This is a genomic window from Methylobacterium sp. 001424705 (assembly GCF_059816145.1).
The window spans coordinates 222,868-279,145 of the sequence record NZ_JCBANU010000002.1; the positions used below are offsets into that span (position 1 = coordinate 222,868).

Consider the following 56,278-nt stretch of genomic DNA (forward strand, 5'->3'; position numbering starts at 1 on the left):
GCATGAACTGGGTCTGCCCGAAGGCGCCGGCCCAGGAGCCGTTCAACCGGGAGGGATCGATATCGCCGCGCTCGATGATCTTCAGGGTCGCCATCAGCTCGCCCTTGAAGAACTCCTTCCGGCGATGATTGGCGCAGATCAGGGTGGCGAAGGACTGCACCAGCGGCATCTTGCCGAGGTTCTTCCCGAAGTTCGACTCGACGCCCCAGACCGCCGCGATGGTGTGCCGGTCGACGCCGTAGCGTGCCTCCGCATTGGCCAGGGCCTGCGCGTGCTGGCGCATGGCGGCCTTGCCGTCGTCGACGCGCTCCTCGTCCACGAGGGCGGCCATGTAGTCCCAGATCGGCGTCTTGAACTCGGGCTGGGCCTGAGAGAGTTCCAGCACCTTCTCGTCGTAGGTGATCCCGGCCGTCGCCGCCCGGAAGGTCTGGGCCGAGATGCCCTGCGCGGCGGCCTGCGCCTGCAGGCTGCCGAGGCAATCCTGGAAGTCGGCCCGGGCCGGGGCGCAGATCGCCAGGAGGGCCGCGGCCGCTCCGCAGGAGAGGGTCGCCGTCTTACCCGATCGGCCGAATGCCATCGTGTTCTCCGCCAATGCGTTCGTCGAAACTGTGATCGCCGATTCAGGCGATACCAGGGTTAACGAACGGTTGAGGCCGGAGCGGAATGCTCCGGGGCGGTCGCCCTCCGGACCCGGCCACCCCGAGCCCAACCGCGCTGCGATCGAGCGGAGGGCCGGGTTCGCCCGAATTCAGGCGAAGCCGCGCGCGGCGAGCTTCTCTTCGTAGGCGTCGATGGCGGGCGCCCGCTTCAGGGTCAGGCCGATCTCGTCGAGGCCGTTCAGGAGGCTCTCCTTGCGGCCGGGATCGATGTCGAAGTGCAGGGTGCCGCCGTCGGGCCCCTTGATGGTCTGGGCCTCGAGATCTACCGACAGGGTCGCGTTGGAGCCACGCTCCGCATCCTCGAACAGCTTCTCCAGGTCTTCCGGCGAGACTGTGATCGCCAGGATGCCGTTCTTGGCGCAGTTGTTGAAGAAGATGTCGGCGAAGCTCGTGGAGATGACGCAGCGGATGCCGAAATCGGTCAGAGCCCAGGGCGCGTGCTCGCGCGACGAGCCGCAGCCGAAATTGTCGCCGACCACGAGGATCCTGGCGTTGCGGTAGGCCGGCTTGTTCAGGACGAAATCCGGGTTCTCGGAGCCGTCGTCGTGGTAGCGCATTTCCGAGAACAGGCCCTTGCCGAGGCCGGTGCGCTTGATGGTCTTGAGATACTGCTTCGGGATGATCCGGTCGGTGTCGACGTTGATGATCCGCATGGGCGCCGCGACGCCCTCCAGGGTGGTGAATTTTTCCATGATGCCGGTTGCCGTGGTCTCGCGATGCGCGGCGGCCTCTCCCAGGAACGGTCGGGGCGTCGCGCTTGGGCGATATCTAACAGCCAGGGGGCGCCCCTGAAAGACGGGGTCCGCGCGTCTCGCGATCGTCGCGCATCGCGCGTATGCTCCCTGTTCGGCACGACACGAGGGGCGGCGATGACCGAGACCACCAACCAGTTCAAGAAAGCGCCCAAGCGCAAGAAGGAGAAAGCGCGTTCGGTGACAGTGTCGCCCGAGATGCGCCAAGCCTACGCGGACCTGATCAAGCAGAAGGAAGAGCGTGAGGAATACGCAAAACACCTGCCCTCCGAGAAGGGCAGGTGAGGGTCGCTCCGAGCCCGCCCGCCGAAACGGGCAGGCCGTGATGGCTTCAGTCGCCTAGCGCTTTCCGGCCTCGATCACGTCCTCGACCGTGCGCAGGCCGGCGCGGGGGGCGTTGACGAGGCAGGCCATGTTGCCCGGGGCGTGCTGGTTCTTCCACATCTTGGTGTGGGCCTGGGGGATCTTCTCCCAGGGGAAGACCTCGCTCATGCACGGGTCGATGCGCTGGTCGAGGACGAACTGGTTGGCGGCCGAGGCCTGCTTCAGGTGGGCGAAGTGCGAGCCCTGGATGCGCTTCTGGCGCATCCAGACGTAGCGGGCGTCGAAGGTGATGTTGAAGCCCGTGGTGCCGGCACAGAACACGATCATGCCGCCGCGCTTGGCCACCAGGGTCGAGACCGGAAAGGTCGACTCGCCTGGATGCTCGAACACAATGTCGACGTCGTTGCCCTTGCCGGTGATGTCCCAGATCGCCTTGCCGAACTTGCGGGCTTCCTTGAGCCAGGTGTTGTACTCAGGCGAGTTCACCTTCGGCAGCTGGCCCCAGCAGTCGAATTCCTTGCGGTTGATCACGCCCTTGGCGCCCAGGCTCATGACGTAGTCGCGCTTGGAATCGTCGGAGATCACCGCGATGGCGTTGGCGCCAGAGGCGGCGCAGAGCTGCACGGCGAACACGCCGAGACCGCCCGAGGCGCCCCAGACCAGGACGTTCTGGCCCGGGCGCACGGTATGCGGGGCGTGACCGAACAGCATCCGGTAGGCGGTGGCGAGGGTCAGCGTGTAGCAGGCCGCCTCCTCCCAGGTCAGGTGCTTGGGGCGCACCATGAGCTGGCGCGACTGCACCCGGCAGAACTGGGCGAAGGAGCCGTCGCCGGTCTCGTAACCCCAGATGCGCTGGGAGGGGGAGAACATCGGGTCGCCGCCGTTGCACTCCTCGTCGTCGCCGTCGTCGCGGTTGCAGTGGACGATGACCTCGTCGCCGACCTTCCAGCGCTTCACCTTGGCGCCGACCTTCCAGACGATGCCGGAGGCGTCCGAGCCGGCAATGTGGTACTCGCCCTTGTGCACGTCGAAGGGCGAGATCGGCTCGCCGAGGCCCGCCCAGACGCCGTTGTAGTTCACGCCGGCGGCCATGACGTAGACCAGCACCTCGTCGTCGCCGATTTCCCAGACGGGCAGAACCTCGAGCTGGTGCGACTGCTCGGGCGGCCCGTGCCGCTCGCGCCGGATCGCCCAGGCGTACATCTTCGCCGGCACGTGCCCGAGGGGCGGCACTTCGCCCATCTCGTACAGGTCCTTCAGTTCCGTCGTGCTCGACGCAGCGCTCGCGGCCATCTTGGCTCTCCCCGTCACTTCTTGTGCTGCTCGCTATATCGGCGAACCGAGAGCCGTCCAAGAGCCCGAACCGCCAAGAATCTTTTCGGCTGAGGCCAAGAAACCTTCACGCCCACAAGAAGAGGCCACTTCTTGAGCCGACGGCATCCTGTATTCAATATTCTCGTGACGCACCGGGCCTTTAGCGCCCTTCGTACACAGGCTTATCTGCCCGTGGCCCACCTCCCGACGATCTGCCGCCCGCGGCAGCGCCGCGATACGGCCCGACGCCGGCTTGTACCAATGTCCAATTCGCGGATGTGCGACGGGGCTACCCGACCCACCCAGCTTTGCGAAGTTGTCCACAGGTCGCTGGGACCGTCCCCGGAAGGCCGGGCTGCGGCATCAGGGTTGGACCGCACGGTCCCCCCGATGGGCGGCACGTTTCCGTGCGTTCGAGGGCGTCGACGAGACCGCGCGGACCTGGGCTGCCGCGGATGGTCTTTGGTGCTGATGACGTGGCGAACGCGCTTCGCTAGGGTGCGCCGCAAGTGATCGACAGCAGTCAAATGCAATTTGAGATCACATCAAATTCAGTCTTGAGGGAGTGTTCCGGGATGAGCGGACAGGCAGCGGTCGCCGAGACCAAGCGCGACAAGCCGTGGATCATCCGCACCTATGCGGGTCATTCCAATGCCAAGGAGTCGAACGCGCTCTATCGCGGCAACCTGGCCAAGGGACAGACCGGCCTCTCGGTGGCCTTCGATCTGCCGACCCAGACCGGCTACGACCCCGACCACGAGCTCGCCCGGGGGGAAGTCGGCAAGGTCGGCGTGTCGATCGCGCATCTCGGCGACATGCGGACCCTGTTCGACCAGATTCCGCTGCAGCAGATGAACACCTCGATGACGATCAACGCCACGGCGCCGTGGCTGCTGTCGCTCTATCTCGCGGTGGCCGAGGAGCAGGGCGCGCCGTTCGCAGGGCTTCAGGGCACCACCCAGAACGACATCATCAAGGAATACCTCTCGCGGGGCACCTACGTGTTCCCGCCCGCGCCGTCCCTCCGGCTGACCAAGGACGTGATCCTGTTCACGACCAAGGAAGTGCCGAAGTGGAACCCGATGAACGTCTGCTCCTACCATCTGCAGGAGGCCGGGGCGACGCCGGTGCAGGAACTGTCCTACGCGCTCGCCATCGCCATCGCGGTGCTCGACACCGTGCGCGACGACCCCGATTTCGACGAGGCCAGCTTCGCCGACGTGTTCAGCCGGATCTCGTTCTTCGTGAACGCGGGCATGCGGTTCGTCACCGAGATCTGCAAGATGCGGGCGTTCTCCGAGCTTTGGGATGAGATCGCCCAGGAGCGCTACGGCATCACCGATCCGAAGAAGCGGATCTTCCGCTACGGCGTTCAGGTGAACTCGCTCGGACTGACCGAGCAGCAGCCCGAGAACAACGTCCACCGCATCCTCATCGAGATGCTGGCCGTGACCCTGTCGAAGCGGGCGCGCGCCCGCGCGGTGCAGCTGCCGGCCTGGAACGAGGCCCTCGGCCTGCCGCGCCCCTGGGACCAGCAATGGTCGATGCGCATGCAGCAGATCCTCGCCTTCGAGACCGACCTCCTGGAATACGACGACATCTTCGACGGCTCGAAGGTCATCGACGCCAAGGTCGAGGCCCTGAAGGCCGAGACCCGTCAGGCTCTCGAAGAGATCGGCGGCATCGGTGGCGCCGTGGCGGCGGTTGAGACCGGCGCCCTCAAGCGCGCCCTGGTGGAATCCAACGCCCGGCGCATCTCGGCCATCGAGGCCGGCGATCAGGTCGTGGTCGGCGTGAACAAGTTCCAGGCCGGCGAACCCTCGCCCCTCACCGCCGGCGAGGGCGCGATCTTCACCGTCTCCGAGACGGTGGAGATGGAGGCCGAGCAGCGCATCCGCGAGTGGCGGTCCAAGCGCGACGGCAAGGCGGTGGAGACCGCCCTCGACGCGCTCGAGGCTGCGGCGCGCTCGGGCGCCAACATCATGCCGGTCTCGATCGCGGCGGCGAAGGCCGGCGTCACCACCGGCGAGTGGGGCGGGCGCCTGCGCCAGGTCTTCGGCGAGTACCGCGCCCCCACCGGCGTCACCCTGGAGACCATCTCCTCGGGGGCGGCCCAGGACGCCAAGCTCCTGATCGCCGATCTCGGCGAGCGTCTCGGCGAGACCCCGAAGCTGGTGGTCGGCAAGCCCGGCCTCGACGGCCATTCCAACGGCGCCGAGCAGATCGCGCTGCGCGCCCGCGACGTCGGCTTCGACGTGACCTACGACGGCATCCGCCAGACCCCGGCCGAAATCGTCGCCAAGGCCAAGTCGACCGGCGCCCACGTGGTCGGCCTGTCCATCCTCTCGGGCAGCCACGTGCCGCTGGTGCGGGACGTCCGGGCCAAGATGCGCGAGGCCGGCCTCGACCACATCCCGCTGGTGGTCGGCGGCATCATCTCGCCCGACGACGAACTGGTGCTCAAGAACATGGGCGTCACGGCGGTCTACACCCCGAAGGACTACGTCCTCGACACCATCATGGTGGGCATCGCCAAGGTGGTGGAGCGCGCCCTCGACAAGCGCGCCGCCGAGCAGGCCGACGCCAAGGCCGGCATCGCGGGCGCGACCCCGCGCGGCGACACGTCTGAAAGGGTGTTCTGACGAACCACGCTCACGCGTCGCCCTCCTGCATGACGCAGAGGGCGCCGCGCTCCGGGCGCGCCCGGACGGGAGCGTGATCGCTCCCGGCGCCGCGGGGCGACGGCGGTCGGCCCTCCGCCCGTCAGGCCTTGCCCACGTAGCGGTCGCGCCCCGCGCCCAGGCTGCACAGGAAGGCGCCGGCCGCGATGGTGCAGAACAGGACCGTCGAGGCGGCCCAGGTGCCCGTCAAGTCGTGCGCCAGCCCGAAGCTCAAGGGCCCGAGGGACGCCACCGTATATCCGACGCTCTGGGACATCGCCGCGAGGCTGCCGGCGGTGGCCGGATCGCGGGCGCGCAGGACGATGATCGTGAGGCCGAGGCCGAACAGGCCGCCGAGGCCGGCTCCGAGCAGCATCCCGATCGGCAGGGCCCAGGCGAGCGGGCCGTAGACCAGGGCGACGAGGGCCAGCACGCAGAGGGCGAGCAGGCCCGCCGCGAAGCCCCGCTGATCGCGGACCCGGGCCGCGAAGGACGGCACCAGGAGCGCGGCCGGCGCCTGCCCGATGCTCATCAGCGAGGACACGAAGCCCGCTTCCACCGCGCTGAGCCCCCGATCGTGCAGCACCAGGGGCAGCCAGCCGAACATGATGTAGGCCAGCGACGATTGCAGGCCCATGAAGCCGGTGACCTGCCACGCGAGACGATCGCGCCATAGGGAGATCCGCCGCGCCGCGCCGGGGGCGGTCTCAGGTGCCCGGGCGAAGGGGGCCCAGGCGAGGGTGGCCGCTAGGGCAGGCACGGCCCAGAGGGCGAGCGCGGCGGGCCAGCCGCCGAGCCCGTCGGCGAGGGGCACCGACAGGCCTGCGCCCGCCGCGGCGCCGAGGCAGAGCACCATGGTGTAGAGACCGGTGACGACGCCCGTCAGGCCCGGGAAGTCGCGCTTGACCAGGCCCGGCAGCAGCACGCCCGAGAGACCGATCCCAAGGGCGGCGAGGCAGGCGCCAACGAAGAGCGGTCCCAGCCCCCCGAGGCCGCGCAGGCCGGAGCCGAGGGCAATTACCGCCACGGCGAGGAGCACGCCGCGATCGGAGCCGAGGCGCCGCATCACCCAGGGGCCGAGGGTGCAGGCGAGGCCGATGCAGAGCACCGGGAGCGTGGTGAGCAGCGCCGCCCCGGCCGCACTCAGGGCCGTCTCGGCGCGGATGCGCTCGAGGAGCGGGCCGACGGTCGTCAGGGCCGGACGCATGTTGAAGGCGACCAGCATGATGCCGAGACCGAGCAGGATCGGGCGGGCCGTGATCCGTAGGGTGGTCTTCACGCGCTTCGCCGCCGTGCCGCCAGGAGGGTCAGGAAGCATCCGACCCAGACCAGTCCGAAGGGCAGGTCGCCGAGGCGGGCATAGAGGGTCCGGCCCGGCAGGCGCGCCGGAAGATCGGCGTCGAGGACGCCCTCGACGCCCAGCGGCAGGCTGGCTGTGATCCGGCCATGGGCGTCGAACACGGCCGAGATGCCGGTATTGGCGTCGCGGACCAGGGGGAGCCCTTCCTCCACGGCGCGCAGACGCGCCTGGGCGAGGTGCTGGCGCGGCCCCGGCGTGTCGCCGAACCAGGCGTCGTTGGTGAGGTTGAGGATCAGCCCCGGCACCGGCGGCGGACCGTTCGGCGTCGCGCCGGGCACGATCGCCCCCGGAAAGATCGCCTCGTAGCAGATCGTCGCCGCCACCGGCGGCAGGCCCGGCACGGTCATGATCCGCTGGGTCGCCCGGTCGCCCGCCGTGAAGCCCCCCGGAATCGAGACGAACTGCCGGATGTGCAGGGCGCGCAGGGTCGCGTCGAGGGGGCCCGGCAGGTACTCGCCGAAGGGGACCAGGTGGACCTTGTCGTAGATGTCGCCGAATTTCGGTCCGGCGGAGAGCGTCAGGATGCTGTTGAAGAAGCGCGGCCGCTCGTCGCCCACCGGCACCTCGGCCCGGGCCGCGCCGGTGATGAGCTGCTTGCCCGGCGGGAACGCGGCGGCGATCCGGGCCAGGGCCTCGGGGTCGCGCTGGATCAGGAACGGGAAGGCGGATTCCGGCCAGATCACGTGGGTGACGTCGGCGATGCCGGTGCGGTCGGGCGCGGCGGCACGGTCGCTGAGCTCGAGGTAGCGGTCGAGGATGTCCTGACGGTTCTCGGGCCGGAACTTGGCGTCCTGGTTCAGGTTCGGCTGGACGAGGCGCAGGCGCACGCCCTGGACCACCGGATCCGCGGCGGCCGGCACCCGCCGGGCGCCGAAGCCCGCGAGCCCCGCGAGGGCGAGAGCGGCGAGGCCGAGGGGAACGAAGCGGCCGCGCCACGTCTCGGCGACCGCCAGGGTCGCGGGCGCGGCCGCGACGAGGATCGCCAGGACGGTCAGGCCGTAGAGGCCGACCACGGCCGCGCCCTGCATCAGCCAGAGGTTCTGGCCGAGCGCCATGCCCAGGGTGTTCCAGGGGAAGCCGGTGAAGAGATGCCCGCGCAGCCACTCGGAGGCGGAGAGGCCGAGCGCGAGGCTGACGAGGCGCAGCGCCCCCCGCGACCAGAGCAGGCGGGCCAGCGCGAAGCCGAAGGCGTAGAACAGGGCGAGCACCGCCGGCAGGCCGACGACGCCGAGGGGCAGGGCCCAGAGGAATTCCTCGGCCTCCACCAGGAAAGCGGAGCCGAGCCACCACAGGCCGGCGGTGAGGTAGCCGAAGCCCCAGGCCCAGCCGATCACCGCGCTCGCGAGAACCGCGCCGCGGGTGGCCCGGCGCCCCGTGGCAGCTCCGTCGACGAGCCAGACGGCGACGCTCAGGGAGACCACGAGAGCGGGGAACAGCCCGAAGGGCGGCATGGCGAGGGCGCCCAGCGCGCCGGAGGCCATCGCGACGGCGAGGCGGCGCCAGCCGGCGGTCAGCATCACCCACTGGGCCAGGGCGGCGAGCGGTCCCGTCGCCGGACCGCGCCCGGCGCGGTCCGCGAGGATCGAGGTCATGCCGACTCCGTCACGCGGCCGGCGATTCGGGCGCGGGCTTCGGGGCGGGCAGCGCCAGGGGCACCACCGCGGTGATGCGGGCGTCGCCGCGCTGCAGGCGCAGGCGCTTCACCCGGCGCGGATCGGCGTCGAGCACCTCAAATTCGAGATCGCCCGGCCCGCTGATGAGCTCGCCGCGCGACGGCACCCGCCCCGCGAGGGTCACGATCAGGCCGCCGATGGTGTCGATCTCCTCGGCCATCTCGCCCACCGCCGCTACGAGGTCGACACCGCTCGCGGCCGAGACCTCGGCGAGGCCGGCCCGGGCATCGGCCACGAAGACGTCGCCCTCCCCGTCGACGCGCTGGACGAGGTGTCCCTCGGCGACGTCGTGCTCGTCCTCGATGTCGCCCACCACCACCTCGATCAGATCCTCGATCGAGATCAGGCCGTCGGTGCCGCCGTACTCGTCGATGACGAGGGCCATGTGGGTGCGGGTCGCCTGCATCCGCACCAGAAGGTCGATGGCCGGCATCGAGGGCGGCACGAACAGCACGGGGCGCTGGATGCGGGTGGCGGCCAGGGTGGCCGAGAGGTCGACATTGGCGAGGTTGAGGGTGCGCAGGGCCCGCGCGCCCCGCCGCGCCCGGGGCGGCAGCACGGGGGCGGCCTCGCCCTCGGTCGCCGGGGCCGCGGGCGGCGTGCGACGGCTGCCGGCCTCAGCCCGGGCCGCGATGTGGTCGACGAAGTCGCGGATGTGGACCATGCCGCGGGGGTCGTCGAGGGTCTCGCCGTAGACCGGCAGGCGCGAATGCCCGGCCGTGCGGAACAGCTTCAGGAGATCGCCGAGGCTGGTCTCCATCGACACCGCGACGATGTCGGCCCGGGGGATCATCACGTCGTCGACCCGCACCTTGTGCAGGCCGAGGACGTTCTTGAGCATGGCGCGTTCGAGGGGCGAGAACGCGTTCTCGCCGGTGTCGGGCTCGGCCAGCGCGTCCTCGATGTCGTCGCGCAGCGAATCGCGTGGACGAAGGTGGAAGACGTGCAGGAGGCGGTCGTACCAGGGCTCGCGGGCCTGGCTCTCACCGTCGCCGGAACTGGGCGCGGCCTGGGCCGCGCCGCGACTTCGATCGTTTGTCATGTCTCTCTGATCTGGAGTGTCAGGCGGGATCGCCGCTCACGGGGCCGCTCGCTCGGCAGGCGGTTCTGCCGAAGAGGGGTCGGGCGCATAGGGATCGGGCACGCCGAGGGTACGGAGGGCCGCGACCTCGAGGGCTTCCATCGCGTCGGCATCCGCCTCGCCGGTCTCGTGGTCCTGACCAAGGAGGTGAAGGGTGCCATGGACGAGGAGATGGGCCAGATGATCGCTGAGCGGCTTCGACTGCTCCGCACTTTCGCGCAGCATCGTGTCATACGCAAGAACCACGTCGCCCAGGGGCACCGGCATGCCCGCATGGGCGGGTTGCGCCGGCGCCGGGAAGGACAGCACGTTGGTGGGCTTGTCCTTGCCGCGCCAGGTTCGATTCAGGTCCTGAACCACCGCGTCGGTGGCCAGCAGGATGCTGATCTCGACCGGCCCCTCGGGCGGCGCGGGGGCCACGGCGAGGCCGGCCTCGACGGCCCGAATCACGAAGGCTTCGAGGTCGGGCGCGACGCTCTCCCAGCGCGGGTCCTCGATCGCGACGTCGATCTCCGCCTCGCCGGCGCGGCCGGCGCTCACGACAGCGGCCTCCGGCGCGAGACCGTCTGGCGGTCGGCGTCGCCCTCCCCGTGGGCCGCGGCCTCGTAGGCGGTGACGATGCGGCGCACGAGGTCGTGGCGCACCACGTCGACGTCCCGGAAGGTGATGCGGCCGATGCCCTCGACGCCGTCGAGGACGCGCACCGCCTCGACGAGGCCGGATTTCTGGCCCGGCGGCAGGTCGATCTGGCTGGGATCACCGGTGATGATCATGCGGGAATTCTCACCGAGGCGGGTGAGGAACATCTTCATCTGCATGGACGTGGTGTTCTGCGCCTCGTCGAGGAGCACCACGGCGTTGGTCAGGGTGCGGCCGCGCATGAAGGCGAGGGGCGCGATCTCGATGACGCCGGTCTGCAGGCCGCGGTCGACGTGGCGGGCCTCCATGAAGTCGTAGAGGGCGTCGTAGATCGGCCGCAGGTAGGGGTCGACCTTCTCGCGCATGTCGCCGGGGAGAAAGCCGAGACGCTCGCCGGCCTCCACGGCGGGGCGCGACAGGATCAGGCGCTCCACGTGCCCCTGTTCCAGCAGCGACACGGCGTAGCCAACGGCGAGCCAGGTCTTGCCGGTGCCGGCCGGCCCTTCGGCGAAGACGAGCTCGTGGCTGCGCAGGGCCTTGATGTAGGCGTCCTGCGCCGCGTTGCGGGCACGCACCGCGCCGCGCTTGCGGGTGGCGAGCTGGTCGAACACGGCCCGGTCGGGCTCGGCGCTGACCTCCGCCGCCGGGAACAGGTTGCCCTGCTGCGTCGTCTCGTGGATCGCCCCGTCCACGTCGCCGAGGGTCAGGGGCAGGCCGCTCGCCTTCACCCGGGCATAAAGCCGCTCAAACACCTTGCGGGCCTTCTCGGCCGCCTCGACGCCGCCCTTGACCACGAGGTGGTTGCCGAGCGCGGTGGCGGTCACGGCCAGGCGCCGTTCGATATGCGCGACGTTCTGGTCGTACTGGCCGAAGACCAGGCTCGCGAGTCGATTGTCGTCGAAGGTCAGGGAGACCTCCTCGGTCTCGACCAGGCCCTCGATCCGCGCCGCCGGGCCGCGCCCGCGCAACGCGCCACCGCGTCCACTCGACCCTTCAGATCCCGGCACGCCGTCGTCCTTCATTCATTACAGGGGGTCCGCGCCAACCGTCCGAGGCCGCATCGCAGCGCAGATGATTCCGAGATGGTCGCCCGGGGCGCGCCGGACAGGGGCGGATCGGCGCGGCGTATCGACCGACGGGGCCGGAACGCGCCCTCAAGCCGCCGCCGCCGTGCCGCCGAGGGCCTCGCCGAAGAGGCTGTTCGAGCCGGCGCGGATCACCCGCACAGGAACGACGGTGCCGATGGTGGAGGCCGGCGCGTCGAACTGGACCGGCAGGAGATGGGGCGTCTTGCCGGCGACTTGGCCGGGATGGCGTCCGGCCTTCTCCACCAGCACCTCGACCACGTGCCCCACCGCGGCTGCGTTGAAGGCGTGGCGCTGCGCGTCGAGGAGGGTCTGGAGCGCGGCGAGGCGCTCGGACTTCACGGCTTCCGGCACGGCATCGGCGCTGTCGGCCGCCGGGGTACCGGGGCGCGGGCTGTACTTGAAGGAGAAGGCGCTGGCGAAGCCGATCTCGCGCACCAGCCGCATCGTGTCCTCGAACTCGGCGTCCGTCTCACCGGGGAAGCCGACAATGAAGTCGGAGGACAGGGCGATGTCGGGCCGGGCCGCGCGCACGCGCTCGATGATTCGGCGATAGGCGTCGCCGGTATGCTTGCGGTTCATCGCCTTGAGCACCCGGTCGGAGCCCGACTGCACCGGCAGGTGCAGGTAGGGCATCAGGGCCGGCAGGGTGCCGTGGGCGGCGATGAGGTCGTCGTCCATGTCGTTGGGATGGCTGGTGGTGTAGCGCAGGCGCAGGAGGCCCGGGAGGCGCTCCAGGGCGCGCATCAGCGCCGGCAGGGTCGCGCTCCCGCCGTCCTGGCCCAGGCCATGATAGGCGTTCACGTTCTGACCGATGAGGGTGATCTCGCGGACGCCGCCGCGCACCAGCTTCTCGGCCTCGGCCAGGATCGCGTCCACGGAACGCGAGACCTCGGCGCCGCGGGTATAGGGCACGACGCAGAAGGCGCAGAACTTGTCGCAGCCCTCCTGCACGGTGAGGAAGGCCGTGACCCCGTGGGTGCGGCGGGCCGGCAGGTGGTCGAACTTGTCCTCGACCGGAAACTCGGTGTCGACCACGCGCTTCGTGGCCGAGCGCGCCAGCAGGTCCGGCAGGCGGTGATAGTTCTGCGGGCCGACCACCACGTCGACGGTGGGGGCGCGGGCCAGGATCTCGGCCCCTTCCGCCTGGGCAACGCAGCCGGCGACGACGATCCGGGTCTTGTGCCCGGCCTGGGCCCGCTCACCCTTGAGCACCCGCAGCCGGCCGAGCTCGGAATAGACCTTGTCGGCGGCCTTTTCGCGGATGTGGCAGGTGTTCAGGATGACGACGTCCGCCTCCTCCACCGCGTCGGTCGCCGCATAGCCTTCGGCACCCAGCACGTCCGCCATCCGGGCGGCGTCGTAGGCGTTCATCTGGCAGCCGTAGGATTTGACGTAGGCTTTCTTCAACGGTCCGATTCCGGTGACAGCACTTCCGCGCCGCGCATAGCACGGTTCGTCTGCGGCGTCGCGATCCCTCGCCCCTGCGATGCGCCATCCTTGATGCAGGGGCGTATCCGGGGACCCGACCAGACCGGCCCCAGGGGTGGCCGGCCGGTGACGCCGCGCTGGAGTGCGGCGCGCACCGAGGCCTCCGCCAGGGCGGTGGCGCGCTTGCGATCCGTGCCGGCCTCGACGGCGATCGGCGCGCCCCAGACCACGTGGACGTCGATGGGGCCGCCGTCGAAGAAGGCGGCGAGATGGGGCGCCAGCTCCATGTCCCCGTACCAGGCCACCTCCGGGCGCTGATGGCGGACGAGCGGCAGGCCGTTGCGGCGGGGATAGGTGATGGCGAGCGGCTGGAGCCGGATGCGGGCGGGGCCCTCCCCGGCGACCGCCGCGCGGGCGGCGCCGACCAGCGAGGAGCGGAACGGCAGCAGCCGGGTGCCGTCCCCGGTGGTGCCCTCCGCGAAGAGCACGATGAGGTCGCCGCGGCCGAGGCGCAGCGCCACCGTGGCGTTGACGGCGGCGGTGTCGGCCCGGCGCGCCCGGTCGATGAACACCGTGCGCTGCAGCCGCGCCAGGGTCCCGATGACGGGCCAGCCGGCGATCTCGGACTTCGCCACGAAGGACAGCGGCCGCAGGGAGCCCAGGACGATGATGTCGAGCCAGGAGACGTGGTTCGCCAGCACGAGCGCCGGTTCATCCGCCGCCGGCGGCGAGCCGCTCTGGGTCACCCGCAGGCCGAACAGGGCGACGAACACCTGGTGGAACAGCACCGGCATCCAGGCCGCGATCCGGCCGCGTCCGAAGCGCAGGCTGAGGAGGTGAGGCCCCACGATGACGAGGAAGACCACGGCGCAGAGCGCCAGGCGGCAATACGCGCCGAGGCGGGACATCGGCTGGCTAGCGTGCGCCGGGTGGCGTCACGCCAGCACCGCCGTCATGGTCAGGGCGGTCGCGCGGGTTCCGTCGGCCCGGGTGTAGTAGCCCGTCCGCTCGCCCACCTGCCGGAAGCCGTGGCGCGCGTAGAGCTTCAGGGCCGGCGCGTTGCCCTCGTCGACCTCGAGGTGGACCGTCCGGACGCCGGACTGGACGAGGTGCTCGAGATGGGCGGCGACGAGCTTGTGCGAGAGGCCGCCGCCGCGGGCGGCGGGCGCCAGCACGACGGTGAGGATCTCGGCCTCGTCGGCCGCCCGGCGCGACAGGACGAAGCCCTGGATCGCGCCGTTCTTCCACAGGGCATGCGCCTCGGTCGAGCGCTCGCACAGCATGCGCTCGAACTCGTGCGCGTCCCAGGGCCGCGCGAAGGCGGTGGCGTGGATGCGCGCCAGGGCCCGCGCCTGGCCGGAATCCCGCAGCAGCGTGACGTAGGGCGCCGTGCCCCAGGCTTCCCACCAGGCGGACCAGATCTCGAAGGGCCAGAACGGCGTCAGCGAACGGGTCATCGGCGGGCGAGCCTCGCGTGGTCTTGCGGCTGGGCGTCGGGACCGCGGAGGTAGAGGGGACGCGCCAGCGCCTGGGCGGGGTCCGCCAGCATGCCGAGCGAGGCGACCCAGGCGATCTCGGCCGCGCCGGTGCCAGCGACCGCCACGTCGAGGCCCCGGGCCTTCGCCGCCTGGGCGACCAGGGGCGCGCCGGAGCCGACGAGGGTGACGACGCCGTCGAGCATCGCCGCCGCCTCGGTCACCGGGAGGTGGCTCGGCGGCACGACGATCCCGTCCGTCATGCTCATCGCCTGAAGGTAGACCGATCCGTGCCGGGCATCGATCGCGGCCACGATCAGGCCCTCGCCGTTCTGGGCGAGCAGGGGCGCCAGCAGGGCCGACAGGGTGGTGACGCCGACCACGGGGATGCCGGTGGCCAGCCCCACGGCCCGGGCCGCAGAGAGCCCCACCCGCAGGCCCGTGTAGCTGCCCGGCCCGACCGTCACGGCGACACGGTCCAGGTCTTCGAAACCGCCCTCGGCCCGCGCGACGACCCGCTCGATCATCGGCAGCAGCGCCTCCGCATGGCCGCGGCCGAGGACCATCGACTCGTGCGCGAGGAGATCGTCGGTCGAATCCGAGGCGATGCAGACGGAACAGGCGTCGAGCGCCGTGTCGATGGCGAGGATACGCAAACTCACTCCCGATCGTGCCACACCCCCGGACCGCGCGAAGGCGTCCGGGGCCACGACTTTAAGACAAAAACGGCCGCTCCGTCAGGGCGGAGCGGCCATCGTGGAGAAATTCGGGCGAACCTGTTGCGGCTTTGCGTCGGCCCGCCGGAATGTCGGGCCTCAGATCGCCTGGACTTCGCGGATCTCCGGCAGGAAGTGGCGGAACAGGTTCTGCACGCCGTTGCGCAGGGTCGCGGTGGAAGACGGGCAGCCCGAGCAGGCGCCCTTCATCTCCAGGTAGACCACGCCTTCCTTGTAGCCCCGGAAGGTGATGTCGCCGCCATCGCTGGCCACGGCGGGGCGCACGCGGGTCTCGAGCAGGTCCTTGATCGTCTCGACGGTCTCAAGGTCGGCCGGGTCGAAGAACTCCTCGGCGTCGTCGCTGCCGGCGACGTGACCCTCGGCCAGGGGCGGGGCGCCGGACTGGAAGTGCTCCATGATGGCGCCGAGAACGGCCGGCTTCACCTGCGGCCAGAGGTTGTCGTCCTCGGCCTTGGTGACCGAGATGAAGTCGTGACCGAGATAGACGCCCGAGACGCCGGGCACGTCGAAGAGCCGGCTCGCCAGGGGCGAGCGGGCGGCGGCCTCGGAATCGCGCGCCTCGAAGGTGCCCTCGGGCAGGACGACCCGGCCGGGCAGGAACTTCAGGGTGGCGGGGTTCGGGGTGGCTTCGGTCTGGATGAACATGGTGGACAGGATCCTCGTCCGCTGCGCCGGTTCAAGGCCGGCCGGGAATGGCGGCGGACGTCCCCGCCGCACCCTCCATGTGGACCGCGCGCGGGATTTTCTCAACCGCGTCCGCGCCACGCCGCCCGCGCGGGGGGGGGCATCCACCGGCCATTGGACAAGGGGCCGCACCTCGTGTAAGGCCCGCCTCAACTCAAAACAGGATGCCGAAATCCTGACGCACGCGGTCCCATCCGGGGGCCTCGGGCGCGCACCGGCAGGAACTTGACCATGAACATCATCCAGCAGCTGGAGCAGGAGCAGATCGCTTCGCTCGGCAAGACCATCCCCGATTTCCAGCCCGGCGACACGGTGACCGTGAACGTCAAGGTGAAGGAAGGCGAGCGCACCCGCGTGCAGGCCTACGAGGGCGTGTGCATCGGCCGCTCCGGCGGCGGCCTCAACGAGAGCTTCACCGTCCGCAAGATCTCCTACGGCGAGGGCGTCGAGCGCGTGTTTCCGCTCTACTCGCCGCTGATCGATTCGATTGCCGTCGTCCGTCGCGGCAAGGTGCGTCGCGCCAAGCTGTACTACCTGCGCGACCGTCGCGGGAAGTCCGCCCGCATCGTCGAGCGCGCCGACCGCCCCGCCGAGAAGGCCGCCAAGGCCGATGCCTCGAAGGCGAACAAGGACGCCCGCAAGGCCGAGAAGGCCGCCAAGAGCGCCGCGAAGACCGCCGCCGAGTAAGATTTGGGGTGAGACCCGGGCGGCGCATTGCGCCCCCGCCCCCCGCCATCAGGCCCGCTCGAGCGATCGAGCGGGCCTTTTTTCGGTTTCGGCGATCAGGCCTGCGCGACCGCGGGGTGCGCCGCGATCGTCCAACCGCTGGCCGCCCAGCCCTGCCGGGCGATGCGCGCGGTGAGATCGTTCTCGGTGATCCAGGCCAGGGTCTGCGTCGACGGCATGGCCCGGGCGAAGTGGTAGCCCTGTACGGCCGGGCATCCGAGCTGGCGCAGCAGCTGGAACTGCGCGTTCGTCTCCACCCCCTCCGCCAGGACCGTCACCCCGAGGGTGCGGGCGAAGGCCAGGATGGCCTCCAGGAGCACGCGGTCCCGGGGACTGTCGACGATTCCCTGGATGAAGCTCCGGTCGACCTTCAGGCCGTCGAAGCGCAGGTCGCGCAGCGACCCGACCGACGAGTAGGCCACCCCGAAATCGTCCACGATGATGCCCACCCCCATGTCGATCAGGGCGTCGACGTCCTTGCCGCCGCGCTCGTTCGAGTAGACCGCCTCCTCGGTGATCTCGAGGGCGATCCGGGCGGCGGACAGGCCGTGCCCGGTCAGTTCGGCCGCCACCATGTCGGCGATCGGATAGGCCCCGAACTCGTTGGGCGAGACGTTGACCGAGACCACGACGGACTCGTGCCCGTTCGCGTCGAGAACCTGCGCCATGCGGCAGGCCTGCCGCAGGATGGTCCGGGTCAGGGCCTGCGATCGACGGGTGGCGGCGGCGGCGGCGATCGCGTCCGGGGGAGAGATCCAGCCCAGCGCCGGATGCTTCCAGCGCAGGAGCGCCTCGACGCCCATGACGCGCCCGGTTTCGCAGTCGAGCTGCGGCTGGAACCAGGCCTGGACCGCTCCGCTCTCCAGCGCCTCGGGGAGATCCCGCTCGATGACGTGGCGGGCCTTCAGCTGCGCGCCCATGCTCGCGTGAAAGGGGCGCCAGGTGCCGCGTCCCGCCGTCTTGGCGGCATAAAGGGCGAGATCGGCCTGGCACTGCAGGTCGGCAAGGGTGTGGGCGTCACCCGGATACCGGGCGATGCCGACGCTGGCCCCGGCCTGCAGGGTCCGGCCGGATCCCGTGACGAGGACGGCGAGCTGCGCCACGATCTCCCCCGCCAGCCTCGGCCCGTCCTCCTTCCCGGACCGGTTGGGGATCAGGGCTGCGAACTCGTCGCCGCCGAGGCGGGCCACCACGGCATCCTCTCCGAGAATCCGCCTCAGGCGTGCGCCCGCCTCCGCCAGGACCTCGTCGCCCACGGCATGCCCGAAGGTGTCGTTGATGACCTTGAAGCGGTCGAGATCGATCAGCAGAACCGAAAATCCTTTCCCATGCGCCGCCCCGTCCCTCAACCACGCCTCGAAGGCTGTCTGGTAGGCGGCCCGGTTGAGCAGGCCGGTCAGGTGATCGTGGGTCGCCGCGTATTCCACCCGGCGCAGGGCCTGTTCCGCCGCGATGTTGGCGGCCTTCAGCGATGCGGCCAGCTCCGTGGCTTCCAGCTTCAGGCGGCTCGACCGCAGGTAATGCATCTCCTGATCGGTCGCGTTGCGGATCATCAGCACCGCGAGGACGATCAGGTTCGCGGCGATGAACGGCGAGCTCGGCGCGTCCTCGACGAGGAACAGGACCGTCAGGATCGTGAGGCTCGGAAGCATGAAGGCGATGGCGGGTGCGCGGGACACCTTGCTCTGGATGACCCCGACGTTCAGGCTCCAGAAGGCCAGGGCGATCGCGACGGACTGGGTCTGTCCGTTCCAGGCGAGGCCGATCAGGGCCACGGCCCAGCACAGGCCCGAGAACAGGGCTCCGATCCACGCAAAGGCCAGGATCCGGCCCGGGTGCCGGGTGGCGTGGTCCCGCTTCAGCCATCGGGCGGCGATCAGAGCGCGGGCGAGATTGAGCAGACCGTTGAGGCCGACGAAGGCGAGGATGAGCCCACGCGGCACGAGGTCCCACATCATTCCGCCGAGGGACACCGAGACCAGAACGTTCGCGATCAGCGTCGCGGGCATGCCCCGCAGAACCGCGCGCGCCCGATCGCGCTCGATGATCGTTTCGACGGAGTTTTTCTGGTTCGCGATCAATGCCGATCTCTAGTCCCGCGCCGCAATAGCCTGAAACTTCCTCATGCCTGGCATTTAGCGACCCGATCTGTAAACATATCGTGCTCACTTCTGGAAACACCTTCGCTCATCACAATAAGAGCCGCCGAATAGACTGTCCAACAAGCGTCAGTGCTCAGCGTTCCCAGAAGACGAATCCCGAGGTTCGCGACCGTCGCGCGATGTATTCGCCTCGCGTCCCGATGGATGTCGTCGCGTCGACCCCTCCGTTGAGGGCTCCTTCCGATCCGCCCTGGACCTGCCGTGCACCGGGGACCGACCAACGAAAAAGTCCCGCAGGGTCGCTTGACCCTGCGGGACTCGATCGGCCTTCGTTCTGGAACGGTCAGTTTACTCGGCGGCGATGCTGTGGGCCTGGCTGCCGTCGGTATAGGTCTCGGCCTGGAGGCGCTGGCCCGGAGCCGCGCGGCCTGGCAGCGGCGGCAGAGCACGGGCCTTCTCCAGGTCGATGCCGGCCCCCTCGGCGACGCGGCGGCCGTAATCCTCATCCGCATGGAGGAAGTGCCAGACCATCCGCAGCTGGATCGGCTCCGGGCACTGCTTCATGTCGCCGACGAGGTTGGCGATCAGGTCGTCGCGCTCCCAATCCTGGAACGAGCGGTAGCGCACGCCGGCCTGGGTGTAGTCGTCCTCGGTGCGCGAGGTCTGGTAGCGACCGAGGTTGCCCTGGACCGGCTGGTGGTAGTCCTTGGCGGGCTTGGGAGCCTCCCGCAGACCCTCGGCCAGGGTCGAAGGCTCGTAGTTGATGTGGCGGTTCGGACCCGTGCCGTCGACGCCGTAGGTCATCTGGCCGTCGCGCTGGTTCGAATAGACCTTCACGCCCGGCTGCGGGGCGTTGATCGGCAGCTGCAGGTAGTTGGCGCCGACGCGGTAGCGCTGCGTGTCCGAGTAGGACAGCGTGCGCCCCTGGAGCATCTTGTCGTCCGAGAAGTCGATGCCGTCCACGAGGACGCCCGTGCCGAAGGCCGATTGCTCGACTTCCGCGAAGAAGTTGTCCGGCACGCGATCCAGCACCATGCGGCCCACCGGCAACAGGGGGAAGTCCTCCACCGGCCAGAGCTTGGTGTCGTCGAGGGGATCGAACGACAGGTGGTCGTTCGGGCCGTCGGGCATGATCTGCACGCAGAACTCCCACTCGGGGAAGTTGCCGGCCTTGATGTTTTCGTAGAGGTCACGGGTGGCGTGGCCGACATCCTTGGCCTGGATCTCGGAAGCCTGGGCCGAGGTCAGGTTGCGGATGCCCTGCTTGGGCTCCCAGTGGAACTTACACAGCACCGCTTCGCCCTGGTCGTTGACCAGCTTGTAGGTGTTGACGCCCGAGCCCTCCATCTCGCGATAGTTGGCGGGGATGCCCCAGGGCGACTTCAGGTGCGTCACCATGTGGATGGCTTCGGGGTGCTGCGCCACGAAGTCGAAGAAGCGCCACGCCTCCTGGCGGTTGGTCACCGGGTCCGGCTTGAACGCGTGGATCATGTCGGGGAACTTGATCGCGTCGCGGATGAAGAAGACCTTGAGGTTGTTGCCCACCAAGTCCCAGTTGCCGTCGACGGTCTTGAACTTCACCGCGAAGCCGCGTGGGTCGCGCTCGGTCTCGGGCGACTCCTTGGCGCCGGCGACGGTGGAGAAGCGCACGAACATCGGGGTCTTCACGCCGGTCTCGTTCAGGACGCGGGCGCGGGTGTACTTGGAGGCGGGCTCGTTGCCGATCTTGCCATACGCCTCGAAGTAGCCGTGGGCGCCGGCGCCGCGGGCGTGGACCACGCGCTCCGGAATCCGCTCCCGGTCGAAATGGGTGATCTTCTCGATGAACTGGTAGTTCTCGAGGGTCGCCGGGCCGCGCTCGCCCACCGTCCGGGTGCTCTGGTTGTCGCGAACCGGGTGGCCTTGGCGGGTGGTGAGAATCGGGCGCTGATCGCTCATGCGGTGCTCTCTCGTTCGAAACAGATCGACGCGGCGGTGGCCGCATCCAGACCTTGGCTGAAAACCTGGAATGGTTCTGAGACAGCCTTATGGCCCGCCGCGAGCGATTTGGCTAATGCATCGTGGCGAACGCGATGATAGTCACAGCCTATGAATATGTCCGGCCTGTCCCTGCGGGATCTCGAATACGTCGTCGCCGTGGCGGAGGAGATGCATTTCGGCCGGGCTGCCGAGCGCTGCAACGTCAGCCAGCCGACCCTCAGCGTCCAGGTCCGCAAGCTGGAGGACCTCCTCGGCCTCGCCCTGTTCGAGCGCGGCAACCGCCGGGTGATGCTGACGCCGGCCGGGCAGACCATCGTGCGGCAGGCCCGCATCGTCATGGCGGAGGCCCAGCGCCTCCTCGTGCTGGCGAGCGAGGGGCGCGGCGCGCCGCTCACCGGCCGCCTCGTCCTGGCGGCGATCCAGACCCTCGGGCCCTACCTGTTTCCCCTGATCCTGCGGACCCTGCGCCAGGACTTCCCGCTCCTCGCCCTCGCCCTGAGCGAGGCGCGCACGGCCGAGATCCTCGAAGGGCTGCACAACGGGCGCATCGACGCCGCCCTGATCTCCTTGCCGGTGCCGGCATCCGGGCTCACGGTGTCGCCCCTCTTCGTCGAACCGTTCCAGCTCGCCTGCCCGGCCGAGCATCCCCTCGCCCGGGGCGGCGCCCTGCGCGCCACCGACATCGCCGGCCCCGACCTGCTCCTCCTCGACGAGGGCAACTGCCTGCGCGACCAGACCGTGGCGGCCTGCGGGGCCGGCTCGGCCGCCGGGCGCCACGCCACCAGCCTGGAGACCCTGCGCTCGATGGTGGCGGCGGGGGCGGGCTACACCTTGCTCCCGGCCCTGGCGGTGCCCTCCGGTCCCGATCCCAGCGGCCTCACGGTGACGCGCAGCTTCGACGTGGACGGGCCGGGGCGCACCGTCGCCCTGGCCTGGCGCACCAGCGATCCGCGGGCCGACGGGCTCGCGCACCTGGCGGCGTTCTTCCGGGCCCACGCGCCGGCGGGCACCACGGCCTGCCGGGACGACGGCATGCCCCGTCCGCGCGCCGGGCGCCGTGACAGCGTCAGCGATCCGGTGTAGCGCCCGGCGCGACGGGCGTTCCCTGCCCGGCCCATTCCCGGCATCACCGTGCTCTCACTGCGCTTCATCGGCCGTTGGGCGGCCCTCCTCGGCGCCTCCGGCCTGCTGGCCTACGGCCTCGACCGCGCGCATTTCCCGGCGGCCCTCCTGCTCGGGCCGATGGTGGCGGCGATCGCCTTCGGGGTCGGGGGCGCGAACCTGTCGGTGCCGAAGTTCGGCTTCCAGGCCGCCCAGGCGATGATCGGCTGCCTCGTCGCCCACACGGTGACGGGCGAGATCGTCGGCACCGTGGTGGATGACGGCTTCCTCATCCTCGCGGTGGTGCTCGTCACCGTCCTGGTCGGCGGGGCGGTCGGCTGGGCCCTGACCCGCCTGCGCATCCTGCCGGGGTCGACCGCCGCCTGGGGCTCGTCGCCCGGCGGCGCCGCCGCCATGGTGGCGATGTCGGAGGAATACGGCGCCGATCCGCGCCTCGTCGCCTTCATGCAGTACGTGCGCGTGGTCGCCGTGGTGCTCTCGGCCTCCGTCATGGCGCGCCTGCTCACCAACGTCTCCGACGTGGTCCCGGCCTCCGATCCCGTCACGGTGGCCCCGCTCGCCCTCCTGGCGACCCTGGCGGTCGCCGCCTGCGGCGCCGGCCTCGCCAAGCTCCTGCACCTTCCGGCCTTCGCCTTGACCGGGCCGATGTTGCTCGGCGCCGCCCTGCACGCCTCCGGCCTGGTCTCCATGGCCCTGCCGTTGCCGATCCTCGACCTCGCCTACGCCACCATCGGCTGGTATGTCGGCCTGCGCTTCCGGCGCGAGACCCTGCGCGAGACGCTCAGCGCCATGCCGGGCATCGTCGTGGCCACCCTCGGCGTGATCGCCCTGTGCGGCGGCTGGGCCTACGGCCTGACCTTCCTGCTGCCCATCGACTTCCTCACCGCCTACCTCGCCACCAGCCCGGGCGGGCTCGATTCGGTGGCCATCATCGCGGTCGGCTCGAAGGTCGACGTCTCCTTCGTGCTGGCGGTGCAGACGCTGCGGCTGTTCGTGGTGCTGGTGACCGGCCCGATCGTGGCGAAGTGGATCGCCCGCGGCGCCCCAGCGGCGCCCTGAGACAGCGCCCGGACATGCACGCCCTCTACCTCGCCTTCCTGAATTCCTGGCGCGGCCTCGTGCACGGCGCCCGGACCGAGCGGGCTGTGCGCCTGGAACTCGTGCTCCTCGCCCTCGGGGTTCCCCTGGCCCTCCTCCTCGGGTCGGGCCTCTGGGTCCGGGTCGCCCTGGTGGTAAGCCTGCTCCTGATGCTCGCCGCCGAGTTCCTGAACACCGCGGTAGAGAAGCTCTGCGACCACCTCCACCCGGCCCGGCACCCGAAGATCGGCATCGTCAAGGATCTCGCCTCGGCCGGGACCTTCTCCGCCCAGGGGATCGCGGCCCTGGTCTGGATTGCGGCCCTGATCGAGCGGCTCGCCTGACGGCGAGCGTTCCCGCTCAGCCACCCGCGACAGCGCCTCGCTCGCTTCTCATGCGCCGAGCGCCTATGTGCGGGACGAGTCCCCTCGCGCCGCACCACCGCCGGAGCCCGTGTCTCCTTGACCGACTACATCCGCAAGATCCTCACCGCCCGCGTCTACGACGTCGCCATCGAGAGCCCGCTGGACCCGATGCCGCGCATGTCGGCGCGCCTGACCCGTCCGGTGCTCCTGAAGCGCGAGGACCTGCAGCCGGTCTTCTCGTTCAAGCTGCGGGGCGCCTACAACAAGATGTCGGGCCTGGCCCCCGAGCTGCTGGCCAAGGGCGTCGTCTGCGCCTCGGCCGGCAACCATGCGCAGGGCGTGGCCCTGGCGGCCGCCCGCCTGAATGTCCGCGCCGTGATCGTGATGCCGCGCACCACCCCGGCGATCAAGGTCGACGCCTGCCGGGCGCGCGGGGCCGAGGTCATCCTGTTCGGCGATGCCTTCGACGAGGCCCTGGGCCATGCCCGGGAGCTGGAGGCGCGCGACGGCCTGACCTTCCTGCATCCCTTCGACGATCCCGACGTGATCGCCGGCCAGGGCACCATCGGGATGGAGATCCTGACCCAGCATTCCGGGCCGATCGAGGCGATCTTCGTGCCCGTCGGGGGCGGTGGCCTCGCGGCGGGCGTCGCCACCTTCGTGAAATACCTGCGGCCCGAGACCAAGGTCATCGGCGTCGAGCCGGACGATGCCGCCTGCATGGCCGCGGCGCTGGCCGCCGGGAAACGCGTGGTGCTGCCCACGGTCGGCCTGTTCGCGGACGGCGTCGCCGTGCGCGAGGCCGGCGCCGAGACCTTCCGGCTCTGCCGCGAGTACCTCGACGAGGTCATCACCGTCGACACCGACGCCATGTGCGCGGCGGTGAAGGACATCTTCGACGACACCCGCGCCATCTCGGAGCCCTCCGGCGCCCTGGCCTTGGCCGGCGCCAAGGCCTACGCCGCCCGGCAGGAGGGCGGCACCGGCACCCTGGTGGCGATCTCCAGCGGGGCGAACCTCAACTTCGACCGCCTGCGCCACATCGCCGAGCGCGCCGAGCTCGGCGAGCAGCGCGAGGTCCTGCTCGGCGTCACCATCCCCGAGCGGCCCGGCGCCTATCGCGCCTTCATCCAGACCCTCGGCCCCCGGGCGATCACCGAATTCAACTACCGCTACGCCGCCGGCGCCGACGCGCAGATCTTCGTGGGCATCAACCTCGCCGGCGGCCTGCGGGAGAAGCACGCCCTCATCGATTCGCTGAAGGCCGCCGGCTACCGCACCGTCGACATGAGCGACAACGAGATGGCCAAGGTCCACATCCGCTACATGGTGGGCGGACGCGCCACGGGCCTCGCCGACGAGCGGCTCTACCGCTTCCAGTTTCCCGAGCGGCCGGGGGCGCTGATGAAGTTCCTCGACGCCCTGGGCGACGGCTTCGCCATCACGCTGTTCCACTACCGCAACCATGGCGCCGATTACGGCCGGGTCCTCGCCGGCATCGACGTACCGCCGGCCGAGCGCGCCCGCTTCGATGCGGCGATCGAGGCCCTGCACTACCCGTGCGTCGACGAGACCGACAACCCGGCCTACCGGATGTTCCTGGACGACGGCCAGGGCATGGCCGGCGCTGCGGCCTGAAGCAGGCTGGCGGCATCGCCGGATCAGGGGCAGTGGTGAACGAGGTGTCGATCGCCCGCACGTCCCTTCGTCCGCGCAGCCACAAGACTTGACAGGCGCCGGGCGGTTGTCGCGCACGGACTGGAATTCTGGATACGCTGCCAGATTGTCCCGAACGAAAGTTTTAATTCAACATTTCTCCGTAGCAACGACGTCCGCACTTCCTCTTCGGGCGTATCCCATGGCACGTTTGACCAGCCTCAACTTTCGTCTGCCCGCGATCACCGTCGGTCTGGCCCTCGTCAGCGCCACGGTGATGGGCGGGCTGAGCTGGTACAGCGCCCGCTCCGGCCTGGTCGACGCGGCCCGGGAGCGCCTCCAGTTCGCCGCCTCGGCCCGGAAGGCGGGGATAGAGCTGATTGCCGAACGGATCGGCGGAGACCTCGTCACGGTGGCGGGCAATCCGCAGGTCGGCGGCAACTTCGGTGATCTGGCCGAAGCTCTCGACCCCGCCAAGCCCGACTTCGCCGGGCTCGTCCGGACCTATACGGGTGGCGCGAACCTCGAGGCGCGCCTCGGGGCGGAGGCTTCGGGCACGATGTACGGGCGCCGCCACGCCAAGGTGCAGGAGGTCGCCCGCAAGCTCCTCGAGCGCCCGGGCTACGCCGATCTCGTCTTCGTGTCGGAGGACGGGCGCGTCGTCTACACCACCACCAAGGGCGCCGATTTCGGCCAGGCCCTGTCCGAGCCCGCGCTGGCCTCGACCGGCCTCGCCCGCCTGGTGGCGCGCCTGAAGAGCGCCGATTCCGACGCGACGCTGTACGAGGACTACGCCGCCTATCCGGCGGAGGCCGTCCCGTCGGCCTTCATCGGCCGGGCCATCGCCCGCCGCGCCAACGTCGCCATGGGCACCGGCCAGGAGGCCGCGCGCATCGGCTTCGTCCTCCTGCGCCTGACTCCCGCCCTGTTCGATCGCACCCTCTCGGACCGCGCCGGCCTCGGCGAGACCGGCCAGATCCTGGCGGTGGGCGCCGACGGCGCCCTGCGGTCCAACCCGCCCCTGTCCCCGGCCGTCACGGCCGGCAAGCCCGCGACCGACCTCGGCCTCGACAAAGCGGAGCTCGCCAGCGAGCACCCCTTCACCTACGCCAACGGCAGCGACCGTCGGATGGTGGCGACCGCCAAGGTCTCGGTGCTCGGAGCCCCCTGGACGATCCTGGCCGAGCAGGCCGAGGAGGAGACCCTCACGGCGGTGGGCACCCTCACCCGGGCCCTGGCGGTCACGGCCCTCGCTGTCCTCGCCGCCACGGCGATCCTCGGCCTCCTCTTCGCCCGCACCATCGTGGGTCCCCTCGGCGCGCTGACCCGGGCCCTGCAGGCGCTGGCCCGGCGCGAATCCCTGGCCGAGGTGCCGGGCAGCCGGCGTGCCGACGAGATCGGCGACATCGCCCGGGCCGTCGTCACCATCCGCGACATCTCCCTGGAGGAGGCCGCGCAGCAGCTGAAGACCACCGAGGCGGCGCGCCTGCGGGAGGAGACCGAGCGGCGGACCCTGCTCCGCGACCTCGCGGACCGCTTCGAGCGCTCCGTGGGCGGCATCGTCGGCACGGTTTCGCAGGCCTCCGGCGACCTGCAGGGCGCCGCCACCGGCATGACCGAGGCGGTGGCCGGCACGGCCCGGCGCTCGACTTCCGTGGCGGCCACCGCGCAGGAGACCGCGGGCAACGTCAACGCCGTGGCGGTGGCGGCCGAGGAGCTCGGCGCCACGGTCGGCGAGATCGGCCGCCAGGTCGAACAGGCCGCGACCATGTCGGCCCAGGCCGTGGAAGAGGCCGGCCGCACCGCCGCCACCATGCAGACCCTGTCCGAGGCCGCGACCCGGATCGGCGACGTGGTCGGCCTCGTCTCGCAGATCGCCAGCCAGACCAACCTGCTGGCCCTGAACGCCACCATCGAGGCGGCGCGGGCCGGCGAGGCAGGCCGCGGCTTCGCCGTCGTCGCCGCGGAGGTGAAGAACCTCGCCGAGCAGACCAGCCGCGCCACCACGGAGATCGCCGAGCAGGTCGATGCCATCCGCTCGGCCACCACCGGCGCCACCGGGGCGATCCGCAGCATCGTCACGCGGATCGAGGGCATGAGCTTCGTCACCAGCAGCATCGCCGCCGCGGTGGAGGAGCAGGGCGTGACGACCCAGGAGATCGTCCGCAACATGGGCCAGGCCTCCTCGGGCACCGGTGCCATGAGCCAGGACATCGAGGCGGTGGCCCGCTCGGCCGCCGAGGCCGGCGCGACGGCGGACCAGGTGCAGCGCGCCTCCGCGGACCTCTCGCGGCAGTCCGAGCAGCTGCGCACGGAAGTGGCGAGCTTCCTCGCCACCGTCCGGGCCGCCTGATCGCGGCGGCCGGCGGCGGACCGCCGGGAGGTGATCGGGGAGGCTTAATTACAGGGCGGGCGGCGGGGCCGGCCATGTCCGTGGCGGGGTTGACCCCCGGGCGGGCTCGGGCCCAATGCCCCGGCTCAACCGGGACACCGCCTCGATGCCGCCGCTCTTCGCCCTGCCCTTCCCCGCCATCGATCCGGTGGCGGTGGCGATCGGGCCGATCACCATCAAGTGGTACGCCCTCGCCTACATCGTCGGCCTGCTGGGCGGCTGGTACTATGCCCGCCGGCTGGTGGCGGCGGACCGCTACTGGGGCGTGGTGCGCCGCCCGAGCCTGAACGACATCGACGACCTCATCGTCTGGGTGGCGCTGGGCGTCGTGCTGGGCGGCCGCATCGGCTACGTGCTGTTCTACAACCTGCCGCTCTACATCGCCGACCCCATCGAGATCCTGGCCATCCGCAACGGCGGCATGTCGTTCCACGGCGGCTTCCTCGGCGCCGTGCTGGCCATGGTGCTGTTCGCCCGCTCCCGGAAGCTTCAGGCCCTCACCCTCCTCGACCTCGCCGCCGTCGTGGTGCCGATCGGGCTGTTCTTCGGGCGGATCGCCAACTTCGTGAACGGCGAGCTCTGGGGCCGCATCGCCCCGGACTTTCCCTACGCCATCGTGTTTCCCACCGGCGGCCCCCTGCCCCGACACCCGAGCCAGCTCTACGAGGCGGCCACTGAGGGCGCTCTCCTGTTCGTTGTGATGATGATCGCGGTGCGGGCCCGCGGCTTCCGCAGGCCCGGCCTCATGGGCGGCATCTTCGTCCTCGGCTACGCCGTCGCGCGCACGTTCTGCGAGTTCTTCCGCGAGCCCGACCGCCAGCTCGGCTACCTGTTCGGCACCGAGACCTGGTCCACCGGCGGCATCACCATGGGCATGGTGCTCTGCGTGCCGATGGCGCTCGTCGGCCTCGCCGCCATCGTCCTGGCCCTGCGCGGCACCACCCGCCCGCGCGTGGCGATCGAGGACGGGGCGGCGTCGCTCGCGAAGGTCGATCCGGCGTGACGAGCCCGCTCTTCGCCGCGATCCGCGACGAGATCCTGGCCTCGGGTCCGATCGGACTCGACCGCTACATGACCCTCTGCCTCGGACATCCGGTGCATGGCTACTACCGCACCCGCGACCCCCTCGGGGCGCGGGGCGATTTCGTCACCGCCCCCGAGATCAGCCAGATGTTCGGCGAGCTGATCGGGATCTGGATCGCGGCGACCTGGGAGGCGATGGGCGCTCCCCCCGACCTCGCCCTGGTGGAGCTCGGCCCCGGTCGCGGTACCCTGATGCAGGACGCCCTGCGGGCGCTGTCCCGCGCCGCGCCGGCCCTGCGCCCGGCCCTGCACCTCGTGGAGACGAGCCCGGTGCTCCGGGGCGAGCAGAAATCCCGCCTGTCGAGGGCGGCCCCGACCTGGCACGAATCCCTCGACACCGTTCCGCACGGCCCGAGCCTCGTCGTCGCCAACGAGTTCTTCGACGCCCTCCCCGTCCGCCAGTTCCAGCGGGCCGAGCGCGGCTGGTTCGAGCGCCTCGTCGGCCTCTCGCCGGACGGCAGCGCCCTCGCCTTCGGCCTGGCGGCGGAGCCCGACACGCGCATCGCCGCGAGCGGCCCCACCGGCGTCCTGATGACCCTGCCGAGCGCCGCCCTGGACGCCGTGCGCGGCCTCGCCCGCCGAGTGGTCGCCCACCGGGGCGCCGTCCTCCTGGTGGATTACGGCCACGTCCGGCCGGGCTTCGGCGATTCGCTCCAGGCCGTGCGCGGCCACGCCTTCGTTCCGCCCCTGGCCGCCCCCGGCGAGGCCGACCTGACCACCCACGTGGATTTCAGCGCCCTCGGCCGGGCCTCCACCGGCGAAGGGGCGATCCTGCACGGCCCCGTGGACCAGCGCGACTTCCTTCTGGCGCTGGGCCTGCGCGAGCGCGCCGAGGGGCTGGGCCGGACCGCGAGCGAGGCGCAGCGCGAGGCCATCACGGCGGCGGCGACCCGCCTGACCGATCCGTCCCGGCGCGGCATGGGCAGCCTGTTCAAGGCGATGGCGTTCTCGGATGCGACGCTCGCGGCGCTGCCGGGGCTTCCGCCGGCGGGGCGCTGATCGGACAGGTCGGCGGGCGCGATTCAATGCGCCCGGCGGGCGAACCACAGGGTTCCGAGACCGAGCGCCAGGGCGCCGAGTGGGAACAGCAGCAGGGTCAGGGTGTGGGCGTCCATTACCGGAGTTCCCGCAGAAAACCTCTTGCCGCCCAATGTAGGGCTCCGCTGACGCAGATGCAAAGCAGCGACAGCACTGGCGTCAGCCAGGGCCTGTCCGGTGCCGCCGCCCCTGCGCCGCGCTGGGAAAAGAGTGGTGCCAAACCACCAACCGCGAGAACGGCGATGGCCACGCCATTCACGTAGGTGGCCGTCAGCTTCGCGCGTTCATTTGCGATCAATTGCGTCCTGGAATCGTGCGGCTCGCCCATGGCGTCTCAGCAAGGTTGGTTCAGGTTGGCGTCGCAATACGCGGGTTGGCGACATGCGTCGTGAGGGAGTGATCCGCCGACACCGAGCTCGTGGCTTTTGCCAGCCTGGACAGATCGCGCCAGCCATACGCCACCTCTGCCAGGGCCACGTCGCCGCTCGGGTCGATCGCTTCCCCCACGATCTCCCCACCCAGCCGCTCGTAGAACGCGCGCGCCGACGTTCTCGCGCAGCACCCAGACGCTCGCGGTGGACAAGCCGCGATCCATCAGGGCCGCCCCCATCCGCCGCATCAGGCGACGGCCCAATATTCGGCGCTGATGAGCCTGCCGTAGATAGAGCGCGCTGATCTCGCCATCAAATCCGGCCGTCCGCAGCGTGGCGTCCCGCTGGCTGCCACAGGACGCGGGGCCGACGAGACCGCCGCCCTCCTCGGCTACAAGGACGGCGACCACCCCCCGCGCCGCAGGAGCGTCGAGGATCGTTTGCCATCGTGCGACCCGCGCCGCGACGGAGAGGTCCGCCAGCAGGGTCTCGGGCAACAGCCCGGCATAAGCTTCGTGCCAGGATGCGACATGCAGATGCCCCATGGCCGAAGCGTCGTCCGGGGCGGCGTCACGGATCTGAACGGAACGCCCGAGGCCTCCTGGCGAATCGACGCTTCGCCGCATTTTCGCACGCGACTGAAAGGAAGCGATCCCTTCCTTCGATCCGACAGAGGTCAACGAAGGAATGGCGCGGCACCCGCAAAACTTGACTTGGGCCCGCCGTCGGACTAACCGCCTCCCTATTCATTCGACGGTCTGATCGTCACCACGAACGCCGACCGGCCCTGCGAGGCCGGAGGTCAACGCCCGACAGCGCGATGCGCCCTCGGGCGGGTTTCGCGTTGGGGACAGGGCGTCGGCCCCGGCCACACCGTCGTCGCGAGTCCCGATGCCCAACGCTGCCGCGAACACGACCCTGCGCATCGAGGATGCGGTGAACGACACCTGCCCGTGGTCGGGCAAGCCGATCGCGGCCGATTCGCTCACCCTCTACAACGGCGCGGTGGTGGGCTTCTGCGACCCGGGCTGCCGGGACAAGTTCGCCCAGGCGATCCGCGGCTTCGAGGACGCGCTCCAGGCGCGCCGGGCCGAGAGCGCGGGCGTCAACCAGTGACCGGTCCGACGACGATGCCGGTCCAGGGAGCCTGACGCATGTTCGAAGGCCTGTCCGATCGCCTCTCCGGAATCCTCTCCGGCCTCACGCGCCGCGGCGCCCTCACCGAGGCCGACGTCACCGCCGCCCTGCGCGAGGTCCGGCGCGCCCTGCTGGAGGCCGACGTCGCCCTCGAGGTGGTGCGCGGCTTCACCGAGAAGGTACGCGAGAAGGCCGTCGGCGCCGTCGTCCTCAAGTCGGTCACCCCCGGCCAGATGGTCGTCAAGATCGTCAACGACGAACTCGTGGCGATGCTGGGCTCGGAAGCCGGCATCATCGATCTCAACGCCCCGGCCCCCGTCGCCATCCTGATGGTCGGCCTGCAGGGCTCGGGCAAGACCACCACCACCGCCAAGATCGCCCGCCGGCTGGTCGCCCGCGACAAGCGCCGGGTGCTGCTGGCCTCCCTCGACACCCGCCGCCCGGCCGCCATGGAGCAGCTCGCGATCCTGGCCAAGCAGGTCGAAGTCGAGAGCCTGCCGATCGTCGCCGGCCAGTCGGCGGTTCAGATCGCCCGGCGCGCCATGGACGCGGCCCGCCTCGGCGGCTTCGACGTGGTCATGCTCGACACCGCCGGCCGCATCACCCTCGACGAGGCGCTGATGGCGGAGGCGGCCGAGGTCAAGGCCGCCACCAACCCGCACGAGGTGCTCCTCGTCGCCGACGCCCTCACCGGCCAGGACGCGGTCAACACCGCCCGCGCCTTCGACGAGCGTCTCGGCGTCACCGGCATCGTGCTGACCCGCATGGACGGCGATTCCCGCGGCGGCGCGGCCCTGTCGATGCGCGCCGTCACCGGCAAGCCGATCAAGCTCGTCGGCACCGGTGAGAAGGTCGATGCCCTGGAGGAGTTCCACCCCTCCCGCGTCGCCAACCGCATCCTCGGCATGGGCGACATCGTCTCCCTCGTCGAGAAGGCGGCCGAGACCATCGACCACGAGCAGGCGCTCCGCACCGCGGAGAAGATGCGCAAGGGCAAGTTCGACCTCGACGACCTGTCGATGCAGCTCGCCCAGATGGAGAAGATGGGCGGCATCGGCGGCCTGATGGGCATGCTTCCCGGCATGGGCCAGATGAAGAAGCAGGTCGAGAACGCCAACCTCGACGAGAAGATGTTCAAGCGCCAGCGGGCCATCATCTCGTCGATGACCGCCCAGGAGCGGAAGAATCCCGACATCCTCAAGAATTCCCGCAAGAAGCGCATCGCGGCGGGCTCGGGGACGAAGGTGGAGGAGCTCAACAAGCTCCTCAAGATGCACCGGACCATGGCCGACATGATGAAGGCGATGGGCTCGGGCAAGCGCGGCATCGGCCAGGCCCTCGGCTCGATGTTCGGCATGGGGGGTGGTGGAATGCCGGGCGGCATGCCCGGCCTGCCCCCCGGCATGCCGGAGCCGACGCCGGAAATGATCGCCGACATGCAGAAGCAGCTCGGCGGCAAGCTCCCCCCGATGCCTCCGGGCCTCGGGGGCAAGATGCCGGGCCTGCCCGGGCTCGGGGGTCCCAAGGGCCCCGGCGGCCTGCCGGGTCTCGGCGGATTCCCCTTCGGGAAGAAGAAGTAGCGACGGGGGCGTAGCGCATAGCGAGTCGGGTTCGCGCCCACGAACTCGCCATTCGCTACGCGCGCCTCGCCCTCACACGACACACTGACCTTTGGAGTCAAACCATGTCCCTCAAGATCCGTCTCACCCGTGGCGGCGCCAAGAAGCGCCCGTACTACCGCATCGTCGTCGCCGACGCCCGCGCCCCCCGCGACGGCCGCTTCATCGACAAGGTTGGCGTCTACGACCCGATGAAGGCCAAGGACGATCCGGCCCGCATCGTGCTCGAGGCCGACAAGATCCAGGCCTGGCTCGCCAAGGGCGCCCAGCCGACCGATCGCGTCCTGCGCTTCCTCGACGCCGCCGGCCTCGCCAAGCGCCCCGCGCGCAACAACCCGCAGAAGGCCGAGCCGGGCGAGAAGGCCAAGGAGCGCGCCGCCAAGCGTGCCGAGAAGGCCGCCGCCCCGGCCGAAGACGCCGCGGCCTGAGGTCCCCCGCATGGCCCGTCGTCCCGGAGGCACATCGACCCACGGTGACGGCGGGCGCCGTGCGCGGCCCGGCCGCATCGGCAGCGCGGCGGCCACCTCGGCCCACCGGCCGCGGCCCGAGACCGACGCGCCCCTGCCGCCCACCGACCCGAGCCTCGTCCAGATGGGCGAGTTCGGGCGGGCGCACGGGCTCAACGGCGAGGTCCGGCTGAAATCCTACACCGGCGACCCGCAGGCGATCGCGTCCTACGGGCCGCTGATCGGCGCCGACGGCCGCCGCGTCGAACTCACGGACGTCCGGCAGGCCGGCGGCGCCTCCCCCGACCTGCTGGTCGTGCGGGTGAAGGGCGTCGGCGACCGCACCGGCGCGGAAGGCCTCAACCGCCTCGCCCTGTACCTGCCGCGCGAGCGTCTCGGCACCGTGTCGGACGCGGACGAATTCTTCACCGCCGACCTCGTCGGCCTCGCGGTGGTCGACACGCAGGGCACGGTCCTGGGCACCGTCGCGGACGTGCCGAACTACGGCGGCGGCGATCTCCTGGAGATCAAGCCGGCCCTGGGCGGTGCCACCGCCCTCCTGCCCTTCACCAAAATCTTCGTGCCCGAGCTCGACATCGCCGGCGGCCGCGTCGTGGTCGATCCGCCGGAGGACCTGTTCGCCCCGGCCCAGCCGCGCCCCCCGGACGAGCCCGCCTGAGGGGAAGGCGGCCGCGCGATCGCGCCGACGCCGCCGATTGCCGAAATCCCTCTTCCCCGGACGGGAAAGAGTCCTCCGCCTGCGATCTCCGCACCCGGCCGCGCGACGCACCCGGCTCTCAGGCGGCGTCGGCCTGCGCGCCCGGTGCCCCCTCGCCCGGTGCGCACGCGCTCCGCGGCGGACCGATGCAGGTCCGGTTGCGACCACTCCCCTTCGCGGCGTAGAGCGCCGCGTCGGCGACGCGGTAGAGCTCTCTGGCCCCTCTCGCCCCTGCGCGGACCGACGCGGTGCTGGCCAGGCCGATGCTCACCGTCAGGGCGCCCGCCGGGATGCCGGCGGCGGGAAGCCCGAGGCGGCGGACTTCGGCATGGACGGCGTCGGCCACCCGCTGGGCGCCCGCCCCGTCCGTTCCGGCGAGCAGCATCACGAACTCCTCGCCGCCCACCCGGCAGACGAGATCGCCCGGGTGGCGCGCACTCGCCAGGAGGCAGCGCGCCAATCCCTGCAGGACCTCGTCCCCGACGGCGTGTCCGTGGCGGTCGTTCACGGCCTTGAAGTGATCGGCGTCGATGACCAGCAGGGAGAACGGCGCGCCGCCGGAGCGACCCGACCGTTCGACATCCGCCAGGGCCTCCTCGAAGCGGCGCCGGTTCGGCAGGCCGGTCAGCGGATCGGTGAGGGAGAGGCGCGCCAGTTCCACCTGCATCCGTCCCCTGTGCCGGAGCTCGCGCCCGAAGAGCAGCGAAAGGCCGGCGCAGAGCCCGCACAGGATCGACACGATGCTGCCGATCACCAGCGCCTTGGCGCGCCACTCGGCATCGATCTCGTCGGGCGCCAGGGTCACGGCGAGGATCAGGGGGAGGTCGCCGATCCGCGTGAAGGTGTGGTGGCGCGGCTCGCTGCTGCGGACGGCGCTGCCGAGGAAGCTGCCGCTGCCCTCCCGCACGAAGCGCTGAAAGGACGGCGAGGCCGCGACGCTGTCCCCGATCGCGCCTTCGAAGAAGGGGTGCCGCATGATGCGCCGCCCGTCGCGGGCGTAGAGGTTGATCGCGCCCTTGGCGCCGAGGGCGAGATTGGCGAACAGGCGGCTGAAATAGGTGAGCTTCAGGGAGGCCTGGACCACGCCGCCGAAGCTGCCGTCCGGCTTGTTGATCCGGCGACTGAGCACGATGATGGGGACGCCGAGCATCCGCGAGGTCATGGGCTCGCTGATGAACAGGCCGAGGTCGGGCCGGTCGCGATGGGCGCGGAAATAGCTGCGGTCGGCGTTGTTCAGGGGCCGGGCCGGGACCGCGTTCGCGTCGTAGACGGTGTCGCCGTTCTCGTCGACCACGAGGAAGACCCCCATGTCCCGTGCCGTGACGGCCCGGTCGAAGAGGATCAGCTGGCGCAGGGCCGGACTCACGGCCGAGAAGCCCGGCGCCGCGAGATTGTCGACGGCGCCGCGCAGGGAGAGGTCGACGATCTCGACGTTGCGCGCGATGTCGCGTTCGATGACCTGAAGCAGGTTGCGGGACGTCTGCGCGGCCTTGTCCCAGGCATCGTTGCGCAGATCGACCAGCATCAGGCCGGACACCACGAGGAGGCCGAGAGGCGCCAGGACGCCGAGTCCGATCCAGGCTCGCGCCGCGCTCAGGCGGCTCGTGAGATCCGGCAGCATCCGCATCGGCGACTCCGAAACCTCCGGTTGTGCATTCGAGACTCAGATGCCACGGAAAGTCCTAAGCAGAGCTTGTCGGTCCCCAAGCCGGAAACCGACGCGGTGACGCCGGAGCCCATTTGTCTCAGCAAACCACTTCGGGACGCCGAGGCCGGGAGCCGCCGGGCGGTTCCGCGGCCTGGGGGGCCCGGTGGGGCACCTTTTCGGGTCACATGGCGCGGCGATCCGACCCGCAGGAAGGGCATGACCCCGGCCGAATCAGGCCCCGCCTGGGCTGCCGCATGCCCGCTCCGGTCGAGTCCGACGACACCTGTCACGCGCGGGTCCCCTCTCCAGGACGGAGAGGGACGGGTGGAGTGTGGAACCGCGTCGGATGGGGCATGCCCCTCACCCCGGCCTCCGCCCGCACGGAAGAGGGGCCCTGATCCGACCGAGCCACCCGAGGCCATCCATCGGACGGGGTCTCAGGCGGCGCGGACGCCCGAGAGGAACCGGCTCACCTCGGCGCCGAGGTGCTCGGACTGGCGCGACAGCTCGGAGGCCGAGGCGAGCACCTGCGTGGCCGCCGCACCGGTCTCCTCCGAGGCCCTGGCCACGCCCGAGATGTTGCCGGTGACCTCGCTCGTGCCCTGGGCCGCCTGGGCGACGTTGCGCACGATCTCCTGGGTGGCGGCCCCCTGCTGCTCGACCGCCGCGGCGATGCCGCTCGCCATTCCGTCGATCTCGCGGATCCGGCCGGTGATGCCCCCGATCGCGGAGACCGCCTGGTCGGTGACGCCCTGGATCTCGCCGATCTGGCGCGCGATCTCCTCCGTCGCCCGGGCGGTCTGCCCGGCCAGCTCCTTGACCTCCGTGGCCACCACCGCGAAACCCCGCCCCGCTTCGCCCGCCCGCGCCGCCTCGATGGTGGCGTTCAGCGCCAGCAGGTTGGTCTGCCCGGCGATGTTCGAGATCAGCCCGACCATGTCGCCGATCCGGGCCGAGGTGGTCCGGAGGGCCTGGACGAGCTGGCCCGTCTGATCCGCCTCGCCGACGGCCGCCTGCGCGAGCCCCGCCGAGCCCTGAACCTGCCGGCCGATCTCCTGGACCGAGGAGCCGAGTTCCTCGGCGGCGGCCGCCACGGTGCCGACGTTCGACGCGGCCTCCTCGGCCGCCGCCGCGACCTGGCTGGACTGGGCCGCCGTCTGCTGGGCCGTCGCGGTCATCTGCTGGGCCGTCGCCTGCAACTCCGTCGCCGAGGACGAGACGAGACCGACGATGCCGCCCACGGCGCGCTCGAAGCCGTCCGCAAGCTCGATCATCGTGCGCCTGCGTTCCGTCACCGCGGCCGCGTCGGCGATGCGCCGGATCTCGGCCTGCTCGGCCGCCTTCTGCGCCACCATCGTCTTGATGCCCTCAACCGCGCGGGCGACCGCGCCGACCTCGTCGCCGCGGCGCGCCTCCGGGATCGTCGCCTCAAAGGAGCCCTGCGCCATGCGCTCGAGAACGCCGACCAGGCTGGCCAGCGGCCGGGTGATCCCCAGGATGCCCACGAAGGCGGCGGTCAGGAGGCCGGCGAGCATGCCGAGGGTGCTGAACAGGATCAGGCTGTGGCGGGTGGCATTGGTCTGGGCGGTCAAATCGGCCGAGCCCTTCTCCATTGACGCGGCGATGTCCTCGCCGAGCTGGCTGCCTTCCTGGACCATGAGGGCGAAGGTCGGGTCGATGGCGCGGTGCACCAGAACGATGGCCTCCGCGTTCCGGTTCGCCGTCCCCAGCCGGCGGACCTCGGACACGTCTTGCACGAACCGCTCGACGCGCGCGGTCTGCGCCTCGACGCGGGTGCCGAAGGACGGGGCCTGCAGACGCAGGTCGGCGAGGGCCTGGCGCATCGGCGCGAGCGTGGCCTCGAATCCGTCATTGGCCGCCTTCATCTGGGCGTCGTCGGTTTCCGCGATGACCCGGTAGACCCAGTAATTCATCTCGAAAACGAGCCGGTTCACCCGGCGGGCGGTCGCCGCACCCTTGGCATCCCGTGAGATGAACAGACTATAGGCATCGTCGATCTCCGTCATACGCCCCTGAGCGAACCAGACACAGACGCCGACCATCAGGGCGATGAGCGCTACGATGGCTCCCAGCTTCGGTAAAATCTTGACCCTGGATAAAAACGACATGGGAGCACCCCGAATTTTCCGGCCAAGATCCAGCACGCCGATTAAAGTTTAATGGAGATTGCGGAGGATTTCGTCTTCTGGATGAAAGAAAACCCGTCATTTCGAGAAGCCCGGTGGTGCGGATCGATCCGAGACCGCTCGGAGCCGCGGATCATCCCCGATCCAGCTCGGCGCGAGCGCGGCCGAGGCCCACCTGCCTTCCCCGGATCAGGCGCCCGGGGAGACGTCGCGGAGCTGGCCGATGAGCCAGCGGCCGGCCGGGCCCGGCGGACGCTCCATCGGGTAGACGGCCCACATCGGCAGGAACAGACCGCCCTTCGGCAGGGCGGCGACGTCGAGGCGCACGAGCTGACCATTGGCGAGATCCTCGGCCACCACGTCCAGGGGCATGCCGCCCCAGCCGAGGCCGGAGCGCAGGAAGGCGTGCTTCGATCCGAGGTCGGCGAGCCGCCAAGTGCGCGGCGAGAACACGCCGAATTCCCGCCCCTTGGTCAGGTCGCTGCGGTCGGTCAGAACGAGCTGGACCTGTTCGGCGAGGTCGGCGGTGGCGATCGGGCCGGTCCGGCGGGCGAGCGGGTGAGCGGGCGCCGCGACCATCACGAGTTCGATCTGCCGCAGGGGCTCGCGGGCAAGTTCGGGAGGCAACAGGGGCGTCGCCCCCGCCACCGCGAAGGCGCAGCGTCCGTCGAGGACCGGCGCGATCACCGCCCCCAGGGTCTCGACCTGAATGCGCAGGGGCGTCTCGGGGAAGGCCGGCTGGAAGGCCGCGACCGCCTGCGTCACCACCTGGATCGGAAACAGCACGTCGAGGACGATGCTCACCTCCGGCTCCAGGCCGCCGGCGAGGTCGCGGGCCTGCGCCTTGAAGGTCTCGGCAGCCGCCACCGTGGCGCGCGCATGGGCCAGGAGCACGCGCCCGGCCTCCGTCAGCACCGGGTACCGGCTGGTGCGGTCGAACAGCTTCACCCCCGACTGGGCTTCCAGGTTGGCCAGGGACTGGCTCACCAGGGACTGCGCGCGTCCGAGCTTGCGTCCGGCGGCCGAGAAGCTGCCGGTGTCCACGGCGGCCACGAAGGTGCGGAGCTGATCGAGGGTGAGCGGGTCGAGCATCCATCTGCCTGGGTGATGGGACGCATCGAATGATAGAGGCTTCGCTGAGAGAGGGCCACCACCTAGATCGGGACTCACAGCCGAGCCGCTCCGGCCCCGGCGATCGCAGACCCGGATGATCCCCCATGTCCCTCGCCCTCACCGCCTCTCCCGCTCCCACGCGCGCCCGCACCGTCTCGGCCTGGGCGCTGCAGGGTCTCCTCGCCCTCGTCTTCCTCGCGGCGGGCGGCGCCAAGCTCGCCGGCGCGCCGATGATGGTGCAGGTCTACGACCTCATCGGCGTCGGCCAGTGGTTCCGGATCGTCACCGGCCTCGTGGAAGTCGCCGGTGCCGTGGCCTTGCTGATCCCGGGCTTCGCGGGCCTCGCCGCCCTCTGGCTCGCCGCCACCATGGTGGGCGCCGTGATCGCCCACTTGGTCGTCCTGCCCACGCCCGCCGCCCCGGCCGCCGTGCTCCTCGTCCTGACCGCGACCCTGGCCTGGCTGCGCCGGGACCAGACCCGCTCGGTCCTGGGCCTGCGGCGCTGATCGGCGGAAACCCTTCGCTGCCCGTCGCCCCCGCGTCACGTCGCCCCCGCCCGCGAGAGACCCCACCATGGACATCGGCATCGACAGCTTCGCCGTCACCCTCCCCGATCCGAAGACGGGCCGGACCCTCTCGGCGGCCGAGCGCATGGAACGCCTGCTCGACGAGGTCGAAGCCGCCGACCGCTCCGGCCTCGACGTGTTCGGCATCGGCGAACATCACCGGGCGGAGTTCCTCGACGCCGCCCCCGCCGTCATCCTGGCGGCCGCGGCCGCCCGCACCCGTCGCATCCGCCTGACCAGCGCCGTGACCGTGCTGAGCGCGGCCGATCCGGTGCGGGTCTTCCAGGACTTCGCCACCCTCGACCTGATCGCCCGGGGCCGCGCCGAGATGGTGGTCGGACGGGGCTCCTTCGGCGAGGCCTACCCGCTCTTCGGCTTCGCGGCCGAGGACTACGACGCCCTGTTCGCGGAGAAGCTCGAGCTGCTGCTCGCCCTGCGCGCGCAGACCCACGTCACCTGGCGGGGCCGCTTCCGCCCCCCGCTCACCGGACAGGGCGTCTACCCGCGCCCGTACCAGGAGCGCCTCCCGATCTGGGTCGGCGTGGGCGGGACGCCGGCCTCCTTCGCCCGCGCCGGCACCCTCGGCCTGCCCCTGATGGTGGCGATCATCGGTGGCCGCTTCGAGCGCTTCCGGCCCCTGGTGGAGCTCTACCGCGAGGCCGGCCGCCGGGCCGGGCACGCCCCCGAGACCCTGAAGGTCGGCGTCCACGCCATCGGCTTCGTCGCCGACACCGACCGCGCGGCCCGGGAGGCGTTCTATCCGGGCTGGGCCGCGATGTTCGGCAAGATCGGAGCCGAACGCGGCTGGCCGAGTTCCGGCCTCGAGGAGCAGTTCGCCGCCATGTGCGCGCCCGGCGGATCCTACCTCATCGGTGCCCCGGAGACGGTCGCCGCGAAGGTGCGGACCGCCGACGCCGCCCTCGGCGGCCTGTCCCGCCTCACTTTCCAGATGAGCTCGGCGATGCAGGAGCCGGAGGCCATGCAGCGCTCCATCGCCCTGCTGGGCACCGAGGTGACGCCGCGGCTGACGGCGGCCGCCTGACGCTCCCGCCCCGTCACCGCCCCGCCGAATCGTGAAACCCGGATAACCGGCTGTTAAGCGTCGCGTGGGTAGATTTCCCACGTATCGACGGCCGGGCTTTCCCGGTGCCCCGAACCCCCGTGCGCCCCCCATGAGCACAATCGCCTCCGCGGCCTCCCCGGTTTTCGCCCCGCGGCCGCCACCGCGCCCTCACGGGGCGATGAAGGAGCAGATGGCATCGACCATCTCCAGCGAACTGTCCGCCGGCGCCCTGAGCGGCACGGACGCCACTGCCCTCACCTCGGCCCTCACGGCGATCGACACGGGCCTGTCCGCGTCGTCGAACGGCAAGGCCGCCGGGGGAGCGGCGGCGGCACGCGATCCGGCCTCCCTGACGGACCGGATCGACGGACTGATCGCGGATCAGGTCAGCGCCGGCACCCTCACGGACGATCAGGCGGGCGCGCTGAAATCCCTCTTCGCCAGCGGCGGGCAGAGCACGCGCGCGTCGCAGGCCGACGGTGCGCGCGAGGCGGGCGGCCCGCCCCCCGGTCCGCCGCCGGACGGCGCGGCGTCCGGTTCGGATGACGGCACGACGAACGGCTCCGCCACGCGCGCCTCGGTCAGCGACCTCCTGAGCAGCTTCATCAAGCAACTGCAGAGCGTCCAGGCCACCGGGTCCGCCTACGGCGCCAACGGAACGAACCGCACCAGCAGCGCGTCCTCGGCCCTGGTCCTCGACACCAGCGCCTGAAGGCGGAGTCGCCCACCCGCTCACCGCGCGCGCTTGGACGCCCCATCCTTGGCGCCCCGGGTGGTCTCGTCCCGGCAGGGGCGGATGGAACCCGGATTCGGCCGGTCGGCGGCGGCGGGCGCCGCGAAGATCGCGAGGTAGCCGACGCCGCCCTCCAGCACCGAGAAGCCGGTCTGACGGTATCCGGCAGCCGTCAATTCGCAGGCGAGCAACGCCGGCGGCGTGCCGTGCCGCGAGGGCACGTCGTCGGCGTCGACGATCCCGATCCGGCCGCCCGGCTTCATCATCGGCGCGAGGTTGTGGAGCAGGCCGAAGGGCTGGGCGATCTCGTGGTACATGTGGACCAGCACGGCGGCGTCGAGGGAGGCCGGCGGCAGGCGTGGATCGTGCGGCTCGCCACGCACCACCGTGACGTTGGTGAGCGCGCTCTTGGCGATGCGCCCCTCCAGGCCCGCCAGGTAGCGCGGCGTCACGTCCTCGGCATAGACGTGTCCCTGGGGACCGACCCGCTCGGCCATCCGCACCGTGTAGTAGCCGCTGCCCGCGCCGATATCGGCGACGCTCTGGCCGGCCGCGATGCCCATGAGCCGCATCACCTGCCCGACCTCGTCGACGGAGTCGCGCTGCGCCTCCGAGGCCCAGAGCGGGGCGACGATCTCGGCCACCGGCCGGTCGGGCTTCGGGAAGGCCGCGGCGGGCGTACCCGCCGGGGCCAAGGGCTCAGCCGCCCGGACGGGCCGCAACAGGCCGAACCCCGTCAGGGCCAGCGCCAGGGTGGCGGTCCGGACGAGGGCAACGAGGAGCCGGGGACGGAGCGAGGGGGAAGCGGCCATGCAGGCTTAACCCGCCGCCGCCGGATCGGTGCCACGTTGACCCAGCGCGCCTCCGCGCGCCAGTAAGCACCATGACCGCCAGTCCCTGGAACGCCACCGTCCTCACCCTCTATCCGGAGATGTTTCCGGGGCCGCTCGGGGTGTCCCTGTCCGGGGATGCGCTGGCGCGAGGCACCTGGAGCCTGGAGGCCCGCGATATCCGCGAGCATGGCCTTGGCCGGCACCGGGCGGTGGACGACACCCCCGCCGGGGGCGGCGCCGGCATGGTGCTGCGCTGCGACGTCCTAGCCGCCGCCATCGACGCCGCGGGCACGCCCGACGATCCCCGGCCCCGGCTCCTCATGAGCCCACGGGGCCGGCCTCTCACGCAGGCGCGCGTCCGGTCCTTGAGCGCGGGGCCCGGCGTGCTCGTCGTCTGCGGCCGCTTCGAGGGCGTGGACGAGCGCGTGATCGCCGGGCGTGGCCTCGAGGAGGTCTCCATCGGCGACTACATCCTCTCCGGCGGCGAGATCGCCGCCCTTGTGGTGCTCGACGCCTGCGTGCGCCTCCTGCCCGGCGTGATGGGCAAGCTCGCCTCCGGCGAGGAGGAGAGCTTCGAGACGGGCCATCTCGAGTACCCGCACTACACCCGCCCCCGGGACTGGGAAGGCCGCGCGATCCCGGACGTGCTCACCGGCGGCAACCACGGCGCCATCGCGCGATGGCGCCGGGCCGAGGCCCTGCGCCTGACCCGGGAGCGCCGGCCGGACCTGCTCCGCCGCCCGGAGGGCTGATACGGGCTCCGCTTGATTCAAGCGGGGTCCGTATCGCTCAGCCCGCGCGGCGCTTGAGCGAAGCCGAACTCCGCCATCCCGAAGGGATCAAACGGAGTTCGTATGATGGGTCGGTCCGCAGCCCGACGGGGATCGAGCCGCGTCGGGCCCTGGGGGCTCAGAAGCGCCAGACGAAGTTCCCCTTCACGGCCTGGTCCTGCGCCCGGCTGCCGGTCTGGCCAGTATAGGCCACGCCGAGGCTGGCATTTGGCGCCACCGCGACGTCCAGGCCGAACTCGGCCACGAAGGCGTCCCGGTCGATCGGCACGCCCGCGCTCAGGAAGGCCGGTCCGCCGGCGAAGGTCAGCAGCGCCAAGGGCACCACGTCCCCGAATGCCCGCCGGTAGCCCGCCAGACCCCGCACCGTCACCGGCAGGCCGAGCCCCAGGTCCAGGCTCGCCTGCCCGCGCAGGCCCACCGTCGTGGCGCCGAGGCCGTACTCCCCCGCCGCGCTCGCCAGGGCGGCCGCGCCGCCCGTCTCGGCCAAGGCCTCCCGCCGGATGCCGACATAGGCCGCGCCGACGAACGGCTCGATGGAGGTCGCCGCCGCCGGGAGCCCCGCGCCGGTCCCACGCTCCGTCGACACCGGGGTGGCCGCCATCGACGACCCCAGGGGGATCGTCCAGCCGATCTCACCGAAGCCCTGGACCGTGGAGCCGCCGCCGTGGCCGGCCAGCGTGCTGGACAGCCCGTAGGGCACCGCGCGCCGGCTGCGCGTGTCGGTGTCGGCGTAGATCGCGCCCAGCCGCAGGGACAGCGGACCGACCGCGTAGCCGCCGTAGACGCCGCCGAACCCGCCCTTCAGCGCGGCGCTCTCCGCGCTTCGGGTGACACCGGCCCCTCCCGCGCTGTCCAGGTAGGCCTCGGTGTAGCCGCCGACCACGCCGAGGCGCAGCCCGCCCGGCAGCTGCAGGTCCGCGCCGGTGGCGAAGCCGGCGATCTGCCGGTCGACATCGTAGGCGTTTCCGCCGCCCCGGGCGCTGCCGAAGGCCCCGAAGGCCTGGCCCCAGAGCCCGAACACCTGCGGGTCGAGCATGCGCATCGGCAGGATGGCCACGGCGGGCGGACGGCCCGGAAGATCCGCCGTGTAGGCGGCCGGGAGACGTCCGTAATTCAGGCCGGTGCCGAGGCCACCCCAGCGCAGGCGGTCGAGGACCGCCTCGCGCACGAAGAACGCGGTCTCGTAGGCGGTGGAGACGGTGCTGGCGTGGAGGCCGCCGGCCAGCGCCCGGAAGCCGCCCGCCGCCTCCGGGGCGGTGAACCCCACGGCGGCGTCGTAGATCCGGCCGGTCCCGGATGCCTGGATGGCGTCGGCGACCGCGATGCCGTTGCGGGAGGTGGCGCTCGCGGCGAACGGCACGTCGTTGCGGGTGAGGGTCAGGTCGACGTCGGACGCGCCGTAGCGCAGGCTCGGGGTCAGGAAGGCCAAGTTGGCGGTGACGCCGTCGAACCGGCCCGAGACGCCGCCGCCGGCGGTGAGGATCGTGTAGGTGGTGCGCGGGGTGTAGGCCCCGGTGGCGGCCAGGACCTGAACGGTGCCGCCCGAGAGTGTCGCCGGACCGCCGGCCGCGATCCGGTCCGCCTGTCCGGCGGCGCTGGCCTCGACCTGGTAGGTGGAGCCGGCTGCGAAGGCGACGCTTCCGGCGACGGACAGCGTTCCGATGGAACGGCCGGGCGCGACGGTGCTCCCCGATTGCGCCGTCAGGCTCCCGAGCGTCCCCGTGCCGCCGAGGCTCGCACCGGCGCCCACCGTGACGGGCGCGTTCGCGAACGATCCGTCGATCGCGAGGCCGCCCTGCAGCACCGAGACGGGGCCGGACAGGGTGCCGCCTCCGGTCAGGGTCAAGCGACCGGCATTGATCTTGGTCAGGCGGCCCGTGCCGTCGATGGCGTTGGCCATGGTGGCATCCGCGGCCTGATCGAGGATGACGACGGCGTTGTCGGTGATCGTCCCCGAACCGAATGCCCGGGCCTGGCCGACGAGGGTGCCGCCGAGGACGGTGGTCCCGCCCGCATAGCTGTTGGTGCCGCTCAGCACGAGGGTGCCGGTGCCGTCCTTGGTGAGTGAGCCGGAACCGCCGATATCATTGGCCCAGGTGTCGTATTGCGCGAATCCGCCCTTGGCCGCATCCATGACGACCCGGACCGGGCCGTTGAAGGCACCGTATCCGTCGGCCGCCGCGAACAGGTTCAGCCGGGCCCAGCCGCTGCCGTCGTCGAGGGGCTGGCCCGAGGCGATCTCGGTCGTCGCGAGCACGTCGCGGCGCTGCGGGGCGGTGAGATAGGGGAACCGGGTGGCCAGGAGGACCTCCGCGCCCTGCGGGACGACGGGGGCGAGGTCGGTGGGGCCGACGGGACTCAGGCCGTAGGTCAGCGTGCTTTCGTAGAGCGCCTTGTTGCGTGCCTTGTCGCCGTACGCGTTCGGGCCCTGCGCGGCGCATTCCCCGACCCCGACGCCGCATCGCGACCGGATGTAGCTGTGCAGCGCCTGGGCGGACTGGGTCACGGTGGCGGCGAAATCCTCGCCGGGCTGCAGGTAGCCGGACGTGTTGTTCAGCAGCTTCGTGGTTTCCTCGAGGGCGAGGATCCGGCCGCCGATGATGTCGAGGGCATAGTGCACGCCGAGCACCAGGCGGCTGTTCCCGAAGTCCGCCGCTTTCGCCAGGGACCGCTGATAGAGTTCCGGCACCATCACCGCGTAGAGGAGACCGTTGGTATTGCCGGCGGTCGAGTGTCCGCTGGGAAAGGCCGCGGAATTGCTGCTCTGCACCAGGCCGTAGCGCGGGTCGAGCTTGACCTCGCTGCTGACCTGGAACGGCCGCGGATTGCCCTGGGAATTTGGGACCCCCGGCTGCGTCAGGCCGAAGACGGTGCCGTAGGTGTTGATCGCGCCGAAATACAGCTTGAGCGCGCCGCTGTCCCCGCCGACGCGGCCGTTGGCGGTCTTCGAGATGAAGTCGAGCGCATTGCCGATCGGGGTCGGGCTGCCGCTCGGCACCGCCTGGAGGAAGGCGGCGGCCTTCGTGCCGAAGAAGCCCAGTTCATAATTGCCGGCGTCGAACACCGCTTGGTCGAACCGCGCCGGGCCGGATCCGCGATTGAATTCGATCGTGCGCTGCAGGCTTTCGAGATAGGTCGCCCGCGGCAGGCTCAAGAAGCCGCCCAGCACCTGGGCCCCATCCCTCTGGGGCAACGTGGTCAGACTCTGCGCCTGGGCAGGACTGAAGGAAGCGGCCAGCACGAGCGCGGACACGCCGGACATGCGAATGAGCATCGTCGTCTCTTTCCAGGATCGGGTTTATTCAGTTTCTGGACGAGATCGCCGCGGATTGATCTCGCTTTATTGATTTGAACGAAAAATAAACGCAAATCGATTTGGCTATAGAGGAATCTCTATACAGATGTCCTCTAGCGAGGATTTGTGAAACACCGGTGACGCGCGGTCGCGGGACGCATCTGAGCCTGCATGCCGCGCATTGCGGTCTCCGGCCCACGACCGACGCTTCGCCCGGGTTTGCGACCCATCGGCGGGCGCGGGGGTCTTGGCGCATCCGGGCAGAGGATCGGGCACGTCCGGCGACGACGCCCCGGGACGGCCGTCCCGCCTCGGCGCGCGGACGGTGCCGGCCCGGTGGTCCCGCGCGGCAGACGCAAGTAACGCTTTCGGAATGTGGTCATGTCCCTCGGCGCGGCGTCGCCGGGTGAGGGCCACCCCGAACATCGGCTTGGGCCGGGACAATCAGGCTGCCGAGGTAGGCAGGCTGACACGGGTATCATCGCTCAGTCGATCCGAGACTGGATCGCAGCGTTTGGCGCAGAGATCGCCTGAATCCCGCCAGGAAATTCTTTGGGCATCCTCCGCATCGCGGGACGACCTTGAACCGAGCGCATGCGTGAAACGGTCGGAAGGTCCGCCGCCGGTGTGCGGTCCGATCCCCGGCGGCCCGGCGACCGCTTGCGTCCCGTGCGACGCGGGTCCATTGGCGTCGGCGGGCCACTCCTCCCCAACGAGGAGCTCTCATCTGGAAGGATGACGCACGTGACCAACCGACCCGCCACGCGCCCCCGCGTGCCGAATTTCTCCTCCGGCCCCTGCACCAAGCGTCCGGGCTGGAGCCTCGAGGCCCTGGCCGACGCGCCGCTGGGCCGCTCGCACCGCTCGGCCATCGGCAAGGCCAAGCTCAAGGAGGCCATCGACCTCACCCGCAGCGTCCTGCAGGTGCCGGCCGATTACCGGATCGGCATCGTGCCGGCCTCCGACACCGGCGCCGTCGAGATGGCGATGTGGTCGATGCTGGGCCCGAAGACCGTCGAGGTCGTCGCCTGGGAGGCCTTCGGCCTCGAATGGGTCACCGACGCCCTGAAGGAACTGAAGATCGCGCCGCGGGTGCATGTCGGCGATTACGGCGTCCTGCCCGACCTGTCGGCCGTCGACACCCGACGCAACGACGTCATCTTCACCTGGAACGGCACCGCCGCCGGCGTCCGCGTGCCGAACGGCGACTGGATCGCCGCCGACCGCGAGGGCGTCACCATCTGCGACGCGACCTCGGCGGCCTTCGCGATGCCACTGGACTGGGCCAAGCTCGATGTCGTCACCTTCTCCTGGCAGAAGGTCATGGGCGGCGAGGCCGCGCACGGCATGATCGTGCTCTCGCCCCGCGCCGTCGCCCGCATCGAATCGAACGTCCCGGCCTGGCCAGTCCCGAAGGTCTTCCGCCTGGCCAAGGACGGCAAGCTGATCGAGGGCATCTTCAAGGGCGACACCATCAACACGCCCTCGATGCTGGCGGTCGAGGATTACCTCGACACCCTGAAATGGGCCGCGCGCATCGGCGGCCTGCCGGCGCTGCACGCCCGGGCCGATGCCAACGCCCGGGTCATCCACGACTGGGTGGCGCGGACGCCCTGGATCGGCCACCTCGCCGCCGATCCCGGCACCTACAGCAACACCGGGATCTGCCTCGTCCTCACCGACCCGGACATCCTCGCCATGGGCGACGCCGTCGTCGGTGCGGTCGCCAAGGGCATCGCCGACACCCTGGACCGCGAGGGCATCGCCTTCGACATCGGCGCCTACCGGGATGCTCCCGCCGGCCTCAGGATCTGGTGCGGCGGCACGGTCGAGTCCGCGGACCTCGAGGCCCTGACCCCGTGGCTCGACTGGGCCTTCGCGTCCGAGAAGGCGAAGCTCGCCCGGGCCGCCTGACGCCCGCGCGACCTCGACGTCACCTGCGTCGTATACCGCGCGCGCGACGGAGCCGCTGTCCGGCCCCGTCGCGCGTCGGTCCTCCCCCGCCCGAGCCGGACACCGCCATGCCCGCGCCCAAGGTGCTCATCTCCGACGCCCTCTCCGAAGCCGCCGTGCAGCGCCTGCGCGACCGCGGCCTCGACGTCGACTTCCGGCCCGAGCTCGGCCGGGATCGCGACGCCTGCGCCGCCCTGATCGGTGCCTATGACGGTCTCGCGATCCGCTCCACCACCAGGGTCACGGCCAAGCTGCTGGTGCGAGCCGACCGTCTGAAGGTGGTCGGTCGCGCCGGAATCGGGGTCGACAACGTCGACGTGGCGGCGGCCAGCGCCCGCGGCGTCATCGTGATGAACACCCCCTTCGGCAACGCGATCACCACCGCCGAGCACGCCATCGCGATGATGTTCGCCCTCGCCCGGCAGATCCCGCAGGCCGACGCCTCGACCCAGGCCGGCCGCTGGGAGAAGGCCCGCTTCATGGGCACGGAGCTGACGGGCAAGACCCTGGGGATCATCGGCTGCGGCAACATCGGCGCCGTCGTCGCCGACCGGGCGATCGGTCTCAAGCTCAAGGTGATCGCCTACGATCCCTACCTCACGCCGGAGCGCGCCGCCGAGATCGGCGTCGAGAAGCGCGAACTCAACGCGCTTCTCGCGCGCGCCGACCTGATCAGCCTGCACGTCCCCCTGACCGAGCGGACCCGGAACATCCTCTCGGCCGACGCCCTGGCGCGGACGAAGCCGGGCGTCCGCATCATCAACTGTGCCCGCGGTGGCCTGGTCGACGAGGTCGCACTGCGCGCTGCCCTCGAGTCCGGCCGGGTCGGGGGCGCCGCCTTCGACGTGTTCGCGACCGAGCCGGCTTACGAGAACCCGCTCTTCGGGCATCCGAACGTGGTCTGCACGCCCCATCTCGGCGCCGTGACGAAGGAGGCGCAGGAGAACGTCGCCCTGCAGATCGCGGAGCAGATGGCGGACTACCTCCTGCAGGGCGCCGTCGTGAACGCCGTCAACACGCCGTCGATCTCGGCCGACGAGGCGCCGCGCCTGAGACCCTTCGTGGAGCTGGCCGAGAACCTCGGCTCGTTCCTGGGCCAGCTTACCGACGCGCCGATCCACGGCATCCGGGTGACGTATGAAGGCGCGGTGGCGGCGATGAACACGCGCGCACTCACGGCGGCTGCCGTCACCGGCGTGCTCCGCCCCGTCCTGTCGGGCATCAACATGATCTCCGCCCCGGCGGTGGCGCGCGAGCGCGGCATCCGGGTCGAGGAGGTCACCCGCGCCGGCGGGGCACCCGATTTCGGATCGGTGATCCGCATCACCGTCGAGGCCGAGGACATGCCCCGCGATGCCGCCGGCACGGTCTTCCACGACGGCAAGCCGCGCATGATCGAGATCCGCTCCATTCCGATCGATTCTGCCTTCGCAGAGCACATGCTGTACGTGCGCAATCACGACCAGCCGGGCTTCATCGGACGCTTCGGCAGCGCGCTCGGCGCAGCCGGCGTCAACGTGGCGACGTTCGCCCTCGGACGCGATGGGATGGGCGGCAATGCCATCTGTTTCTGCGCCGTCGATGCGCCGGTCTCGAAGGACGTTCTGGCTAGCATCGCCGCGATCCCACAGGTGAAGCGGGTGCGGCCGCTGCGGTTCTGAGAATTTTGCGGTCTCGACAGATCGGGCCGCAAGCTGGCCTCCCGACCGCATTCTGACGTAAACGCCGTCCGACGACGAGGCCTCTCAGCCTCGGCACCGCCAGCACACGGATTCCCCCATGAAGATCGACGGCAAGCCCTACCGCACCATCTTCCCCGCCGAGGACGGCGCCTCCGTGGCAGTGATCGACCAGACCCGCCTGCCCTTCGCCTTCGAGCTGAAGACGCTGTCCACCCTGGACGAGGCCGCGGTGGCGATCCGCACCATGGTCGTGCGCGGCGCCCCACTCATCGGTGTCACGGCCGCCTATGGGCTCGCCCTCGGCCTGCGCGCGGATGCCTCCGAAGCCGGGCTCGACCGGGCCGCGGCGATCCTCGCCGCCACGCGGCCAACCGCGATTAACCTGCGCTGGGCCCTCGACCGTGTCGCCGCCAAGCTTCGCACGGTGCCGGCGGTCGAGCGCGCAGCCTTCGCCTACGCGGAGGCCGGCCGTATCGCCGAGGAGGACGTGGAGAACTGCCACGCCATCGGCGTCCATGGTGCACAGATCCTGAGCGACCTGCACCGTCAAAAGAATCGCACCATCAACGTGCTGACCCACTGCAACGCCGGCTGGCTCGCGACGGTGGATTGGGGAACGGCCCTGGCACCCATCTACGTGGCGCACGATGCCGGCGTGCCGGTCCACGTTTTCGTGGACGAGACTCGCCCTCGGAACCAGGGCGCGGCCCTGACGGCGTTCGAACTCAACGCCCACGGCGTCCCGCACACCGTCATCGCCGACAATGCCGGCGGTCACCTCATGCAGCACGGTGCCGTCGACGTCTGCATCGTCGGCTCGGATCGTACCACGGCCTCGGGTGACGTCTGCAACAAGATCGGCACCTACCTGAAGGCGCTGGCCGCCAGCGACAACCGGGTGCCATTCTACGCCGCCCTGCCCTTCTCGACGATCGATTGGACCCTGGACGACGGCGTGCGCGAGATCCCCATCGAGGAGCGCGACGGACGCGAGGTCACGCATCTCACCGGGCGTCTGGCCGATGGCGGCTTCGCCACCGTCGAAGTCGTCTCGCCGGGAAGCCCTGTGGCGAACCCCGCCTTCGACGTGACGCCGGCCCGCCTCGTCACCGGTCTCATCACGGAGCGCGGCGTCGCCGCGGCCGATGCCGAGGGGCTTCTCGGCCTTTACCCGGAACGGCGCAAGGCCGCCTGACGCCTCAGGCGTCGGATGCCCATTGCCAGAACACAGAGCCAGTGAAGGCGAAGACTTTCTCGCCGCGCTGGTTCACGCCAGTGTTCTGGTGGGAGGCGAGGCCCCAGCCGGGGCGCGACGCGGTCTCGCGCTTGTCGATCAGGGTACAGCTGTATCGGATCGTGTCGCCGGCATAGACCGGCGCCAGCCAGCGCATGTCGCGAAAGCCCGGTGAGGGACCGAGTTGCGGGACCGGACCGGTCTTCGCCGTATGGGCGATGTCGCGGCTGCGGGTGATGTGGAGCCGGTTCATCCAAGCGGCAGCGGTATGCCAACCGGAGGCGCAGAGCGCGCCGAAATGGGTGTGCTGGGCGGCCTCCGGGTCGAGGTGGAACGCCTGCGGGTCGTAGGCTTGCGCGAAGGCCATGACCGCCTCCGGCGTGAAGTGGTGGCCGCCGAGATCCCGCACGGCACCGATGGGTGTCGCTTCGAGGAAGTGGAGCTGTTCGGCATCGTCGGGCTCTGCGGACGGCACGGCGTCCGCAGGCGATACGGCCCGCGGCGGCAAGGGGGCCACGCCGCGCCGCGGAAACATCACCGTGAAGATCTGTGTCATCACGCGCTCGCCATCCCCGTTCAGGACGGTCATCGCGAAACCGACGAAGCCGCGCTCCGGCTTCGAGTTCGAGGCCCGGCAGGTGTCGACCCGGACCGAGATGCTCAGGCGATCGCCCGGCAGCACCGGCCGGAGCCAGCGCAGCTCGTTGATCCCGGGCGAGCCCATCGAGGTAGCGCCGCGGAAGACATGCTTCTGCAGGAGACGCATCCCGAAGCCGGCGGTCTGCCAGCCGGAGCCGATCAGCTGACCGACGAAGGTTTCCTTGGCGGCCTCCGGGTCGAGGTGGAACGGTTGCGGGTCGAATTCCTGAGCGAAGGCAATGATCTCGGCTTGCGTCACCGTCAGCGGACCACCCTCGATCACCGTACCGGGCGTGAAGTCCTCGAAGGTGATGCCGGTCATGCGGATCCTTTCAGGCGCTGGAACTCGACGGGCCGAGGGACGGCCCGCCGATGCGGGAGCGAGGCCGCCCTCGCCCGTGTCAGATCAGTTGGCGAAGCGAAAATGCAGCACGTCGCCGTCCTGCACCACGTATTCCTTGCCTTCGAGGCGGAACTTGCCGGCCTCCTTGGCGCCGGCCTCACCCTTCAGGCTCGTATAATCGTGGAAGGCGATGGTCTCGGCGCGGATGAACCCCTTCTCGAAGTCCGTATGGATCACGCCGGCGGCGGCGGGAGCCCGGGTGCCTTTTTCGATGGTCCAGGCGCGCGCTTCCTTGGGCCCCACCGTGAAGTAGGTGATGAGGCCGAGAAGCTCGTAGCCGGCGCGGATGACACGGTTCAGGCCGGGCTCGGCGAGACCGACAGCCTCTAGGAAATCGCCCTGGTCGCCGAGCGGCATCACGGCGATCTCGCTCTCGATCTTGGCGGAGACAACGACCGCCTTGGCGTCTTCCGCCTTGGCGCGGGCCATCACGGCATCCGAGTAGGCGTTGCCCTTGTCGGCATCGCCTTCATCGACGTTGCAGACGTAGAGGACGGGTTTCGCCGTCATTAAGCCGAGGCTCTGGAACAGGTGCTCCTCCTCGGGCTTACGCTGCACGAGGCGCGCGGGCTTGCCTTCGCGCAGCAGCGGCAGGGCACGCTGGACGAGATCGAGGGTCTCCTTGGCCTCCTTGTCGGCGCCCTTGGCCTTCTTCTCGAGGGCGATGACGCGCTTCTCGAGGCTGTCGAGATCGGCGAGCATCAGCTCGGTCTCGATCGTCTCGATGTCGGCCGCTGGGTCGACCTTGCCCTCGACATGCGTCACGTCGCCGTCGGTGAAGCAGCGGACCACATGCGCGATGGCGTCGACCTCGCGGATGTTGGCGAGGAACTGGTTCCCCAGGCCTTCGCCCTTCGAGGCGCCGCGCACGAGGCCGGCGATATCCACGAACGTGAGCCGGGTCGGAATGATTTCCTTCGAGGCTGCGATCCTGGCGAGATCGTCGAGACGCGGATCCGGCACCGCCACCTCGCCGACATTCGGCTCGATCGTGCAGAAGGGATAGTTCGCCGCCTGCGCCGCCGCCGTCTGCGTCAGCGCATTGAAAAGGGTCGACTTGCCGACGTTCGGCAGGCCGACGATGCCGCATTTGAAGCCCATGGGTCACCTGTACGTTCGCGGGTCCGCTGAAAAGCTGCCCGCGTGAAATCCGATGTCACCGCTGCGGTCAATCGCGCGCGTTAACCTGTTTGACGTCGTCCCAGCCGCGCCCCGCCATGGCGAGGTGGACCTTGTTCTGAAAGCTCGCATCCTCGCCACCGGCCAGCAGGGGCGCATGGTCGGCGATGGCCCGGCAGAGGTCGTCGACCCAGGCCTCCTCCGCCTTGCCGAAGTTGTTCAGCACGTAGGCGTGCACCAGAGCCTTGTCCCCTGGATGTCCGATACCGAGGCGGACCCGGCGGTAATCGTTGCCGCATTGCGCCGTGATCGAGCGCAGCCCATTGTGGCCGGCATTGCCCCCCCCCGTCTTCACCCTCAGCTTGGCCTGGGCGAGATCCAGTTCGTCGTGCAAGACGATGACGTCGGAGAGGGCGATCTTGTAGAAGCGCTGCGCTTCCTGCACGGCACGGCCGGATTCGTTCATGAAGGTCTGCGGTTTCAGCAGGATCGCCCGCTCGGACCCGAGGGCCACTTCGGCGATCTCCCCCTGGAACTTGTGGCGCCACGGTCCGGCGCGGTGCACGCGCGCGATCTCGTCCACGGCGAGGAAGCCGATATTGTGGCGGTTCATGGCGTAGCGTGGGCCGGGATTGCCGAGGCCGACGATCAGGCGCATTGCGCGAATCGATCCAGACAGGTTTTCGCATCGGAACGCCGCGGGCGTCCCCGGAAACGGAGATGCCCCGGCCTGATGGCCGGGGCACCCGCAGGGATGGGGTGAGACAGGGCTTGCGCCCCAGGCTCAATCCTCCTTCTTCTCGTCCTCGCCGGCCTCCTCGGTGGCCTCTTCTTCGGCCTTCTCCTCGGCGGCCTCGGCGGACTGCGCCTCGGCGATCGCGGCCTCTTCGGCCTCGACCTCGGCGCCAAGCACGGTCGGCGGCACGATGTTGGCGACGGTGGCGTCGGGCTCACCGGTGAAGGTGGCGCCGGACGGCAGCTTCACGTCGGTGATGTGGATGGCATCGCCGATATCACGGCCGGTTAGATCGATCTCGATGGCATCCGGGATCGCGTCGGGCGCAACCTCGAGCGCAAGCGTGTGAAGCACGACGTTGAGCGTGCCGCCCTTCTGCTTGATGCCGGGGGCCGCGTCCTCGTTCAGGAAGTGGACCGGGACCTCGACCGTGATCGACTGGCCGGCAACGACGCGCAGAAAATCGACGTGGATCGGCACGCCGGACACCGGATCCAGGTGGAAGTCGCGCGGGATTGCGCGAGTCTTCTTGCCGCCCGCATTGATCTCGAACAGGGTGGTCTTGAATCCACCAGCGTAGATCAGCGTGCGGACGCGGACCAGGTCGACGGCGATGGACTGCGGAGCCTGACCGCCACCATAGATGACGGCGGGAACTTGACCCTGGCGACGAACGGCCCGGGCGGCCCCCTTGCCGACCCGGTCGCGTGCCACGGCCTCAAGCGTCTTGACTGCGCTCATGGCGTGATCCTTTTGAAAATGAAAATCTCGGGAAAACGCGAAAGGCCGCCCGAAACGGACGGCCATGCCCCGATCCCCGAAGCGCCCGTGCCTCCAAGGGTGTCTGGCGGGCGCTGGCGCGGCCTATACCCGCAAGTAACGCGCGGCGCAACCGAGGCGGCGTCCGGACGCAGTCATTTCAGCGCGAGCTGATCGCCCCAAGGCGATCCATCCGACCCGGATCCGCATCGTGGACCGAAGCCTGGCTGACGATATCTCGGCGTGCAACTAGGCGAGCCCGGCCCGAGACACGAGCGCGCTATCTTACTGATCGAATCTAAAGATCGGATAATTTAGATCGGATGATTTAAGAGATCTTTCGCTTTCGGCCACGAGGCATTGACGAAAACGCTCCAATGGGAAACGTCCCACTGGAGCGCGGATCGGAGAGATACTGCCCTGACGCACGGGGCGGTCGTCTTAACGAACGGACACGTCAGCGGTCTCGGCAATGACCCGCCGGGTGGCAGGCACGCGTGGGGTCAGGGAAGGCGTCGTCGTCAACTCGGAAGCGGGACGCACGGTGGCCGTTGCGCGGGCCTGCTCGCGATACAGCGGCGGCATAAGGAATGTACGGTCGTCCGCCATCGCAGTATTGGCAAGGCTGGCCGTTGCGAGGGTCGCGAGTATCAAGAGACGGCTGGTCATGACAGGTGTCCTTCTTTTCACCGGAGGTCCATGCCTCGTCCGGTGATCGCAATGTATTTGCACCGCACCATCATTCAAACAGATGATTTCAATAATTGATATCGATGAAATCAATGAGAGGGTAATGCGTATGGCTGGCCGCGTCCCCTTCAGTCTGCGCCACCTGCGTCAAGCCGTGCACCCGAGCCTTAGAGGGGTGTGGTTCGCTTGACCGCAGACGGAGCCAGCAGGCTTCCTCACGCTGACAATCCCGCCCGGGGAGAACGATAGTACCCGGGCACCGTCGTGCGGGCAGCGACGCGCTCCGTCGCGGGGAAGGTCTCGGCCGCGCCCCGATTCCACGTTTCGAAGGTTTGGCTCCAGGCTTCATCGGTGTGCAGTTCGGCAGCATCAGCCCAAGCGACGCGTTCACCCCAATCAAGCCCCGCCATCGCCGCGACAGTAGAGTAGGCGTGTTTGAACTTCGCGGCCCAGCAGGCGGCCTGCGCCGAGCAACTTGCTAACGTTGGGTAGGACACCTTTCTATCCGAGGTTGCCGACCTCCAGGGTCAGCAATTGCGGTGCCGCAGCGCGATCTCATCAATCGATCCCGTCAGCGACTCTGAAACCATAAGCCTTGGCCACAGCGAATCACGAGAAGATTCCCACCCCAAACCGACGGCTCGTTCACCCTGGCGGATCTATTCTTCCGCATCGAGGAAGGAATGGGTGCTATGACGCGACCGATCGTATGGGCGCTCGGAGTGACGGCAGCCGCCGCAATCTGGGCCGTCGGGCTAGCAGAGCGATTCCAACGTCCGCCGGCCCCGGAGACTGCCATCATTGCCACGCCGCTGGGCGAGCGCGCCATGGGCGCATCGGTGCGAGGCGGCCCGAGCACCCTGACGCTCTTCTCGGATGCGCAAGGACACTTCTCGACCGATGCGGTGATCGACGGGAAGCGTCTGCGCATGTTGGTCGATACCGGTGCAACAGCCTGCGCCTTCACTTACGAGGATGCAGAGCGCGCGGGCTTGCAGGTCGGCGAACACGATTTCCGCGTACCGGTCCAGACTGCCAACGGTACCATCCTGGCGGCGCCGGTGCGTATTCCCGAAATACGGATCGGCACCATCACCGTTCAAGGGGTCAACGGCATGGTCATGCCTCGCGGGCGCCTGTCCACCAGCCTCCTCGGCATGTCCTTTCT

General features: G+C 70.3%; 48 protein-coding genes and 1 pseudogene (2 of these 49 running past the window's edge). 22 read left to right on the forward strand and 27 right to left on the reverse strand.

The features are described 5' to 3' along the window. Together AC6EUL_RS03280 and leuD are read right to left on the reverse strand one after the other, a co-directional pair. A protein-coding gene (locus AC6EUL_RS03280; RefSeq protein ID WP_082501232.1) for a lytic murein transglycosylase crosses the window boundary here: on the reverse strand, nt 1–577 show its beginning. Its footprint begins 629 nt before the window's first position; 577 of the gene's 1,206 nt are visible here — the first part of the coding sequence; its start codon is at nt 575–577; the stop codon falls past the left edge of the window. Between the two features lie 171 nt (nt 578–748). Then, nucleotides 749–1,351 (reverse strand): 3-isopropylmalate dehydratase small subunit, encoded by a 603-nt coding sequence (leuD, locus tag AC6EUL_RS03285; protein WP_056272904.1) that lies wholly within the window; start codon nt 1,349–1,351, stop codon nt 749–751. A gap of 177 nt (nt 1,352–1,528) precedes the next feature. On the opposite strand from leuD, the gene AC6EUL_RS03290 reads away from it, so the two are divergent. Then, nucleotides 1,529–1,696, forward strand: a complete 168-nt coding sequence (locus AC6EUL_RS03290; protein ID WP_200917632.1) for a hypothetical protein — start codon at nt 1,529–1,531, stop codon at nt 1,694–1,696. Nucleotides 1,697–1,750: 54 nt separating this feature from the next. Here the strand turns inward: AC6EUL_RS03290 and ccrA are convergent, their stop codons facing one another. Then, nucleotides 1,751–3,028, reverse strand: a complete 1,278-nt coding sequence (ccrA, locus tag AC6EUL_RS03295) for a crotonyl-CoA carboxylase/reductase (RefSeq protein ID WP_056210916.1) — start codon at nt 3,026–3,028, stop codon at nt 1,751–1,753. 596 nt (nt 3,029–3,624) lie between these two features. Between ccrA and AC6EUL_RS03300 the strand changes: the two genes are divergently transcribed. Continuing rightward, complete coding sequence (locus tag AC6EUL_RS03300; RefSeq protein ID WP_499868816.1) at nt 3,625–5,691, forward strand: protein meaA; 2,067 nt, start codon at nt 3,625–3,627, stop codon at nt 5,689–5,691. Between the two features lie 121 nt (nt 5,692–5,812). Here AC6EUL_RS03300 and AC6EUL_RS03305 read toward each other — a convergent pair whose 3' ends face one another. The 10 genes from AC6EUL_RS03305 to AC6EUL_RS03350 all read right to left on the reverse strand — a co-directional run bounded on the left by AC6EUL_RS03305 (nt 5,813) and on the right by AC6EUL_RS03350 (nt 15,835). Continuing rightward, nucleotides 5,813–6,988 carry an MFS transporter gene (locus tag AC6EUL_RS03305; RefSeq protein ID WP_499868818.1) on the reverse strand — a complete coding sequence of 392 codons (1,176 nt, stop codon included), beginning with the start codon at nt 6,986–6,988 and terminating at the stop codon, nt 5,813–5,815. After that, a complete protein-coding gene (gene lnt, locus AC6EUL_RS03310) occupies nt 6,985–8,661 on the reverse strand; it encodes an apolipoprotein N-acyltransferase (RefSeq protein WP_499868820.1) in 1,677 nt (558 codons plus the stop codon). Before lnt ends, AC6EUL_RS03305 begins: the two co-directional genes overlap by 4 nt. Nucleotides 8,662–8,671: 10 nt before the next feature. Beyond that, nucleotides 8,672–9,784 (reverse strand): hemolysin family protein, encoded by a 1,113-nt coding sequence (locus AC6EUL_RS03315; protein ID WP_056353641.1) that lies wholly within the window; start codon nt 9,782–9,784, stop codon nt 8,672–8,674. A 36-nt stretch (nt 9,785–9,820) separates the two neighbouring features. Then, complete coding sequence (gene ybeY / locus AC6EUL_RS03320; protein WP_499868825.1) at nt 9,821–10,363, reverse strand: rRNA maturation RNase YbeY; 543 nt, start codon at nt 10,361–10,363, stop codon at nt 9,821–9,823. Continuing rightward, nucleotides 10,360–11,484 carry a PhoH family protein gene (locus AC6EUL_RS03325; RefSeq protein ID WP_056210906.1) on the reverse strand — a complete coding sequence of 375 codons (1,125 nt, stop codon included), beginning with the start codon at nt 11,482–11,484 and terminating at the stop codon, nt 10,360–10,362. The genes ybeY and AC6EUL_RS03325 overlap by 4 nt, the downstream gene beginning before the upstream one ends. A gap of 132 nt (nt 11,485–11,616) precedes the next feature. Next, nucleotides 11,617–12,957: a tRNA (N6-isopentenyl adenosine(37)-C2)-methylthiotransferase MiaB gene (miaB, locus tag AC6EUL_RS03330; RefSeq protein ID WP_499868826.1), complete on the reverse strand. Its 1,341-nt coding sequence runs from the start codon at nt 12,955–12,957 to the stop codon at nt 11,617–11,619. Beyond that, on the reverse strand, nt 12,954–13,886 hold the full coding sequence (locus AC6EUL_RS03335) for a lysophospholipid acyltransferase family protein (protein ID WP_499868829.1): 933 nt from the start codon (nt 13,884–13,886) through the stop codon (nt 12,954–12,956). Before AC6EUL_RS03335 ends, miaB begins: the two co-directional genes overlap by 4 nt. Before the next feature lie 27 nt (nt 13,887–13,913). Then, complete coding sequence (locus AC6EUL_RS03340; protein ID WP_056490330.1) at nt 13,914–14,435, reverse strand: GNAT family N-acetyltransferase; 522 nt, start codon at nt 14,433–14,435, stop codon at nt 13,914–13,916. Continuing rightward, nucleotides 14,432–15,109 carry a tRNA (adenosine(37)-N6)-threonylcarbamoyltransferase complex dimerization subunit type 1 TsaB gene (tsaB, locus tag AC6EUL_RS03345; RefSeq protein WP_499868901.1) on the reverse strand — a complete coding sequence of 226 codons (678 nt, stop codon included), beginning with the start codon at nt 15,107–15,109 and terminating at the stop codon, nt 14,432–14,434. Before tsaB ends, AC6EUL_RS03340 begins: the two co-directional genes overlap by 4 nt. A gap of 159 nt (nt 15,110–15,268) precedes the next feature. Beyond that, nucleotides 15,269–15,835 (reverse strand): NifU family protein, encoded by a 567-nt coding sequence (locus AC6EUL_RS03350; protein ID WP_056353627.1) that lies wholly within the window; start codon nt 15,833–15,835, stop codon nt 15,269–15,271. Nucleotides 15,836–16,105: 270 nt separating this feature from the next. On the opposite strand from AC6EUL_RS03350, the gene rplS reads away from it, so the two are divergent. Continuing rightward, nucleotides 16,106–16,561: a 50S ribosomal protein L19 gene (rplS, locus tag AC6EUL_RS03355; RefSeq protein WP_056210896.1), complete on the forward strand. Its 456-nt coding sequence runs from the start codon at nt 16,106–16,108 to the stop codon at nt 16,559–16,561. Between the two features lie 95 nt (nt 16,562–16,656). Here the strand turns inward: rplS and AC6EUL_RS03360 are convergent, their stop codons facing one another. Both AC6EUL_RS03360 and AC6EUL_RS03365 read right to left on the reverse strand, forming a co-directional pair. Further along, the gene (locus AC6EUL_RS03360) at nt 16,657–18,609 is read right to left on the reverse strand and encodes a putative bifunctional diguanylate cyclase/phosphodiesterase (RefSeq protein ID WP_499868831.1); all 1,953 of its coding nucleotides are present in this window, start codon (nt 18,607–18,609) and stop codon (nt 16,657–16,659) included. Nucleotides 18,610–19,050: 441 nt separating this feature from the next. Next, nucleotides 19,051–20,640 carry a catalase gene (locus AC6EUL_RS03365; protein ID WP_499868833.1) on the reverse strand — a complete coding sequence of 530 codons (1,590 nt, stop codon included), beginning with the start codon at nt 20,638–20,640 and terminating at the stop codon, nt 19,051–19,053. Nucleotides 20,641–20,790: 150 nt separating this feature from the next. Between AC6EUL_RS03365 and AC6EUL_RS03370 the strand changes: the two genes are divergently transcribed. The 7 genes and pseudogenes from AC6EUL_RS03370 (at nt 20,791) to AC6EUL_RS03400 (ending at nt 29,376) form a co-directional block, all read left to right on the forward strand. Continuing rightward, on the forward strand, nt 20,791–21,765 hold the full coding sequence (locus AC6EUL_RS03370; protein ID WP_056272934.1) for a LysR substrate-binding domain-containing protein: 975 nt from the start codon (nt 20,791–20,793) through the stop codon (nt 21,763–21,765). Nucleotides 21,766–21,813: 48 nt separating this feature from the next. Further along, entirely contained in the window at nt 21,814–22,863 is a 1,050-nt protein-coding gene (locus AC6EUL_RS03375) for an AbrB family transcriptional regulator (protein WP_499868836.1), read from the forward strand. A gap of 14 nt (nt 22,864–22,877) precedes the next feature. Next, nucleotides 22,878–23,225: a diacylglycerol kinase gene (locus AC6EUL_RS03380; protein WP_499868838.1), complete on the forward strand. Its 348-nt coding sequence runs from the start codon at nt 22,878–22,880 to the stop codon at nt 23,223–23,225. 42 nt (nt 23,226–23,267) lie between these two features. After that, nucleotides 23,268–24,884 (forward strand): annotated as a pseudogene (gene ilvA / locus AC6EUL_RS03385) (threonine ammonia-lyase, biosynthetic); the annotation flags it as partial. A gap of 220 nt (nt 24,885–25,104) precedes the next feature. Further along, nucleotides 25,105–27,255 (forward strand): methyl-accepting chemotaxis protein, encoded by a 2,151-nt coding sequence (locus tag AC6EUL_RS03390; RefSeq protein ID WP_499868840.1) that lies wholly within the window; start codon nt 25,105–25,107, stop codon nt 27,253–27,255. Between the two features lie 145 nt (nt 27,256–27,400). Continuing rightward, entirely contained in the window at nt 27,401–28,297 is an 897-nt protein-coding gene (lgt, locus tag AC6EUL_RS03395) for a prolipoprotein diacylglyceryl transferase (protein WP_499868903.1), read from the forward strand. Then, entirely contained in the window at nt 28,294–29,376 is a 1,083-nt protein-coding gene (locus tag AC6EUL_RS03400; RefSeq protein WP_499868842.1) for a class I SAM-dependent methyltransferase, read from the forward strand. Before lgt ends, AC6EUL_RS03400 begins: the two co-directional genes overlap by 4 nt. 115 nt (nt 29,377–29,491) lie before the next feature. Here AC6EUL_RS03400 and AC6EUL_RS03405 read toward each other — a convergent pair whose 3' ends face one another. Together AC6EUL_RS03405 and AC6EUL_RS03410 are read right to left on the reverse strand one after the other, a co-directional pair. Then, entirely contained in the window at nt 29,492–29,743 is a 252-nt protein-coding gene (locus AC6EUL_RS03405; RefSeq protein ID WP_082487694.1) for a hypothetical protein, read from the reverse strand. Between the two features lie 6 nt (nt 29,744–29,749). Continuing rightward, nucleotides 29,750–30,412 (reverse strand): GNAT family N-acetyltransferase, encoded by a 663-nt coding sequence (locus tag AC6EUL_RS03410; protein ID WP_499868845.1) that lies wholly within the window; start codon nt 30,410–30,412, stop codon nt 29,750–29,752. 265 nt (nt 30,413–30,677) lie between these two features. On the opposite strand from AC6EUL_RS03410, the gene AC6EUL_RS03415 reads away from it, so the two are divergent. The 4 genes from AC6EUL_RS03415 (at nt 30,678) to rimM (ending at nt 33,667) form a co-directional block, all read left to right on the forward strand. Beyond that, entirely contained in the window at nt 30,678–30,902 is a 225-nt protein-coding gene (locus AC6EUL_RS03415; RefSeq protein ID WP_056210880.1) for a hypothetical protein, read from the forward strand. A 38-nt stretch (nt 30,903–30,940) separates the two neighbouring features. Continuing rightward, nucleotides 30,941–32,503, forward strand: coding sequence for a signal recognition particle protein (gene ffh / locus AC6EUL_RS03420; protein ID WP_056210878.1), 1,563 nt, complete (start codon nt 30,941–30,943; stop codon nt 32,501–32,503). Nucleotides 32,504–32,607: 104 nt separating this feature from the next. Further along, a complete protein-coding gene (gene rpsP, locus AC6EUL_RS03425) occupies nt 32,608–32,970 on the forward strand; it encodes a 30S ribosomal protein S16 (RefSeq protein ID WP_055957770.1) in 363 nt (120 codons plus the stop codon). A gap of 10 nt (nt 32,971–32,980) precedes the next feature. Further along, entirely contained in the window at nt 32,981–33,667 is a 687-nt protein-coding gene (gene rimM, locus AC6EUL_RS03430; RefSeq protein WP_499868848.1) for a ribosome maturation factor RimM, read from the forward strand. Nucleotides 33,668–33,785: 118 nt separating this feature from the next. Here the strand turns inward: rimM and AC6EUL_RS03435 are convergent, their stop codons facing one another. From AC6EUL_RS03435 to AC6EUL_RS03445, 3 genes are all read right to left on the reverse strand, one after another. Then, a complete protein-coding gene (locus AC6EUL_RS03435) occupies nt 33,786–35,333 on the reverse strand; it encodes a sensor domain-containing diguanylate cyclase (RefSeq protein WP_499868850.1) in 1,548 nt (515 codons plus the stop codon). Between the two features lie 458 nt (nt 35,334–35,791). Next, nucleotides 35,792–37,483, reverse strand: a complete 1,692-nt coding sequence (locus AC6EUL_RS03440; RefSeq protein WP_499868852.1) for a methyl-accepting chemotaxis protein — start codon at nt 37,481–37,483, stop codon at nt 35,792–35,794. 207 nt (nt 37,484–37,690) lie between these two features. Beyond that, nucleotides 37,691–38,593 carry a LysR family transcriptional regulator gene (locus AC6EUL_RS03445; RefSeq protein ID WP_056353587.1) on the reverse strand — a complete coding sequence of 301 codons (903 nt, stop codon included), beginning with the start codon at nt 38,591–38,593 and terminating at the stop codon, nt 37,691–37,693. Nucleotides 38,594–38,718: 125 nt separating this feature from the next. Here AC6EUL_RS03445 and AC6EUL_RS03450 point away from each other — a divergent pair, with 125 nt between their 5' ends. The 3 genes from AC6EUL_RS03450 to AC6EUL_RS03460 all read left to right on the forward strand — a co-directional run bounded on the left by AC6EUL_RS03450 (nt 38,719) and on the right by AC6EUL_RS03460 (nt 40,955). Next, a complete protein-coding gene (locus tag AC6EUL_RS03450) occupies nt 38,719–39,120 on the forward strand; it encodes a DoxX family protein (protein ID WP_499868854.1) in 402 nt (133 codons plus the stop codon). Between the two features lie 67 nt (nt 39,121–39,187). Continuing rightward, a complete protein-coding gene (locus AC6EUL_RS03455) occupies nt 39,188–40,222 on the forward strand; it encodes an Atu2307/SP_0267 family LLM class monooxygenase (RefSeq protein WP_499868856.1) in 1,035 nt (344 codons plus the stop codon). Between the two features lie 211 nt (nt 40,223–40,433). After that, nucleotides 40,434–40,955 carry a hypothetical protein gene (locus AC6EUL_RS03460; protein ID WP_499868858.1) on the forward strand — a complete coding sequence of 174 codons (522 nt, stop codon included), beginning with the start codon at nt 40,434–40,436 and terminating at the stop codon, nt 40,953–40,955. Nucleotides 40,956–40,975: 20 nt separating this feature from the next. On the opposite strand, the gene AC6EUL_RS03465 is transcribed toward AC6EUL_RS03460, so the two are convergent. Next, nucleotides 40,976–41,788, reverse strand: coding sequence for a methyltransferase domain-containing protein (locus AC6EUL_RS03465; RefSeq protein ID WP_499868859.1), 813 nt, complete (start codon nt 41,786–41,788; stop codon nt 40,976–40,978). 71 nt (nt 41,789–41,859) lie between these two features. On the opposite strand from AC6EUL_RS03465, the gene trmD reads away from it, so the two are divergent. Further along, nucleotides 41,860–42,561 carry a tRNA (guanosine(37)-N1)-methyltransferase TrmD gene (gene trmD / locus AC6EUL_RS03470; RefSeq protein ID WP_499868861.1) on the forward strand — a complete coding sequence of 234 codons (702 nt, stop codon included), beginning with the start codon at nt 41,860–41,862 and terminating at the stop codon, nt 42,559–42,561. Between the two features lie 157 nt (nt 42,562–42,718). Here the strand turns inward: trmD and AC6EUL_RS03475 are convergent, their stop codons facing one another. After that, nucleotides 42,719–45,874 (reverse strand): autotransporter domain-containing protein, encoded by a 3,156-nt coding sequence (locus AC6EUL_RS03475; RefSeq protein ID WP_499868863.1) that lies wholly within the window; start codon nt 45,872–45,874, stop codon nt 42,719–42,721. A 756-nt stretch (nt 45,875–46,630) separates the two neighbouring features. Here AC6EUL_RS03475 and AC6EUL_RS03480 point away from each other — a divergent pair. The 3 genes from AC6EUL_RS03480 to mtnA all read left to right on the forward strand — a co-directional run bounded on the left by AC6EUL_RS03480 (nt 46,631) and on the right by mtnA (nt 50,725). Next, nucleotides 46,631–47,809, forward strand: coding sequence for a phosphoserine transaminase (locus AC6EUL_RS03480; RefSeq protein ID WP_056210855.1), 1,179 nt, complete (start codon nt 46,631–46,633; stop codon nt 47,807–47,809). Between the two features lie 107 nt (nt 47,810–47,916). Next, a complete protein-coding gene (serA, locus tag AC6EUL_RS03485; RefSeq protein WP_499868865.1) occupies nt 47,917–49,509 on the forward strand; it encodes a phosphoglycerate dehydrogenase in 1,593 nt (530 codons plus the stop codon). A 118-nt stretch (nt 49,510–49,627) separates the two neighbouring features. Next, nucleotides 49,628–50,725 (forward strand): S-methyl-5-thioribose-1-phosphate isomerase, encoded by a 1,098-nt coding sequence (mtnA, locus tag AC6EUL_RS03490; protein WP_499868867.1) that lies wholly within the window; start codon nt 49,628–49,630, stop codon nt 50,723–50,725. 4 nt (nt 50,726–50,729) lie between these two features. Here the strand turns inward: mtnA and AC6EUL_RS03495 are convergent, their stop codons facing one another. The 5 genes from AC6EUL_RS03495 to AC6EUL_RS03515 all read right to left on the reverse strand — a co-directional run bounded on the left by AC6EUL_RS03495 (nt 50,730) and on the right by AC6EUL_RS03515 (nt 55,089). Then, nucleotides 50,730–51,725, reverse strand: coding sequence for a MaoC family dehydratase (locus AC6EUL_RS03495; protein WP_499868869.1), 996 nt, complete (start codon nt 51,723–51,725; stop codon nt 50,730–50,732). 84 nt (nt 51,726–51,809) lie between these two features. Continuing rightward, nucleotides 51,810–52,907, reverse strand: coding sequence for a redox-regulated ATPase YchF (gene ychF, locus AC6EUL_RS03500; protein WP_056272986.1), 1,098 nt, complete (start codon nt 52,905–52,907; stop codon nt 51,810–51,812). A gap of 67 nt (nt 52,908–52,974) precedes the next feature. After that, entirely contained in the window at nt 52,975–53,583 is a 609-nt protein-coding gene (gene pth, locus AC6EUL_RS03505; protein ID WP_499868872.1) for an aminoacyl-tRNA hydrolase, read from the reverse strand. A 126-nt stretch (nt 53,584–53,709) separates the two neighbouring features. Beyond that, nucleotides 53,710–54,402, reverse strand: coding sequence for a 50S ribosomal protein L25/general stress protein Ctc (locus AC6EUL_RS03510; RefSeq protein WP_056210838.1), 693 nt, complete (start codon nt 54,400–54,402; stop codon nt 53,710–53,712). Between the two features lie 459 nt (nt 54,403–54,861). Continuing rightward, nucleotides 54,862–55,089 (reverse strand): hypothetical protein, encoded by a 228-nt coding sequence (locus AC6EUL_RS03515; protein WP_499868873.1) that lies wholly within the window; start codon nt 55,087–55,089, stop codon nt 54,862–54,864. A gap of 713 nt (nt 55,090–55,802) precedes the next feature. On the opposite strand from AC6EUL_RS03515, the gene AC6EUL_RS03520 reads away from it, so the two are divergent. Further along, nucleotides 55,803–56,278, forward strand: partial view of a retropepsin-like aspartic protease family protein gene (locus AC6EUL_RS03520; RefSeq protein WP_499868875.1) — the 5' portion only. It continues 55 nt past the right edge of the window; the window shows 476 of its 531 coding nt (coding positions 1–476); the start codon lies at nt 55,803–55,805; its stop codon lies beyond the right edge, outside the window.

What these genes read in the sequence shown, in the direction of transcription:
- leuD (WP_056272904.1), bottom strand. Translation starts at nt 1,351, where the DNA reads ATGGAAAAATTCACCACCCTGGAGGGCGTCGCGGCGCCCATGCGGATC.
- AC6EUL_RS03290 (WP_200917632.1), top strand. Translation starts at nt 1,529, where the DNA reads ATGACCGAGACCACCAACCAGTTCAAGAAAGCGCCCAAGCGCAAGAAG.
- ccrA (WP_056210916.1), bottom strand. Translation starts at nt 3,028, where the DNA reads ATGGCCGCGAGCGCTGCGTCGAGCACGACGGAACTGAAGGACCTGTAC.
- AC6EUL_RS03300 (WP_499868816.1), top strand. Translation starts at nt 3,625, where the DNA reads ATGAGCGGACAGGCAGCGGTCGCCGAGACCAAGCGCGACAAGCCGTGG.
- lnt (WP_499868820.1), bottom strand. Translation starts at nt 8,661, where the DNA reads ATGACCTCGATCCTCGCGGACCGCGCCGGGCGCGGTCCGGCGACGGGA.
- AC6EUL_RS03315 (WP_056353641.1), bottom strand. Translation starts at nt 9,784, where the DNA reads ATGACAAACGATCGAAGTCGCGGCGCGGCCCAGGCCGCGCCCAGTTCC.
- AC6EUL_RS03325 (WP_056210906.1), bottom strand. Translation starts at nt 11,484, where the DNA reads ATGAAGGACGACGGCGTGCCGGGATCTGAAGGGTCGAGTGGACGCGGT.
- AC6EUL_RS03335 (WP_499868829.1), bottom strand. Translation starts at nt 13,886, where the DNA reads ATGTCCCGCCTCGGCGCGTATTGCCGCCTGGCGCTCTGCGCCGTGGTC.
- AC6EUL_RS03340 (WP_056490330.1), bottom strand. Translation starts at nt 14,435, where the DNA reads ATGACCCGTTCGCTGACGCCGTTCTGGCCCTTCGAGATCTGGTCCGCC.
- AC6EUL_RS03350 (WP_056353627.1), bottom strand. Translation starts at nt 15,835, where the DNA reads ATGTTCATCCAGACCGAAGCCACCCCGAACCCCGCCACCCTGAAGTTC.
- rplS (WP_056210896.1), top strand. Translation starts at nt 16,106, where the DNA reads ATGAACATCATCCAGCAGCTGGAGCAGGAGCAGATCGCTTCGCTCGGC.
- AC6EUL_RS03360 (WP_499868831.1), bottom strand. Translation starts at nt 18,609, where the DNA reads ATGCCCGCGACGCTGATCGCGAACGTTCTGGTCTCGGTGTCCCTCGGC.
- AC6EUL_RS03365 (WP_499868833.1), bottom strand. Translation starts at nt 20,640, where the DNA reads ATGAGCGATCAGCGCCCGATTCTCACCACCCGCCAAGGCCACCCGGTT.
- AC6EUL_RS03370 (WP_056272934.1), top strand. Translation starts at nt 20,791, where the DNA reads ATGAATATGTCCGGCCTGTCCCTGCGGGATCTCGAATACGTCGTCGCC.
- AC6EUL_RS03380 (WP_499868838.1), top strand. Translation starts at nt 22,878, where the DNA reads ATGCACGCCCTCTACCTCGCCTTCCTGAATTCCTGGCGCGGCCTCGTG.
- AC6EUL_RS03390 (WP_499868840.1), top strand. Translation starts at nt 25,105, where the DNA reads ATGGCACGTTTGACCAGCCTCAACTTTCGTCTGCCCGCGATCACCGTC.
- lgt (WP_499868903.1), top strand. Translation starts at nt 27,401, where the DNA reads ATGCCGCCGCTCTTCGCCCTGCCCTTCCCCGCCATCGATCCGGTGGCG.
- AC6EUL_RS03405 (WP_082487694.1), bottom strand. Translation starts at nt 29,743, where the DNA reads ATGGGCGAGCCGCACGATTCCAGGACGCAATTGATCGCAAATGAACGC.
- AC6EUL_RS03410 (WP_499868845.1), bottom strand. Translation starts at nt 30,412, where the DNA reads ATGCGGCGAAGCGTCGATTCGCCAGGAGGCCTCGGGCGTTCCGTTCAG.
- AC6EUL_RS03415 (WP_056210880.1), top strand. Translation starts at nt 30,678, where the DNA reads ATGCCCAACGCTGCCGCGAACACGACCCTGCGCATCGAGGATGCGGTG.
- ffh (WP_056210878.1), top strand. Translation starts at nt 30,941, where the DNA reads ATGTTCGAAGGCCTGTCCGATCGCCTCTCCGGAATCCTCTCCGGCCTC.
- rpsP (WP_055957770.1), top strand. Translation starts at nt 32,608, where the DNA reads ATGTCCCTCAAGATCCGTCTCACCCGTGGCGGCGCCAAGAAGCGCCCG.
- rimM (WP_499868848.1), top strand. Translation starts at nt 32,981, where the DNA reads ATGGCCCGTCGTCCCGGAGGCACATCGACCCACGGTGACGGCGGGCGC.
- AC6EUL_RS03435 (WP_499868850.1), bottom strand. Translation starts at nt 35,333, where the DNA reads ATGCGGATGCTGCCGGATCTCACGAGCCGCCTGAGCGCGGCGCGAGCC.
- AC6EUL_RS03440 (WP_499868852.1), bottom strand. Translation starts at nt 37,483, where the DNA reads ATGTCGTTTTTATCCAGGGTCAAGATTTTACCGAAGCTGGGAGCCATC.
- AC6EUL_RS03445 (WP_056353587.1), bottom strand. Translation starts at nt 38,593, where the DNA reads ATGCTCGACCCGCTCACCCTCGATCAGCTCCGCACCTTCGTGGCCGCC.
- AC6EUL_RS03450 (WP_499868854.1), top strand. Translation starts at nt 38,719, where the DNA reads ATGTCCCTCGCCCTCACCGCCTCTCCCGCTCCCACGCGCGCCCGCACC.
- AC6EUL_RS03455 (WP_499868856.1), top strand. Translation starts at nt 39,188, where the DNA reads ATGGACATCGGCATCGACAGCTTCGCCGTCACCCTCCCCGATCCGAAG.
- AC6EUL_RS03460 (WP_499868858.1), top strand. Translation starts at nt 40,434, where the DNA reads ATGGCATCGACCATCTCCAGCGAACTGTCCGCCGGCGCCCTGAGCGGC.
- AC6EUL_RS03465 (WP_499868859.1), bottom strand. Translation starts at nt 41,788, where the DNA reads ATGGCCGCTTCCCCCTCGCTCCGTCCCCGGCTCCTCGTTGCCCTCGTC.
- trmD (WP_499868861.1), top strand. Translation starts at nt 41,860, where the DNA reads ATGACCGCCAGTCCCTGGAACGCCACCGTCCTCACCCTCTATCCGGAG.
- AC6EUL_RS03475 (WP_499868863.1), bottom strand. Translation starts at nt 45,874, where the DNA reads ATGCTCATTCGCATGTCCGGCGTGTCCGCGCTCGTGCTGGCCGCTTCC.
- AC6EUL_RS03480 (WP_056210855.1), top strand. Translation starts at nt 46,631, where the DNA reads ATGACGCACGTGACCAACCGACCCGCCACGCGCCCCCGCGTGCCGAAT.
- serA (WP_499868865.1), top strand. Translation starts at nt 47,917, where the DNA reads ATGCCCGCGCCCAAGGTGCTCATCTCCGACGCCCTCTCCGAAGCCGCC.
- mtnA (WP_499868867.1), top strand. Translation starts at nt 49,628, where the DNA reads ATGAAGATCGACGGCAAGCCCTACCGCACCATCTTCCCCGCCGAGGAC.
- AC6EUL_RS03495 (WP_499868869.1), bottom strand. Translation starts at nt 51,725, where the DNA reads ATGACCGGCATCACCTTCGAGGACTTCACGCCCGGTACGGTGATCGAG.
- ychF (WP_056272986.1), bottom strand. Translation starts at nt 52,907, where the DNA reads ATGGGCTTCAAATGCGGCATCGTCGGCCTGCCGAACGTCGGCAAGTCG.
- pth (WP_499868872.1), bottom strand. Translation starts at nt 53,583, where the DNA reads ATGCGCCTGATCGTCGGCCTCGGCAATCCCGGCCCACGCTACGCCATG.
- AC6EUL_RS03510 (WP_056210838.1), bottom strand. Translation starts at nt 54,402, where the DNA reads ATGAGCGCAGTCAAGACGCTTGAGGCCGTGGCACGCGACCGGGTCGGC.
- AC6EUL_RS03515 (WP_499868873.1), bottom strand. Translation starts at nt 55,089, where the DNA reads ATGACCAGCCGTCTCTTGATACTCGCGACCCTCGCAACGGCCAGCCTT.